This is a genomic window from Streptomyces sp. WI03-4A, from assembly GCF_033792105.1.
GTDB classification, from domain to species: domain Bacteria; phylum Actinomycetota; class Actinomycetes; order Streptomycetales; family Streptomycetaceae; genus Streptomyces; species Streptomyces collinus_A.
The window spans coordinates 1-56,511 of record NZ_JARAUO010000030.1 but is presented as its reverse complement, the minus strand read 5'-3'; the positions used below and the strand labels follow the sequence as shown (position 1 = coordinate 56,511).

52 protein-coding genes and 1 pseudogene (1 of these 53 only partly in view) are annotated in these 56,511 nt (G+C 74.0%); 17 read left to right on the top strand and 36 right to left on the bottom strand.

Going from position 1 to position 56,511, the window contains the following annotated elements; genetic code table 11:
- The 3 genes from PV343_RS26665 to PV343_RS26655 form a co-directional block, all read left to right on the top strand.
- Window positions 1-80, top strand: the end of a protein-coding gene (locus tag PV343_RS26665) for a DsbA family protein (RefSeq protein ID WP_319149506.1). It extends 565 nt beyond the left edge of the window; only the last 80 of its 645 coding nucleotides appear in the window; its start codon lies beyond the left edge, outside the window; it ends in the stop codon at window positions 78-80.
- Between the two features lie 317 nt (window positions 81-397).
- Entirely contained in the window at window positions 398-1,855 is a 1,458-nt protein-coding gene (locus PV343_RS26660; RefSeq protein WP_319149504.1) for a hypothetical protein, read from the top strand.
- A 57-nt stretch (window positions 1,856-1,912) separates the two neighbouring features.
- Window positions 1,913-2,239, top strand: a complete 327-nt coding sequence (locus PV343_RS26655; protein ID WP_319149502.1) for a hypothetical protein — start codon at window positions 1,913-1,915, stop codon at window positions 2,237-2,239.
- 58 nt (window positions 2,240-2,297) lie between these two features.
- On the opposite strand, the gene PV343_RS26650 is transcribed toward PV343_RS26655, so the two are convergent.
- From PV343_RS26650 to PV343_RS26540, 23 genes are all read right to left on the bottom strand, one after another.
- A complete protein-coding gene (locus PV343_RS26650; RefSeq protein ID WP_319149501.1) occupies window positions 2,298-3,635 on the bottom strand; it encodes a protein kinase domain-containing protein in 1,338 nt (445 codons plus the stop codon).
- Window positions 3,636-4,574, bottom strand: coding sequence for a protein phosphatase 2C domain-containing protein (locus PV343_RS26645; protein WP_387950891.1), 939 nt, complete (start codon window positions 4,572-4,574; stop codon window positions 3,636-3,638).
- Window positions 4,568-5,242, bottom strand: coding sequence for a vWA domain-containing protein (locus PV343_RS26640; RefSeq protein WP_319149548.1), 675 nt, complete (start codon window positions 5,240-5,242; stop codon window positions 4,568-4,570). Before PV343_RS26640 ends, PV343_RS26645 begins: the two co-directional genes overlap by 7 nt.
- Window positions 5,243-5,460: 218 nt before the next feature.
- On the bottom strand, window positions 5,461-7,131 hold the full coding sequence (locus PV343_RS26635) for a TRAFAC clade GTPase domain-containing protein (protein ID WP_319149498.1): 1,671 nt from the start codon (window positions 7,129-7,131) through the stop codon (window positions 5,461-5,463).
- The gene (locus PV343_RS26630; RefSeq protein ID WP_319149497.1) at window positions 7,128-9,893 is read right to left on the bottom strand and encodes a GTPase-associated protein 1-related protein; all 2,766 of its coding nucleotides are present in this window, start codon (window positions 9,891-9,893) and stop codon (window positions 7,128-7,130) included. Before PV343_RS26630 ends, PV343_RS26635 begins: the two co-directional genes overlap by 4 nt.
- Window positions 9,890-11,140: a TRAFAC clade GTPase domain-containing protein gene (locus PV343_RS26625; RefSeq protein ID WP_319149496.1), complete on the bottom strand. Its 1,251-nt coding sequence runs from the start codon at window positions 11,138-11,140 to the stop codon at window positions 9,890-9,892. The genes PV343_RS26630 and PV343_RS26625 overlap by 4 nt, the downstream gene beginning before the upstream one ends.
- A gap of 3 nt (window positions 11,141-11,143) precedes the next feature.
- On the bottom strand, window positions 11,144-13,351 hold the full coding sequence (locus PV343_RS26620; RefSeq protein ID WP_319149495.1) for a hypothetical protein: 2,208 nt from the start codon (window positions 13,349-13,351) through the stop codon (window positions 11,144-11,146).
- A 172-nt stretch (window positions 13,352-13,523) separates the two neighbouring features.
- Complete coding sequence (locus tag PV343_RS26615; protein ID WP_319149494.1) at window positions 13,524-14,264, bottom strand: sirohydrochlorin chelatase; 741 nt, start codon at window positions 14,262-14,264, stop codon at window positions 13,524-13,526.
- Window positions 14,265-14,269: 5 nt separating this feature from the next.
- Window positions 14,270-15,154, bottom strand: a complete 885-nt coding sequence (locus tag PV343_RS26610; protein ID WP_319149493.1) for an ABC transporter permease — start codon at window positions 15,152-15,154, stop codon at window positions 14,270-14,272.
- Complete coding sequence (locus PV343_RS26605) at window positions 15,141-15,926, bottom strand: ABC transporter ATP-binding protein (protein WP_319149492.1); 786 nt, start codon at window positions 15,924-15,926, stop codon at window positions 15,141-15,143. The genes PV343_RS26610 and PV343_RS26605 overlap by 14 nt, the downstream gene beginning before the upstream one ends.
- A 34-nt stretch (window positions 15,927-15,960) precedes the next feature.
- A complete protein-coding gene (locus PV343_RS26600) occupies window positions 15,961-17,073 on the bottom strand; it encodes an aliphatic sulfonate ABC transporter substrate-binding protein (protein WP_319149491.1) in 1,113 nt (370 codons plus the stop codon).
- Between the two features lie 113 nt (window positions 17,074-17,186).
- Window positions 17,187-17,315: a hypothetical protein gene (locus PV343_RS26595; RefSeq protein ID WP_319149549.1), complete on the bottom strand. Its 129-nt coding sequence runs from the start codon at window positions 17,313-17,315 to the stop codon at window positions 17,187-17,189.
- Between the two features lie 3 nt (window positions 17,316-17,318).
- Complete coding sequence (locus tag PV343_RS26590) at window positions 17,319-18,653, bottom strand: sulfate adenylyltransferase subunit 1 (RefSeq protein ID WP_319149490.1); 1,335 nt, start codon at window positions 18,651-18,653, stop codon at window positions 17,319-17,321.
- Window positions 18,654-18,655: 2 nt separating this feature from the next.
- Entirely contained in the window at window positions 18,656-19,597 is a 942-nt protein-coding gene (cysD, locus tag PV343_RS26585) for a sulfate adenylyltransferase subunit CysD (RefSeq protein ID WP_319149489.1), read from the bottom strand.
- Window positions 19,594-20,130 carry an adenylyl-sulfate kinase gene (gene cysC / locus PV343_RS26580; protein ID WP_319149488.1) on the bottom strand — a complete coding sequence of 179 codons (537 nt, stop codon included), beginning with the start codon at window positions 20,128-20,130 and terminating at the stop codon, window positions 19,594-19,596. The genes cysD and cysC overlap by 4 nt, the downstream gene beginning before the upstream one ends.
- 26 nt (window positions 20,131-20,156) lie before the next feature.
- The gene (locus PV343_RS26575; protein ID WP_319149487.1) at window positions 20,157-20,876 is read right to left on the bottom strand and encodes a phosphoadenylyl-sulfate reductase; all 720 of its coding nucleotides are present in this window, start codon (window positions 20,874-20,876) and stop codon (window positions 20,157-20,159) included.
- A complete protein-coding gene (locus PV343_RS26570) occupies window positions 20,873-21,055 on the bottom strand; it encodes a hypothetical protein (protein WP_319149486.1) in 183 nt (60 codons plus the stop codon). Before PV343_RS26570 ends, PV343_RS26575 begins: the two co-directional genes overlap by 4 nt.
- A complete protein-coding gene (locus PV343_RS26565) occupies window positions 21,052-22,752 on the bottom strand; it encodes a nitrite/sulfite reductase (protein ID WP_319149485.1) in 1,701 nt (566 codons plus the stop codon). The genes PV343_RS26570 and PV343_RS26565 overlap by 4 nt, the downstream gene beginning before the upstream one ends.
- A 136-nt stretch (window positions 22,753-22,888) precedes the next feature.
- Window positions 22,889-22,972 carry a putative leader peptide gene (locus tag PV343_RS26560; RefSeq protein WP_310739661.1) on the bottom strand — a complete coding sequence of 28 codons (84 nt, stop codon included), beginning with the start codon at window positions 22,970-22,972 and terminating at the stop codon, window positions 22,889-22,891.
- 127 nt (window positions 22,973-23,099) lie between these two features.
- Window positions 23,100-23,672, bottom strand: a complete 573-nt coding sequence (locus PV343_RS26555; protein WP_319149483.1) for a GNAT family N-acetyltransferase — start codon at window positions 23,670-23,672, stop codon at window positions 23,100-23,102.
- A 103-nt stretch (window positions 23,673-23,775) separates the two neighbouring features.
- A complete protein-coding gene (locus PV343_RS26550) occupies window positions 23,776-25,128 on the bottom strand; it encodes a hypothetical protein (protein WP_319149482.1) in 1,353 nt (450 codons plus the stop codon).
- A gap of 195 nt (window positions 25,129-25,323) precedes the next feature.
- Window positions 25,324-26,598, bottom strand: a complete 1,275-nt coding sequence (locus PV343_RS26545; protein WP_388236406.1) for a GAF domain-containing protein — start codon at window positions 26,596-26,598, stop codon at window positions 25,324-25,326.
- 296 nt (window positions 26,599-26,894) lie between these two features.
- Entirely contained in the window at window positions 26,895-28,532 is a 1,638-nt protein-coding gene (locus PV343_RS26540) for an acyl-CoA dehydrogenase family protein (protein WP_319149480.1), read from the bottom strand.
- A 130-nt stretch (window positions 28,533-28,662) separates the two neighbouring features.
- On the opposite strand from PV343_RS26540, the gene PV343_RS26535 reads away from it, so the two are divergent.
- The 3 genes from PV343_RS26535 to PV343_RS26525 all read left to right on the top strand — a co-directional run bounded on the left by PV343_RS26535 (window position 28,663) and on the right by PV343_RS26525 (window position 31,864).
- Window positions 28,663-29,838 (top strand): YihY/virulence factor BrkB family protein, encoded by a 1,176-nt coding sequence (locus tag PV343_RS26535; protein WP_319149479.1) that lies wholly within the window; start codon window positions 28,663-28,665, stop codon window positions 29,836-29,838.
- Between the two features lie 333 nt (window positions 29,839-30,171).
- Complete coding sequence (locus PV343_RS26530; protein ID WP_319149478.1) at window positions 30,172-31,164, top strand: AraC family transcriptional regulator; 993 nt, start codon at window positions 30,172-30,174, stop codon at window positions 31,162-31,164.
- Window positions 31,165-31,174: 10 nt separating this feature from the next.
- On the top strand, window positions 31,175-31,864 hold the full coding sequence (locus tag PV343_RS26525; RefSeq protein ID WP_319149477.1) for a helix-turn-helix domain-containing protein: 690 nt from the start codon (window positions 31,175-31,177) through the stop codon (window positions 31,862-31,864).
- Here the strand turns inward: PV343_RS26525 and PV343_RS26520 are convergent.
- Window positions 31,844-32,248 (bottom strand): VOC family protein, encoded by a 405-nt coding sequence (locus tag PV343_RS26520; protein WP_319149476.1) that lies wholly within the window; start codon window positions 32,246-32,248, stop codon window positions 31,844-31,846. The genes PV343_RS26525 and PV343_RS26520 overlap by 21 nt on opposite strands.
- A 143-nt stretch (window positions 32,249-32,391) precedes the next feature.
- Here PV343_RS26520 and PV343_RS26515 point away from each other — a divergent pair, with 143 nt between their 5' ends.
- Entirely contained in the window at window positions 32,392-33,444 is a 1,053-nt protein-coding gene (locus PV343_RS26515) for a hypothetical protein (protein ID WP_319149475.1), read from the top strand.
- On the opposite strand, the gene PV343_RS26510 is transcribed toward PV343_RS26515, so the two are convergent.
- The 3 genes from PV343_RS26510 to PV343_RS26500 are packed head-to-tail and all read right to left on the bottom strand — an operon-like array spanning window position 33,441 to window position 35,085.
- Window positions 33,441-34,070 carry a VOC family protein gene (locus PV343_RS26510; protein WP_319149474.1) on the bottom strand — a complete coding sequence of 210 codons (630 nt, stop codon included), beginning with the start codon at window positions 34,068-34,070 and terminating at the stop codon, window positions 33,441-33,443. The genes PV343_RS26515 and PV343_RS26510 overlap by 4 nt on opposite strands.
- 8 nt (window positions 34,071-34,078) lie before the next feature.
- Window positions 34,079-34,264 (bottom strand): DUF397 domain-containing protein, encoded by a 186-nt coding sequence (locus PV343_RS26505; protein ID WP_319149473.1) that lies wholly within the window; start codon window positions 34,262-34,264, stop codon window positions 34,079-34,081.
- On the bottom strand, window positions 34,261-35,085 hold the full coding sequence (locus tag PV343_RS26500; RefSeq protein ID WP_319149472.1) for a helix-turn-helix transcriptional regulator: 825 nt from the start codon (window positions 35,083-35,085) through the stop codon (window positions 34,261-34,263). The genes PV343_RS26505 and PV343_RS26500 overlap by 4 nt, the downstream gene beginning before the upstream one ends.
- Before the next feature lie 130 nt (window positions 35,086-35,215).
- Between PV343_RS26500 and PV343_RS26495 the strand changes: the two genes are divergently transcribed.
- From PV343_RS26495 to PV343_RS26485, 3 genes are all read left to right on the top strand, one after another.
- On the top strand, window positions 35,216-35,872 hold the full coding sequence (locus PV343_RS26495; RefSeq protein WP_319149471.1) for a ThuA domain-containing protein: 657 nt from the start codon (window positions 35,216-35,218) through the stop codon (window positions 35,870-35,872).
- Between the two features lie 161 nt (window positions 35,873-36,033).
- Window positions 36,034-36,897: an isocitrate lyase/PEP mutase family protein gene (locus tag PV343_RS26490; protein WP_319149470.1), complete on the top strand. Its 864-nt coding sequence runs from the start codon at window positions 36,034-36,036 to the stop codon at window positions 36,895-36,897.
- The gene (locus PV343_RS26485; RefSeq protein ID WP_319149469.1) at window positions 36,894-37,154 is read left to right on the top strand and encodes a hypothetical protein; all 261 of its coding nucleotides are present in this window, start codon (window positions 36,894-36,896) and stop codon (window positions 37,152-37,154) included. Before PV343_RS26490 ends, PV343_RS26485 begins: the two co-directional genes overlap by 4 nt.
- A 105-nt stretch (window positions 37,155-37,259) precedes the next feature.
- Here the strand turns inward: PV343_RS26485 and PV343_RS26480 are convergent, their stop codons facing one another.
- The 3 genes from PV343_RS26480 to PV343_RS26470 form a co-directional block, all read right to left on the bottom strand.
- Complete coding sequence (locus PV343_RS26480; protein WP_319149468.1) at window positions 37,260-37,463, bottom strand: hypothetical protein; 204 nt, start codon at window positions 37,461-37,463, stop codon at window positions 37,260-37,262.
- A gap of 128 nt (window positions 37,464-37,591) precedes the next feature.
- Complete coding sequence (locus tag PV343_RS26475; protein WP_319149467.1) at window positions 37,592-38,623, bottom strand: DMT family transporter; 1,032 nt, start codon at window positions 38,621-38,623, stop codon at window positions 37,592-37,594.
- Complete coding sequence (locus tag PV343_RS26470; protein WP_319149466.1) at window positions 38,620-39,225, bottom strand: TetR/AcrR family transcriptional regulator; 606 nt, start codon at window positions 39,223-39,225, stop codon at window positions 38,620-38,622. The genes PV343_RS26475 and PV343_RS26470 overlap by 4 nt, the downstream gene beginning before the upstream one ends.
- A 197-nt stretch (window positions 39,226-39,422) precedes the next feature.
- Between PV343_RS26470 and PV343_RS26465 the strand changes: the two genes are divergently transcribed.
- Complete coding sequence (locus PV343_RS26465) at window positions 39,423-40,994, top strand: carboxylesterase/lipase family protein (protein WP_319149547.1); 1,572 nt, start codon at window positions 39,423-39,425, stop codon at window positions 40,992-40,994.
- A 19-nt stretch (window positions 40,995-41,013) separates the two neighbouring features.
- Here PV343_RS26465 and mmuM read toward each other — a convergent pair whose 3' ends face one another.
- On the bottom strand, window positions 41,014-41,949 hold the full coding sequence (gene mmuM, locus PV343_RS26460; RefSeq protein WP_319149465.1) for a homocysteine S-methyltransferase: 936 nt from the start codon (window positions 41,947-41,949) through the stop codon (window positions 41,014-41,016).
- A 120-nt stretch (window positions 41,950-42,069) separates the two neighbouring features.
- On the opposite strand from mmuM, the gene argG reads away from it, so the two are divergent.
- The 3 genes from argG (at window position 42,070) to PV343_RS26445 (ending at window position 45,945) form a co-directional block, all read left to right on the top strand.
- A complete protein-coding gene (argG, locus tag PV343_RS26455) occupies window positions 42,070-43,518 on the top strand; it encodes an argininosuccinate synthase (RefSeq protein ID WP_319149464.1) in 1,449 nt (482 codons plus the stop codon).
- Window positions 43,519-43,787: 269 nt separating this feature from the next.
- Window positions 43,788-45,536: a DUF2264 domain-containing protein gene (locus PV343_RS26450; protein ID WP_319149546.1), complete on the top strand. Its 1,749-nt coding sequence runs from the start codon at window positions 43,788-43,790 to the stop codon at window positions 45,534-45,536.
- A 40-nt stretch (window positions 45,537-45,576) separates the two neighbouring features.
- Window positions 45,577-45,945, top strand: coding sequence for a VOC family protein (locus PV343_RS26445; protein WP_319149463.1), 369 nt, complete (start codon window positions 45,577-45,579; stop codon window positions 45,943-45,945).
- Between the two features lie 24 nt (window positions 45,946-45,969).
- On the opposite strand, the gene PV343_RS26440 is transcribed toward PV343_RS26445, so the two are convergent.
- The 5 genes from PV343_RS26440 to PV343_RS26420 all read right to left on the bottom strand — a co-directional run bounded on the left by PV343_RS26440 (window position 45,970) and on the right by PV343_RS26420 (window position 52,947).
- Window positions 45,970-46,692 (bottom strand): alpha/beta fold hydrolase, encoded by a 723-nt coding sequence (locus tag PV343_RS26440; RefSeq protein ID WP_319149462.1) that lies wholly within the window; start codon window positions 46,690-46,692, stop codon window positions 45,970-45,972.
- Complete coding sequence (locus PV343_RS26435) at window positions 46,685-47,269, bottom strand: TetR/AcrR family transcriptional regulator (RefSeq protein ID WP_319149461.1); 585 nt, start codon at window positions 47,267-47,269, stop codon at window positions 46,685-46,687. The genes PV343_RS26440 and PV343_RS26435 overlap by 8 nt, the downstream gene beginning before the upstream one ends.
- Before the next feature lie 40 nt (window positions 47,270-47,309).
- Entirely contained in the window at window positions 47,310-50,174 is a 2,865-nt protein-coding gene (locus PV343_RS26430; protein WP_319149460.1) for a glycoside hydrolase family 2 TIM barrel-domain containing protein, read from the bottom strand.
- 84 nt (window positions 50,175-50,258) lie between these two features.
- Entirely contained in the window at window positions 50,259-51,506 is a 1,248-nt protein-coding gene (locus tag PV343_RS26425) for an ROK family transcriptional regulator (RefSeq protein WP_319149459.1), read from the bottom strand.
- 163 nt (window positions 51,507-51,669) lie between these two features.
- Window positions 51,670-52,947 (bottom strand): FAD-binding protein, encoded by a 1,278-nt coding sequence (locus PV343_RS26420; RefSeq protein WP_319149458.1) that lies wholly within the window; start codon window positions 52,945-52,947, stop codon window positions 51,670-51,672.
- 146 nt (window positions 52,948-53,093) lie between these two features.
- On the opposite strand from PV343_RS26420, the gene PV343_RS26415 reads away from it, so the two are divergent.
- The 3 genes and pseudogenes from PV343_RS26415 to PV343_RS26405 all read left to right on the top strand — a co-directional run.
- On the top strand, window positions 53,094-54,101 hold the full coding sequence (locus tag PV343_RS26415; RefSeq protein ID WP_319149457.1) for a hydroxyacid dehydrogenase: 1,008 nt from the start codon (window positions 53,094-53,096) through the stop codon (window positions 54,099-54,101).
- A gap of 110 nt (window positions 54,102-54,211) precedes the next feature.
- Window positions 54,212-55,531: a radical SAM protein gene (locus PV343_RS26410; protein WP_319149456.1), complete on the top strand. Its 1,320-nt coding sequence runs from the start codon at window positions 54,212-54,214 to the stop codon at window positions 55,529-55,531.
- A gap of 158 nt (window positions 55,532-55,689) precedes the next feature.
- Window positions 55,690-56,511 (top strand): annotated as a pseudogene (locus tag PV343_RS26405) (cellulose-binding protein); the annotation flags it as partial.

Here is a 56,511-nt window from a genome sequence, read left to right as displayed (position 1 = left end):
ACAGCTTCCGCACGCTGGCCCGCCACCCCGACTTCTTCGAACTCAAGCGCACCCGCACCGGTGGCCTGCGCTTCGACTGATCCGACGCCCGAACGCCGCGAGTTGGCCGATAACCGCCCCTGCGGCGCCGTACCGGCAGCACACCCGTGACACATCCGCCGGAGCAGACGCAGAGACAAGAGCCGTCCGTGGTCCGACGTCACAGGGGAACGCCGGACCACGGCGGCCGACGCCCCGGCGCGTCCCCGCGCCTCCCGCCGTGTCCCGGCTCTGGGGAACCCCGGGACAAACGCTCCCCGTTGTCCCTAGGGTGAGGCGCGCGGAGAACGGCCGAGGGGGACGGATGACTGTGACGGGGCGACCATTACCGAAACTGCCGCAGTACCGCAGGGACTCGGTGACCCGCCGCCTGTGCGCCTCCGCGCACCTCGACGACGCCTTCGCCCGCTATGTCGACCGGGCGCTCACCGGGGACCGCCTCGACGCCCTCGGGCTCAGCCTCGGCATCAACTTCGTCGCCCTCGCCCGCCACGCCCGGGTCGCCGCCCGCCGCCGCGAGGCCCTCGACAGCCGGCTGGCCCGGCTCGCGGTCGTCGCGATCCTCTGCCTCCTGACCGGGGTGACGGGGGCGGTCAACGGGCACTGGTCCCTCGTATGGGTGGCGATTTTCGGCCCTCTCGGCACGTACGCGGTGGCCTGGACCCTGGTCCACCGCAAGGAGTCCGTGGGCCGGGACACCGCACGCGAGGTGTTCCAGGCCACCGAGAAGCCCGAGCGGACGGCGCCGCCCGTCGAACCCGAGGCCGAGGCCTGGCTCGGCGAGCTGAAACGCGCCAACGTCCTGCCGTACGCGGACGCGGCCGCCCGGACCAACCCCTTCGTCGGCAGCGGCGCCAAGCTCAAGGAGGTGGTGTGGCAGCCCATCGACATCAGCAGACCAGCCGACGCCCCCGGCGGCGGCAAACTCCCGCTGCTGCCCTTCGACGCCGTCGACCTGCACACCTACGTGGCCCGACACCTGGAGTCCATCGCCGGCCTGCCGGGCCTGCGGGCGCAGAACCGGCTCTACGTCCTCGGCAGCAACGCCTGCTTCCTGCCCGAGCTGGTCCCCGACCGCACCCGCAGACCGCACGCCCGGATACCCGGCGAACTGGTGCGGGCGGGCCTGCAGAACCCCGGCGCCGGCATGCGCACCCACCTCTGCCTGGAACGCATCGGCGAGGGCGGCCGCATGATCGTCTCCATGTACCTGCGGGCCATCCTGCAGCCGCCCAGCCTCACCTGGGAGGTCGCCGCCTACGTGATACCCCCGCTGGACGGCCGCTTCCTCCGCGTCGACCGGCTGCCGGTGGCCCCCCGCGAACGCTGGTGGAGCCTCGTCCGGCACGCCACCGCGCACACCGGCCCGTACCTGCGCGGCTCCCTCGGCCGGGTGCGCGACCGCCGCAGCTGGCGGCGCGACCACGCCCGCGTGCTGGCCCGCGAACGCAAGGCGATCGACAAGCAGCACCTCCTGTACGACTACGGCGCCAAGGGCAGCCTGCGCGAGGACCTCGGCGCCTGGGACGCGGCGGGCTACGCCGAGCGGACCGACGCGCAGGACTTCCTGTTCCGGCTCCAGCAGGGCGTGCTGGTCGCCACGGAACGGTTCCTGGAGGACCACCACGTCGACACCAGCTCCTACGACAAGGCCCTTCAGGTCATCAGCACGCAGACCTACAACATCGGTAACGTCAGCGGCCCCAGCATCTTCGGCAACGACGGCACGATCGCCATGGGCGGTCAGCAGGGCCCGGGACCCCACGGCGGCCCCGGACCCCACGGCGGCCCGGCGGCCGGCCCGGCCTCACCGTGAACCCCGCCCCGGCCCCACCACCGGCGGCACCCTCCGACCAGGAGTCAGGACAGGACAGTGAGCACCTACAACTTCCACGGGAACATCAACGGCCCCGCCCACATGGGCGACCACGGCCGGATCGAGGTCAACGTCCACGGACCGGCCACCGAGCCGCTCGTCCGGCTCGCCGAAGGGCTCATCGAGGCGCTGCGCGCCGAGTACCCGGTGCTCGTGCGCCACGGCGAGGTCATCCACGGCGCGCTGATGGAGTCCGTCGAGGACGGCGGCCCGCCCAACCGGGGCCGGATCCGCTCGGCCCTGGAGACCATCAGCATCGGCGCCGCGGCCGGCACCGCCAGCCTCGCCTTCACCCAGCAGTTCATGCAGGTGCTGGGCCTGTGAGCCACCCGGGTCCGTGAGCCGCCGGGGGCCTCGCGCGAGCGGGGCCCCCGGCGGGCACTCACCCGGCCCGCACCACCGCCCGCACCCCGCCGCCCAGGTCCAGTTCAAGACCCGACCTCAGCGGCACGGTCTGCCCGGGCTCGACCTTCTGCGCGGTGCCGTCCGAGCGGGTGCCCGTCCAGGTCCGCGCCGACCGGTTGGCGAGACCGAACCGCCCCGGCTGTTTGGGGTGTTCGACCAGCTCCGCCACCAGCGCGGCGTCCGAGCAGTCGTGCCGGGCCGGCTCGGGCGGCAGATGGTGCTCCTGCACCCGGGCGCCCCGGCGCAGCCGGATGTGGTGCTCGGTGCGCGGCGGGGGAGTGGTCACCGTCAGCCGCGGCGGCAGCACCAGGGCCGCCCCGCAGCCCCAGCAGGCACGCGACGGCGGGTTCTCGCCCGGCTCGGTCATGTTCTGCCGCCCGCAGGACGCGCACTCCACCACCGAGTCCAGCACCGCCCGCAGCGCGTCGCGCCACTCCGACTCCCGCACCCGCGCCGCCGGATCGCGCAGCCCGACGGTGAACGAGCGCCTGAACAGCTCCCGCAGCCGTTCCGCCGCCGCGTCCCAGGTGGCCAGCACGGTCGCGTGCTCCATCGGGTCCGGAGCGTTGGAGTCGTCCGCGGGGTCGAAGACGAACAGCGGGTCGCGGCCGTACAGCTTGCGCTCGGCCGCCTCGTCCAGGCAGTGGATGCCCAGTTCCCGCCGTCCCTTGAGCGGGTGATGGTTCATCAGCAGCATGAACAGCAGCACGGCCAGGGAGTGCAGGTCGGACTGGACGCCGGGCCACGCGCCCGGATCGCCGCGCACCAGCTCCGGCGCCATGAACTCCATGGTGCCCGAGATCCCGGTCGCGTCCCCCTCCACCACCGCGTTGTCGTTGTCGCAGACCAGCACGTCACCGGTGGCCGGGTCGAAGAAGATGTTGCCCCAGGAGATGTCCCGGTAGGCGATACCCCGCGAGTGCAGCGCCTGGTACGCCTCCACCGTGTACAGGCAGGCCGTCAGCAGCGCCCGCTGACTCGTGCGCAACTGCCGCCGGAAGAGCGCCGGGAGCCCCTTGAAGCGGTCCGGACGCACTGCCATCAGATAGCCGAACGACCCGCGGTGCTCGGGCACGTACGCCTCGGGCCACAGGAACCGGTCGTCCGCGAAGTCACGCGCCACCAGCTCCCTCACGATCGCCTCCTGCGCACCGGTCGCACAGGTCGGGTAGTACCACTTCAGCGCGCGCTCCCCGTCCGGGGTGCGCACCCGGTACACCTCGCCCTGCCCACCGGCGCCGAGCAGGCCGACGACCTCGACCCCGTCACCGTTCTCCGCCGTCAGGCGCGTCCCGCCGTCGAGCATGCCGCTCATCTACGTCTCCGTCTCCGTCTTCCGTTCGTCCGGCTCCGCGGCACCGGCAGCCACCGCGGTGGACTCCTCGTTCCCGCAGGCCCCGGCCGGTTCGGGGGCGTCCCGCGCGCAGCGCAGGGCCGCCGCCAGCGTCGTGTCGTCGCCCGAATGGCGTGCCGCCTCGGCCAGCCACCGCGGCAGCACCTCGCGGACGCCCGCGCCGCCCTCCCCGGCCAGCCGCCCCGCCAGGCCCTCGACGAACGACCGGTAGCCGTCGGCCGAGGCGAAGCTCTTCGACAGCCCGTCCGTGGAGAGCACCACCAGGCGCGGGGTGCGCGCCTCCTCGAACACCGGCGCCCAGTGCATCCGCATCGACCGCCAGGCGTCCCGCCCGCACAGCGACTCCGTCTCGTCGCCCAGGTCCTCCTCGGCGGGCGCCAGCGGCCGGCTCAGCGTGCCGTCGTGCTCCACCACCGCGAGGTCGCCGTCACCGATCTGCCAGGCCACGAACAGCCAGGGCATGAGCACGGCACCGATCAGCGTGGTGCCGTACAGCACCACCTTCTCCTCGGTCCCCGGCTCCCGGGACGCCTCCTCGACGACCGGGCGGTTGCGGTCCCAGTGCCCGAGCGCGGCCTGCCGCCACTCGTGCACCAGGGCGCGCGGGAAGTCGTCCCGGGCGTACGTCATCAGCCGGGACAGCCGGCCCGGCCCCTGGCAGTCGGCGGCCGCCCGGCCGAAGTGCGCCGCCAGCCCCATGAACCGGTCCACGGCGAACCGCGCGCCCAGTTCACTGCGCGCGTGCACCGCCGAGCCGTGCCCGTCCGCCACCGCGAGGAGTAGCGGACTCTCACCGGTGCCCGCGCCCCGGCACTCGTACCAGTCCTGGTTACGGCGCTTGTTGACGCCCTGGACGCTGTCGGCCAGCGTCTCCCACCGTCGCACCCCGAGCGTCACCACACGTCGTCGTCATCGTCGTCGTCCAGCACCGGCGGCGCGTACGGCTGCTTCACCATGGTCGCGGCCAGACCGGAGGTGTCGCCCGCGACCGGCTGGGAGGCCGCCTTCACGGCCGCCGTGGAGGCCCACCGGATGGCGGCGGCCAACTGCTTGGGGCTGTTGGCGTCCAGCGGCTGCAGTTCGGGGTTGCCGAGGAACTCCTGCAGCACCCCGCGGTCCGCGTCCGAGCCGATCGCGATGGCGACCCGCACCGCCTTGCGGCCCCACGGGGTGGCGTCGACGGCCTTCAGGCCCTCCCGCCAGTCGTCGGTGGGCCCGCCGTCCGACACCAGGGCGAGCACCGGCTTCAGCGCCCGCTGCGGCATCGGCGGGGACTGCAGCTCCCGCGCCACCAGGTGCAGCGCCTCACCGAGGTTGGTCATGCCGTCGACCTGCACGTCCTGCCAGGTGAAGTCGTCCACCGGGACCGGCGTCCGGTGGTGCCACTGCGCGGTGGTGGAGAACGTGACGGTGCGCAGCAGCAGTTGTGCGGCCGGATTGTCGTGGGCCACCGCCCGCATCTCCGGAACGGCTTCCCTGATCGCGTAGTTCAGCCTCGCGATCTTGTCGCCCTGCATCGAGTACGAGCAGTCGAGCAGCCAGATGAAGTGGACCGGCCGGTTGGCCATGGGCCCGCCGGGAATGTCGCTCACGCCGTGGTTCCTTTCCGTGGACAGGTGTCGTGCGGGTGGGGCGCGTGGGTGGACGCACCCGTGGGGGAGTACCGGGGGTCAGCGCAGCAGCAGCCACGCGGTGCCGCCGAGGGCCACCGCCGCCAGGACCACCGCGGTGACGAAGAGGCCCGCCAGCACCCGCCGGGCCCGTGCGACCGATGGGGTCACCTGGTTCATGCCGGGCTGTACCTCCCCTCGTGGCCTTCGCTCGCCCCGTCGGACCGCCGCCGCGGCCGGACCGGCCGGCCCCCGCCACCGCCCGGGCCGGTCAGCGGGCCGGTGCGCAGCCCCGAGGCCGCGAGCAGCCACAGCACCGGCTCCGCGGCCCGCCGCTGCTCGCTCTCCAGCGGCCCGGTGCCGGTGGCCGCGTGTGCGCTGACGGCCCAGTAGCGGGCCGCCCGGAAGTCGTGGCCGAGCGCCCGGACCAGGGGGCCGAGGCCCACGTCGGCCAGCCAGTCCTCGACCCGCGCGCCCGGCACCGGCAGCGAGGTCAGCCGGTCGAGCACGTCCCGCTTGGTGACCACGGTGGCCACCGGCATCCGGGACCGCCGGCCGGTGAGCGCCGCCAGCTCCCCGGTGAGCCGCTGGTACGTCTCCCAGGGGCCCTGCGCCGAGGGCCGGGCCCGCTCCGCCCGTTCGGTGTCGGCGGGGTCCAGCCGGCCGCGCACCCGCGGATCGGCCAGGGCGTCGGCCACCAGGACCACCCCGTCCGTGTGCGCCAGGTACCCCTGGGCGCGCACCCGTTCGGCGTCGCTCACCGACTCGCCCATCGGGTCGTACAGGTACAGCAGCCGGCGCCTGCGGCCCCGGGCCACGGTCAGCATCAGGGCGCGCGGCTGGCCGCCGGTCGTGGCGTGCGCCCAACCGGTGCGGTTCAGCTCCTGGTTGAGGCCGGTCCGGACGCGCTGGTCGTCCACGGTGGCGTACTCCACCCGCAGTTCGCCCTGCCGCGCCCACGAGTGCAGCCCCTCGACCATGGCCGCCATCAGCATCGTCTTGCCCGAGGAGGTGCCACCGACCAGCGGGGTGTGCACCACCGGCATGGTGCCCGCCGCCCGGGGCAGGAACTGCTCGCAGCGCGGGCACAGCGCCGTGAGCCGTCCGCGGCCCAGCGGCCGGGAGGCGGGCAGCCGGTGCCCGCACCGGCACACGTGCCACAGCACGCCGTACCGCCCGGGCCGCAACTCGGCATGGTGCTCACCGCAGTTCGGGCAGCGGTACAGGGCCAGCGGGACCGGCGCGTAGCAGCCGGGGTGCGGGCACCTGACCCGGACACCCCGCAGCAGCAGCCAGCCCCGCTCCAGGGCGCGCAGCACCGGTACGGCCGCGGCCCAGCCCAGCCACACCACGGCCAGCAGCAGCGCGAACAGCGCCAGCACCACACCGAGGAGCAGCGCAGCCAGCGCGGCCCCGGCCGGCGCGCCCACGGCGGTGCCGGGCGCGACGAACACCAGCAACAGCAGCCGGTAGAGCGGTGCGGTGGGGCGCCGGCCGGAGGGCCGGCACCCGTGGAACAGGTTCCGGACGGTTCCCCGCAGCCACCGGTCGCGCAGCGCGGACCACACGGTCCGCGGCACCGCGGCCGCGGCGGACCCGGCGTCCGCCCACGACTGCCGCCACCAGTAGACCAGATGCGCGGGCTCGGCGCCGCCGACCCCGGCGAGCCGCCAGTCGGCGAGGCCGGGCTGCCAGGGGCCGGTCCGCCGCCAGGCGGCCGCAAGCCCGCGCCCGAGGAACTCCCACAGCGCGCGCAGCCCGCACACCGCGGCGGCCACCACCCCGGTCCAGCCGAGCAGGAGCACCAGCGCGAGCTGCGCGCCGCCCTCCGCCGCGTCCGCCTTCATCCGCGGCCTCCCCCGGCGGGCGGCTCCACGTCGCCGGTCCAGGGCGCCTGCCGGTCCTCGCGCCGGCCCCGCCCGGTCAGCCGGCCCGCGAGCCGGCCCAGGGCACCGGGCCGGTTCCAGGCACGGTAGGCGTCCAGCCGGCCCCGGCCGGTGCGGTGCAGCGCCTCCTCGACCGCCCGCTGGTCCTCGGCCGGCAGCGCCCGTACGACCGGACGCAGCACCTTGGCCAGCAGGGTGGTCCGGGTCGTCTCCCAGCCGCCGTGCGGCCGCGGGTAGGCGCTCCAGTCGCAGAAGCACGCGGCGACGTAGCCGGGCACGGTGCGCAGCCGCTCGGCCACCCGGTCCCCGCGCGCCACCCGCTCGTAGGCCGCGAGCAGCCCGGGATCGCCCGCGCGGGCCAGCGCGTACAGCTCGCTCTCCGGCGCGGGCGGCCGGGGCGGTGCGTACGGCTCGGTCCCGGGCGCCGCCACGGCCAGCAGCCGTCGCGCGAGGGCGTCGTACACCCGCCGCGTCACCGGTTCGGGCACCGGCTCGGGCGCGCCGTCCCGCAGGCCGCACACGTGGTCGACCCAGTTCTCGACGTCGTGGTCGCCGTCCAGCAGCCCGGCGTACTCCAGCAGGAGCAGCGGCGCCCGGTGCGCGGGCCGCAGCTCCGTGGTGAAGCAGCGCAGCAGGTCGGCGGCGAGGACCGGCACCGCCGGGTCGTCGGCGGGGGCCGCGAGCGCGGCCTCCACCAACGCATCCCGGGTGCCCGCGAGCCGGTGCGCGTCCGAGCCCAGCTCGCTCAGCAGCAGTGCCGCATCCTCCGCACCGGGCGGGCCGTCCGGCCACACCAGCTGGAACGCGGTGCGCAGCACGTCCGGCGCGGCGTGCGGCGAGACCCCGGCGGTGCGCAGCAGGCCGTGGAACCGCGCCCGCCGGTCGCCGGTCCGCCCCGCCCCCGCCGTCTGCAGGCACATCCGCAGGTGCGGGAAGCCGGGGGAGGGCGGCACCGGCAGCCCACAGCCGGCCAGCCGCCCGGCCACCCCGGGCGGATGCGCGGCGGCGAGCGCGTCCAGCGCGCCGAACAGGGCGGTACGCAGGGCGGGATGACCGTGCACGGCGTCGAGGACGGCGGGCGGGCAGACCACCCGCCCGCCGTCGACGTGCGGGTCGGTCCCGGCTCCGGCCACGCTCACGGCTCCCGCCGACCCGTGTTCCGGCTCCTGCCCGGCGGCCCGGTCGGCCGGCCGGCCGCTGACCAGGTCGCGGGCGAGCCGCCCGGCCAGTCCGGGCAGCGCGTCCACGCAGTCCACGTCGAGCAGGTCGGCGACGCGCAGCAGGGCCAGGGGCCGTCCGGCGGCCGGCTCGGTGGGGTCGCCGACGCCCTGCCGCAGGGCGGGGGCCAGGTCCCGGGCCAGTTCCGCGCGCAGCGCGGGGGTGAGCGAGCCCGCGCCCAGCGCGGGCAGGGGCCCCCGGTCACGGACCGCCGCGGCGAGGACATGGGCGGCGAGCGGCGCGGAGACGGCGGTGGGCACCTGCCCGTCCAGCCGTGCCGACAGAGCGGCCAGCGCGGCCGGTTCGTGGTCCAGAGGAGTCCCGGCGGTGCGGTGCGGGCCCGCACCGCTGTCGCTCGCCCGCGTACCGCCCGCGCCCGTGCCGCTGCCGCTCGCGCCCGCCGCGGTGCCGGTCGGTGCCGTACCGCTGCGGCGCGACCACGCGTCACCCCCGGCCGACCCCGCCCCCGTCCGCGCGCCGCCTGCCCCGGTGGCAGGGCGGCCCGTGCCCGTCCCGCTCGCCTCCGTCAGCGCGGCGATCAGGGCGGTCAGGGTCTCCTCCGGGACCGTGGGCGCGTGGGCCGCGGTCCAGTGGGCCGCCGCCGCGCGGGCGTCGGCGCGTAGCGGGACGCCGGTGACGAGTGCCGCCACCGCCAGCGGGCCGAGGTCACCCGAGTTGCCCCGGAACAGGTCGGGCCGGCCCGCCGTCCAGATCCGCGCGCAGGCGTCGGCCCAGGCGTCGGCGACGGGCCCGGGGCCGGGGCGGGCGGTGCAGTCGTGCACCCGGAACCGGTGGTCGTGGCCGACCGGCTCGGAGGACGGCAGGACCCCGACGATCTGCTGCCGGGCCTGCTGCGGGCGCCGGGTGTAGGTGGTGAACGTCAGCAGATGCGCCCGCTCGCGGGGCAGCACGGCGCAGGCGAGCGCGATCCACTGGGCAACGTCGGCACTGTCCCGCTCCACCACCACGATCTGCCGGCTGTCCGCCTCCCCGGCCAGGGCCGCGAGGTCGGCGAAGAACGCGGCGAGCCGGTCCGCCCGCGAGCGCGCGAACGCCACCAGGCCGTCCCGGCGCAGCAGGCCCGACGGCTCGAACCGGTCGACCGGCTCCGGCCGCCCGTCCGGCGGGGTGGCGTCGGCCCAGCGCGGCGACTCCCAGGCCGTGATGGGCAGCGCCCCGTCGGGCAGCCGGGTCCCGGGCGGAAGGTGCAGGGCGTGCGTGTGGAAGTTGCCCCAGCGCCCGCTGTAGTCGGCGCCCGTGTACACCGACCGGCTCAGCAGCCGCCCGCCGTCGGACAGTTCGGTGCAGCTGAATGCCTTGGGGAACGCCTTCAGCTCCTCGGTGTCCGGCCGCGCGGGCAGGTCGCGCGGGGGTTCGTACCCGATGAGCTGCTCGGCCTCCCGCAGCACCGTCTGCGGCACGCCGGGGCTGACCGCGGTGAACCGGAAGCCGGAGCCGTCCGGGCCGGGCGGCGCCGAGGTGTAGTGCAGCTGGGCGAGGCTCATCGGGCACGCCCCTTCTCCGCCGCCCGCACGGGCAGCAGCCCGCGCCGGGACAGCAGCCACAGCAGCGGATCCTCGACCCGCACCGGCTGCGGGCCCGACTTCGGGGCGTCCGCCGGGGCGTCCCGGGGCGGTGGCGCCCCCAGCGCGGACAGCCCGAAGTAGGACAACTCGGCGAAGTCCAGTTCCAGTTGGCGCAGCAGCGCGCCGGAGTCCCAGTCCGTCAGCAGCGACCGCAGTTCCTCGTGGACGGCGAGCCGGTCGGCGTCGTCGTAGGCGCCGGCGCTGTGCGGGGCGTTGCGCAGCAGCGGGGAGTGCGGGTCGAGCAGCGGCCTGAGCATGTCCGTCTTGGTGACGGCGACGGCCATCGGGGTGGACACCCGGCCCCGGGAGCGCCCCCGGCCGTGCGCCCGCAGCTGGGCCGCGAGGTCGGCGGCGATCTGCTGCGGCGCGGTCTCCACGACGGGCAGCGGCGGCCCCTCGTGCACCGGGAGCCGGTCCCGGACGGAACCGAGCTGCAGCGGGTCCACGAGCAGGATGATTCCGTCGGCGGCGCTCAGGTAGCGGGTGTAGCGGTCCATCGCCTCGCTGCCGGCCAGGTCCTCACCGGCCGCGTCGAAGAAGACCAGCGTGGTGTGCCGGGTGCCGGACCCGCCCAGCAGGCCCTTGCGGGGCAGGCTCAGCCGGTACAGCAGCGGGTCGTTGAAGCCGAGCGCGGCCGGCCGGGTGGCGTCCGGCAGCCGCAGCCGCTCGTACAGGTCCTCGGCCATCTCCTTGTCCCGCTGCTGGGTGCTCTGCCCCATCGCCGCGAGCGAGGCCTGGTAGGCCTGCCCGACCCGGTGGTTCAGCTCGTTGACCAGGACGGCCGCGTAGGTGCTCTTGCCGGAGGCCTTCGCGCCGACCAGGGCGATGATCCGGCTGTCCTGGTCGCAGTAGTCGCTGGGCAGGTCGCTGTGGCAGGAGTCGCACACCCGTACCGGCGTCGGCACCCCGCAGTGCGGGCAGGGCACGCTGCTGCGCCCGCCGCTCGGGCCGCCGAGCCCGCCGAGCCTGCGCGCCGCGGGGAACACCGGCCCTCGCATCCGGGCCGACGGAGGCACCCCGGGCCCCATGAACCCGGCCCACAGATCGTCCCGTTCGGGCCCGCACGGCGCGCCGCCGCGCACCCCGCTCGGGGTCATCAGGCAGCGGTACGGCAGCCTGGCCGCCGACGCGCGGGTGAAGCAGTACGGGCATATCACGGTCGTCATCGCTCAGCGCACCACCAGGCTCGCGGGGGAGGGTTCTTCAAGACGCACCGAGACCGCGTGCTCCCCGAGCAGGAAGCCGCGCAGCCTGTAGGGGGCCGGGCAGACGGAGGCCGGCAGTTCCCGCTCGACCGTGCCGTGCCGAGCCAGGTCGGGGCCGGACACGCGCAGCACGGTCGTGCCGTCGGCGGGGCTGTTCGGGCGCAGGTCGCCGCTGCGGGCCACGCACACGAACTCGGGCAGCTCGCCGGACGCGCCCGGCGCGGCGAGGCTGACCCGCAGCAGGGACCGGCCCCGGCGCAGCAACCGCCGCTGCGGGCGTACCAGTTCGTACCGTATGGCGGTGTCCGGCGGCAGCAGCGTCTCGGCCGTCTCGGGCACCACCACGACGGCTCCGGCCGCCCGGGGCACGGTCGCCGCCCGGATCCGCACCGCTCCCGGGCCGACCGGCAGCCGCAGCCCGCTGCGGCGGTAGGCGTGCGCGGTCAGCGTGCGCTCACCGCCGGCGTCCGTGCCGTCCGGGGGCGCCCAGGTGACCGCGAGGTGCCCGGCGCCGTCGGGCCAGTCCAGCGTGACGCGTGCCTGCCCGTCCGGGAGCCGTTCGGCGGCGAGCCCGGGTACGGCGTGCACGGCCTCGACGGCGACGGCGGGACCGGCCAGCGCCCGCTCGCCGAGCACGGCGACGGCGGCGACCTCGGCCCAGGTCCCGGGCGGCGGACACGGGGCGCCGCTCCGCTCGGGCCAGTCCAGCGGGGGCGGCAGGTCCCGGGTGCGCAGCTCGGTGCCCGGCGCGGGCGTCCGCCCGGGCCACACCACCAGCCGTACCTCGGCGTCCTCCGCACCGGTCCAGGCGAACCGTACGGCCCCGCCGTCGGGCCGCGCGGTGAGGGTGCGCACGGGGTCGGGCCAGGGGTGGACGGTGCCGGTCACCCGCAGTCCCGGGGAGGAGACCGGGGCGCCGCCGGGCCCCTGGTAGTGGCAGACGACGCGGAAGGCGTGCGGGCCGGCCGGCAGGCCCGTGGCGGTGAAGCCGTCCGGCCGGAGCGTCAACCGGGCGCCGGCCGGGCCGGGTCCGGTGTGCTCGACGGTGACGTCGCCGGCCTTCTCCGGACGCTGCCAGGCGCAGTGGATCCGGCCCGGGCCGTCCGTCAGCACCGGCCGGCCCACCTCCGGGGCGACCAGCAACTGCCGTGACACCAGCGGCGGCCCCGCCACCCGCCCGTCCCGCAACGGCAGCGCCGCGTAGCGCACCTTCGCACCGAGCGGCGCGTCCTCGTCGGCCACCGTGCCGGCCGCCGTGGGGTCCGCGCCCGGCACGCTGCGCACGACGGGCCTGCCGCGGTCCGTGCGGCACAGCCGCAGCAGCCGCCAGTCGTCCGACACGTCGTGCCGGTCCCGCCACGACAACTCCACGTGATCGGGCCGCAGTTCGGCGCGCAGCAGCTGACGCCGGCCGGACTCGGGGCGGTGCACGCGGACCAGGCCACGCAGGGCGCGGTGGTCGTCGGCGGCCTCGCACAGAGCCTTCAGGTACGCGTCGCCCGCGTTCTCCCGCTCGCCCTCGTCCTCGGCCCGGCGGCCGGTCCGCAGGTGGCCGTCGACCGCGTCGAGCCGTTCGGCGAGCCAGACGCGCAGGGCGGCGACCTCCCGGTCGCCGGTGTCGGGGGGCAGCCGGTCGAGCAGTGCCCGCAGCCGGTGCAGCCGGCGCAGTTCCCGGGCGTCGGCGAGGGACTCGGCGGCGTCGCGTGCGCGCCGGTCCAGGAACGGCCGCAGCCGGGCGGCGGCCACGAGGCCCGCCGTCTCGTCCGGGTGCACGCCCAACTCGGCCGCGGCGCGTGGGCGTCGGGGGGCGGGCTGGTCCTGTAGCAGGCCGATGAGCTGGTAGAGGACGACGCGGCGCGGTGCCTGCGGGTCGCGCCGGTGCAGCGCGGCCAGCTTCGCGGCGAGCGGGGCGGCAGGACCGGCGCCCTCGGCGAGTTGGTCGAGGAACGGCCCGTCCACCCGGCGCCTGCCCCGCGGCCCGGCGGGCACGTACAGGCCGTCCAGGACCCGTAACCCGGTCGGCGCGGCGCCCAGCGTCTCGCCGAGGTGGCGTAACCCCGCGGCGTGCTGGTCGGCGGCGAGACGGCCGTAGCCCGGCACGAGGGGACTCAGTGGCAGGCCCGACAGGGCCCTGGGCAGCCCCAGGTGACACCCGAACTCCTGACCGGCCACGCGCACGTTCTCCCCCGATAGTGCTCCGAGGCACCATCCCAGCAGATCCGGCCGAGACCAGGAAGTACTTTCGAGGAACCCGGGCACCCCGGGCCGGACCGCACCCACCGGTGCGTACGGGCCCCACCGGGCAGGAGGCTCGCGGCACGCGCCGTGGCCCCGCCGCCAGGCGTCACGCGCCCAGTGCCGCCCGCGCCGGCAGGGCCGCCGTGTCGTAGCGCTCCAGCAGCACGCGTGCCACCTCGGGCGCCGGGCCGAGTACGTCGGCCAGGACGTCCGCCTCGTGTGCGCCGCCGGCGATGCGGTCCGGGAGGAAGCCGGGGGCCAGGACGTACGGGGCGACCGCGACCCGCTCGCAGCCGAGGTCGCGCAGTTCGCGCACCGCGTCCTCGGTGCGCGGAAGGGATGCGGAGGCGAACGCGGGCCGCACGGCGCACCAACCGGTGTGCCGCCACTCCCGCGCGATTTCTGCGATCACCGCGATCGCCTCCGGGTCGGAGGACCCCGCCGAGGCCAGTACGACCCCGGTCGAGGACTTGTCGGCGGGCGTCAGGCCCGCCTCGTACAGCCGGCGCTCCAGTGCCGCCAGCAGCAGCGGCGACGGGCCGAGCACCTCCGCCTGGCGGATCCGCAGCCGCGCCGGGGCGTCCCGCAGCACCGCAGGGATGTCCGCCTTGGCGTGGAAGGCGCGGGTCAGCAGCAGGGGCAGCGCCACGACGTCGCGTACGCCCTCCGCCGCCAGCGACTCCAGCACGCCCTGCACGGACGGGACGTTGAAGTCGAGGAAACCGGTCTCCAGGCGCAGCCCGGGCCGCAGCGACCGTACCCGCCGCACCAGGGCGTGCACGGTCGCGGCGTGCCGCGGGTCGCGGCTGCCGTGGGCGATGACGAGGAGGACCGGCCGGTGGCGCATGGGGGTCAGCCCTTCACCAGCAGGCCGCGGCTGCGCAGCACCCACCGCTCCAGCGGGCTGAAGATCAGCAGGTCGATGGCGATGCCGACGAACAGGATCAGGAAGATCGCCTCGAACACCATGGACATGGAACTGGCGTTGCGGCCGTTCTCCAGCAGCGCGCCGAGGCCGATGCCCAGGTCGGGGGAGGAAGCGATGATCTCCGCCGCCATCAGGGACCGCCAGGAGAACGCCCAGCCCTGCTTCAGTCCCGCCAGATAGCCGGGCAGTGCGGCGGGCAGCACGATGTGCCAGGCACCCCGCACCCCGGTCGCGCCCATGGTGCGGCCCGCCCGCAGGAACAGCGGCGGCACCTGGTCGATGCCGGAGACCAGGCCGTTGGCGATGGACGGGACGGCGCCGAGCAGGATCACCGCGTACATCATCGAGTTGTCCAGGCCCAGCCAGATCACCGCCGGCGGCACCCACGCCACCGACGGCAGCGACTGCAGGCCGGACAGCACGGGGCCGATGGCCGCCCGCACGAACTTCACCCGCGCCACGAGCAGCCCCAGCGGGGTGCCGATGGCGAGGGCGAACAGGAAGCCCAGCAGACCGCGCGAGACGCTGGTCCAGATGTAGCCGAGCAGCTTGCCTTCCAGCCAGGCTTCCTTGAACTCACCGCCCACGTCGGCGGGGGAGGGCAGCTTGGTCGGATCGTCGACGACCTTGAACGTGATCAGCGCCTGCCAGACCACCAGCACCACCGCGGTGGCGACGAGCGGCGGCAGGATCTTGCCGGTGAACGTCTGCCGGAACGGGGTGCGGCGCGGCGCGGCGCTCTCCAGGGCGTCGAGGCCGGCCTCGACGCTCCCCGCGTCCGTGGCGGTCTTCGTCTCAGTGCTGGCCATGACGGCGGATCTCCCCACGCAGGACTTCGGTGATCTCCAGGGACAGTTCGGCGACCGGGGCGTCCTCGATGCGCCGCGGCTGGGGGATGTCCACCCGCCACTCGCGGGCTATCCGGCCCGGGCGGGAGGACAGCAGCACGACCCGCTGCGCGAGCCGCACCGCCTCGCGCACGTTGTGCGTGACGAAGAGGACGGACAGGCCCGTCTCCTCCCAGATCCGGGTCAGTTCGTCGTGCAGCAGGTCGCGGGTGATCGCGTCCAGCGCCGCGAACGGCTCGTCCATCAGCAGCAGCCGGCTGTCCTGGGCGAGCGCGCGGGCCATCGCCACGCGCTGGCGCATCCCGCCGGACAGTTCGTGCACCCGCTTGCCGTACGAGCCCTTCAGCCGTACGAGTTCGAGCAGTTCGTCGGCGCGGCCGCGCCGCTCCTGCTTGGGAACACCGTTGAGCTTGAGGGCGAGTTCGATGTTCTTGCCCGCGGTCAGCCACGGGAAGAGCGCGTGCTCCTGGAACATCAGGGCGGGACGCCCGTGGGTGGTGATGCTGCCCGCGGAGGGCTGGTCGAGCCCCGCCACCAGGTTCAGCAGGGTCGACTTGCCACAGCCCGAGGCCCCCAGCAGGGTGACGAACTCGCCCGGTGCGACATCCAGGGTGATGTCGTCGAGGACGAGCTGCTGCCCTGTGGGCCCGGGGAAGGACTTCGAGACGTGCTCGATACGGGCGGCGTGGTCGACCGTGTCGACGTCATCGGCCTTGGCGAGCGCGGTTGCCATGATCGTCACCTCCTGGGAACTGTCGGATCCGGAACTACTTGACGCCGAGACCGGCGTCGCTGACGGAGGACTCACCCGCGGCCGCGAGGACCTTGTTCAGCGGGGTGAGGTCGTAGATGCCGGCCAGCTTCGGGTTCTCCAGCAGCCCCGCCTTCACCGCGTGCCGCGCTTCGGTGTCGAGCGTGGCGGCCAGCGGGTCGTCGGTGATCCGGATGGACTTCCACGCCGGGTCGAGGACATCGGCCGGCAGTGCCTTGCCGGAGTCGATGCCGAGCTGCTTGTTCGCGGCGGCCTTCGCGGGCCCCGGGTGGGCGTTGATCCACCGGTTCGTCTCGACGGAGGCCCGCAGGACCGCCTCGGCGGCCTTGGGGTGCTGCTTGAGGAACTTCTGCGACACGACGATGTTCGTGATCACGAATTTCTTGTCCGGCCACAGCGCCGACTCGTCCAGCAGCACCTTGCCGCCCTCGGCGACCAGCTTGGACGCGGTCGGCTCCGGCACCCAGGCGCCGTCCACGGAGCCCGACTCGAAGGCGTCCGGGGTCACCTTGTTGTCGGTCCTGACCACCGACACGTCACCCTTGCCGCTCTCCGCGTCGACCTTCCAGCCCTGTCCGGCCACCCAGTTGAGGAAGGCCACGTCCTGGGTGTTGCCGAGCTGGGGAGTGGCGATCCGCTTGCCCTTGATGTCCTTCAGCGACCTGATCTTCTCCGGGTCCACCACCAGCTTCACCCCGCCGGACGCCGAACCGCCGATGATGCGCAGGTTCTTGCCGCCGGACTTGGTATAACCGTTGATCGCCGGGGAGGGGCCGATCCAGCCGATGTCGATGGAGCCGGAGTTGAGGGCCTCGATCTCGGACGGGCCGGCGTTGAACACCTGGTAGGCGGCCTGGGTCGCGCCCAGCTCCTTCTGGAAGAACCCCTTCTGCCTGCCGACCAGCGCGGTGGCGTGGGTGAGGTTGCCGAAGTAGCCGATCTTCACGGAGTCGAGTCCGTCGATCTTCTCGGCGCCGGCGGCGACCTTGGTGTTCGCCGAGTCGTCCGCGGCCTTCGAGCCGTAGCCGCAGGCGGCCAGGGTCAGCAGCGGGAGCGCGGCGATCAGGGCCGCGCCGCGGCGAAGGAGCGTCGAGGTGGTGGCAGGCACGGGAGGTGTTCCTCTCGGAGGCCCGGCGGTCACGGACCCTCAGGTCGTGGCCGGGAGGTCGGCAGGTCTTCGCTTGTGGTGCGGGGGGAGGGCGCGCCGGCAGTGCGCGTACGTCACCGCGCACATCGCGCCACCCCGCCCTGCCCGCTGCCGAGGGCGCCGCTGCCGACGCGGCCGCCCTCCTTCGCGAACAGCGAGTAGAAATCGCCGGTGTCCATGGCGGTGTCCATGGCGGTGTCCATGGCTCAGAAGTCCCAGCCGTCGTCTTCGGCGGCGTCCTTGACCGGCTCGGGCGTCGCGAACGACTCCCCGACCATGCCCGCCGTGAGCGTGGTGCCGTCGCTGGGGTCGATCAGGATGAACGAGCCCGTGCGGCGCGAGTCGGCGTAGGAGTCGACGGGCAGCGGCTCGGCGGTACGGATCTTCACCCGGCCGATGTCGTTGGCGGCGAGCCGGCCCGGGTGCGGGTGCAGCGACAGGTCGTCGAGCGTGAGCCGGGACGGGATGTCCTTGACGATCGCCTTGACCGTGCGGGTTCCGTGCTTGAGCAGCACCCGGTGGCCGACGGTCAGCGGCTGGTCGGCGACGTGGCAGACGGTCGCCTCCACGTCCTGGGTGGTGGGCGGCGCGTCCTTGGTCGGCACGATCAGGTCGCCGCGCGAGACGTCGATGTCGTCCTCCAGCAGGACCGTCACCGACTGCGTCGTCCACGCCGTGTCGACCGGCTCGCCGAGCAGGTCGATGCCGGAGATCCGGGTGGTCCGCCCGGACGGCAGCACCGTCACCGGCTCGCCGACGCGGAAGGTGCCGGCCGCGATCTGGCCCGCGTAGCCCCGGTAGTCCGGGTGGTCGGCGGTCCGCGGCCGGATCACGAACTGCACGGGCAGCCGCGCGTGGCAGTGCGCCAGGTCGTGGCTGACCGGGACGGTCTCCAGGTGCTCCAGCACGGTCGGGCCGCCGTACCAGTCCATGTTCGCGGACGGCTCCACCACGTTGTCGCCCGCGAGCGCCGAGATCGGGATCGCGGTGACCTCGGGGACGCCCAGCTCGGTCGCGTACGCCGTGAACTCCTCGGCGATCGCGGCGAACACCGGCTCCTCGTAGTCGACCAGGTCCATCTTGTTGACGGCGAGGACCACGTGCGGCACCCGCAGCAGCGCGGCGATGGCCGCGTGCCGCCGGGTCTGCTCGACCACGCCGTTGCGGGCGTCGACGAGGATCACGGTCAGCTCGGCCGTGGAGGCGCCGGTCACCATGTTGCGGGTGTACTGCACATGGCCGGGCGTGTCGGCGAGGATGAACCGGCGGCGGGGCGTGGCGAAGTAGCGGTAGGCCACGTCGATGGTGATGCCCTGCTCCCGCTCGGCGCGCAGGCCGTCGGTGAGCAGCGCGAGGTCGGGGCCCTCCTGGCCCCGGCTCGCCGACGCCCGCTCCACGGCCTCCAGCTGGTCGGTGAGGACCGACTTGGAGTCGTGCAGCAGCCGTCCGACGAGCGTGGACTTGCCGTCGTCGACGGAGCCGGCGGTGGCGAACCGCAGCAGCGTGGTGGCCGAGAGCGCCTCGGTCGTGGTCGTGCTCATGCTTAGAAGTACCCCTCGCGCTTGCGGTCTTCCATCGCGGCCTCGGAGAGCTTGTCGTCGGCGCGCGTGGCGCCGCGCTCGGTGAGCCGGGAGGCGGCGATCTCGGCGATGACGGCGTCCAGCGTGGTCGCGTCCGAGTCGACGGCGCCGGTGCAGGACATGTCACCGACGGTCCGGTAGCGGACCAGGCGCCGCTCGACGGTCTCGCCGTCCTTCGGGCCGCCCCACTCGCCCGCCGTCAGCCACATGCCGCCGCGCGCGAACACGTCACGCTCGTGCGCGAAGTAGATCTGCGGCAGCTCGATGCCCTCGCGGGCGATGTACTGCCAGACGTCCAGCTCGGTCCAGTTGGACAGCGGGAAGACCCGCACGTGCTCGCCGGGGGCGTGCCGGCCGTTGTACAGGTTCCACAGCTCGGGCCGCTGACGGCGCGGGTCCCACTGGGAGAACTCGTCCCGCAGCGAGAACACCCGCTCCTTGGCCCGGGCCTTCTCCTCGTCGCGCCGACCGCCGCCGAACACGGCGTCGAACTTCCCGCTCTGGATCCTCTCGGTCAGCGGCAGCGTCTGCAACGGGTTACGGGTCCCGTCGGGCCGCTCCTTGAGCACACCCCGGTCGATGTAGTCCTGTACCGAGGCCACATGGAGGCGCAGCCCATGGGCGTCGACCACACGGTCCCGGTACTCCAGCACCTCGGGGAAGTTGTGTCCGGTGTCCACATGGAGCAGCGAGAAGGGGATCGCCGCGGGGGCGAACGCCTTCAGCGCGAGGTGCAGCATGAGGATGGAGTCCTTGCCGCCGGAGAACAGGATCACCGGGTTCTCGAACTCGCCCGCCACCTCGCGGAAGATGTGCACCGCCTCGGACTCCAGCGCGTCCAGGTGGGAGAGGGCGTACGGGCCGGACGTCCCCTCGCCGGTCGCGGTCTTGGCGACGGTCGTCATGCCAGTCCCCTCTCGCTCAGCAGGGCGTACACGGTGGCCGCGGACTCCTGCACGCTCTGGTGCTGCGACTCGATCCGCAGCTCGGGTGTCTCGGGCTCCTCGTACGGGTCGTCGACCCCGGTCAGCCCCGACAGCTCGCCCGCCGCCTGCTTGGCGTACAGCCCCTTCACGTCCCGCACCGAGCACACCTCGACCGGGGTGGCGACGTGGACCTCCAGGTACGGCGTCCCGTTCTCCTCGTGCCGCTTGCGGACGGCGTCCCGGCTGTCCGCGTACGGCGCGATCACCGGGACCAGCGCCGTGACGCCGTTGCGGGCGAGGAGCTCGGCGACGAAGCCGATGCGCTGCACGTTGGTGTGCCGGTCCTCGCGGGAGAAGCCGAGGCCCGCCGAGATGAACTCGCGGATCTCGTCGCCGTCGAGCACCTCGGTCCGGTGGCCCTCGTCGCGCAGCCGGGCCGCCAGTTCGTGGGCGATGGTGGTCTTGCCGGCGCTCGGCAGACCCGTGAGCCAGACGGTGGCTCCGGTGGTCACGTGGTTCTCCTGTGTCTGGTCGGTCGTCATCCGTGCAGCCCGCACTCGGTCTTGGCGCGGCCCGCCCAGCGGCCGGCGCGCGCGTCCTCGCCCTCCAGGACCCGTCGGGTGCAGGGGGCGCAGCCGATGGAGGGGTAGCCGTCCGTCAGCAACGGGTTGGTCAGGACGCCGTGTTCGGCCACGTAGGCGTCCACGTCGTCCTGGGTCCAGCGGGCGATCGGGGAGACCTTGACCTTCTGCCGCTTCTCGTCCCAGCCGACCACCGGGGTGTTCGCCCGGGTCGGGGACTCGTCGCGGCGCAGGCCCGTCGCCCAGGCCAGATAGCCCCTCAGGCCCTCTTCCAGCGGCTGCACCTTGCGCAGCCGGCAGCACAGGTCGGGGTCGCGGTCGTGCAGCTTCGGGCCGTACTCCGCGTCCTGTTCGGCGACCGTCTGCCGCGGGGTGAGGGTGATGACGTTGACGTCCATCACGGCCTCGACGGCGTCCCGGGTGCCGATGGTCTCCGGGAAGTGGTAGCCGGTGTCGAGGAAGACGACGTCCACGGGGGCGTCCTCCCTGCGCACGCGCGAGGCCAGGTGGGCGACCACGGCGTCCTCCATGGAGGAGGTGACGCAGAACCGCGCCCCGAAGGTGTCCACCGCCCAGCGCAGGATCTCCAGGGCGGGGGCGTCCTCCAGGTCCCGGCCGGCCTGCTCCGCGAGGGCCTTCAACTCCTCGGCCGTGCGCTCTGACTGAGCCGTCGTCATATCGCGTCGTCCCCTCCGTTGTCGGCTCGCCTCAGGCCCCGGGCGAGCAGCCCCAGGAACTTCAGCTGGAATGCGCGGTTGCACGCCCCGCACTCCCAGGCGCCGTGGCCCTGCTCGCCCGGGCGCAGGTCCTCGTCGCCGCAGTAGGGGCAGTGGAACGGCGCGGCCCGCTCGCTCATGACAGCGCCTCCTCGGAGGCGCGGGCCGCCCAGGTCGCGAACCGCTCGCCGTCCTCACGTTCGGCCTGGTAGCGCTTGAGGACCCGCTCGATGTAGTCGGGCAGTTCCCGCGAGGTGACCTTCAGGCCGCGCACCTTGCGGCCGAAGCCGGCGTCGAGGCCGAGCGCGCCGCCCAGGTGCACCTGGTAGCCCTCGACCTGCTCGCCGTTCTCGCCGAGGACGAGCTGGCCCTTGAGACCGATGTCCGCGACCTGGATGCGGGCGCAGGCGTTCGGGCAGCCGTTGAGGTTGATGGTGATCGGCTGGTCGAAGTCCGGCAGGCGGCGCTCGAGTTCGTCGATGAGCTGGGAGCCGCGCTCCTTGGTCTCGACGATGGCGAGCTTGCAGAACTCGATGCCGGTGCACGCCATGGTGCCGCGCCGGAAGGAGGACGGCCGGGCGGTGAGGTCCAGCGCCTCCAGGCCCTCGACCAGCGAGTCGACCTGCTCCTCCGCGACGTCGAGGACGATCATCTTCTGCTCGACGGTGGTCCGGACCCGGCCCGAGCCGTGCGCCTCCGCGAGCTCGGCGACCTTGGTGAGGGTGGCGCCGTCGACCCGGCCGACGCGCGGGGCGAAACCGACGTAGTAGCGGCCGTCCTGCTGCCGGTGCACGCCGACGTGGTCGCGCCACTGCTGCACCGGCTGCTCGGGGGCGGGCCCGTCGATCAACTTGCGGCCGCCCAGGTACTCGTCCTCCAGCACCTGGCGGAACTTCTCCGCGCCCCAGTCGGCGACGAGGAACTTCAGGCGGGCCCGGTTGCGCAGCCGGCGGTAGCCGTAGTCCCGGAAGATCGAGATCACGCCCTCGTAGACGTCCGGGACCTCGTCCAGCGGGACCCACGCGCCCAGACGGACGCCCAGCTTGGGGTTGGTGGACAGGCCGCCGCCCACCCACACGTCGAAGCCCGGCCCGTGCTCGGGGTGCCGTACGCCGACGAACGCCACGTCGTTGATCTCGTGCACCACGTCCAGCAGGGGCGAGCCCGAGATGGCCGTCTTGAACTTGCGCGGCAGGTTGGAGTACGCCTTGTTGTTCAGGACCCGGCGCTTCATCTCCTCCAGCGCCGGGGTGGCGTCGATGATCTCGTCCTCGGCGATGCCGGCCACCGGCGAGCCGATCATCACACGTGGGGTGTCGCCGCAGGCGGTGACCGTCGAAAGGCCCACGCCCTCCAGCCGCTCCCAGATCTCCGGCACGTCCTCGATGCGGATCCAGTGGTACTGGACGTTCTGCCGGTCGGTGATGTCCGCGGTGCCGCGCGCGAACTCCTGGGAGATCTCGCCGATCACCCGCAGCTGCCGCGTCGTGAGCGCGCCGCCGTCGATCCGGACGCGCAGCATGAAGTACTCGTCGTCCAGCTCCTCCGGCTCCAGGACCGCGGTCTTGCCGCCGTCGATCCCGGGCTTGCGCTGGGTGTAGAGGCCCCACCAGCGCATCCGGCCGCGCAGGTCGCTCGGGTCGATCGAGTCGAATCCGCGCTTGGAGTAGATCGTCTCAATGCGTGTCCGCACATTGAGACCGTCGTCGTCCTTCTTGACCTGCTCGTTCCCGTTCAGCGGGGTGAAGTGGCCCGCGGCCCACTGGCCCTCGCCGCGGTGACGGCTCACCTTGCGGCGGGGCGCTGAAGCGGCTGGGTTCTGTGGGGTGGCGGCCATGGTTCTACGTCCTTCGGACAGGCTGCGGACAGGCGGAAAGCGGCACTGACCTGCGCGTACGCGAGCATGCGGGCATGCGTGCGCGTCCTTGCGCAGCAGGCAGGCGGGGAGAGGGGGCGCGGCGGTGCTGGGTCGGTCAGCTCGCCGGACAGATGGCGCTGGACATGCGGCCGAGGTCGACGTGCCGCCGACTCACCAAGGCAATTCCAGTTCCAGGCATGGCGGAAGCCTGGCACGGCGATCTGGACACAGTCCAGCTTTATCCAGAATGCGGACACCCTTGTCCCGAAGTGTGGGACAAGGGTGTCGTCGGTCACATGCCGTGCGGGACGGCTTGTCGGAGCAGGTCAGGCCGGGTAGGCCCCCGGCCAGGGGCCGGGGGTGGCCACCACGGCCTCCTCCTCGACCTTGGTGTCGAACAGGGTGAAGCCCCGGCGCAGGTAGTTGTCCATCGCGAACTCGCCGTCCTTGCTGCACGTGTGCAGCCACACCCGCTTCGTCGGCGTCCGCTCGGCCCACCGCTCCGCCAGGTCCCAGGCGCGGGCCGCGCCGTACGACAGCAGGTGCCCGCCGATGCGGCGGCCCCGGAAGGCCGGGATGAGACCGAAGTAGACGATCTCCACCACGCCGTCGTCCTGCGGCTCCAGTTCGACGTACCCGGCGGGCGTGCCCCGGTCGTAGGCGACCCAGGTCTCCACACCGGGCCGGTCCAGGTGGCGCCGCCACCGCGCGTAGTCCCAGCCGAGCCGGTCCGTCCAGCGGATGTCGCCGCCGACGGAGGCGTATAGGAAGCGGCTGAACTCCGGGGAGGGGACCTCGGCGCGGACGATCCGCACGTCGCCGTCGGGGGCGGCGGCGGACAGGAGGTCGGCCGGCGAGGTCTGTTCCAGGGACCAGGTGGTGACAGGGGCGCTGCTCATGCGGGCCAGGGAATCATCCCGTCCGCCCGTCTGTCGATCCGCGGCCCGTCCACCGGTCCGCCACGGGTTCGCCGGTCCGCCGCCCGCCCGTCGGCCCGTCCGCTCAGTCCAGCGACCGGTCCAGCGTGGCCAGCGGCATCGCGAACAGCATCCGCCGGGACAGGGACCACACCTCGCCCGTCTCCTGCCAGTACGACAGCGATCCCGGGCCCTGGGCCCAGCAGCGGTGGGAGGCGTCCGAGCCGCAGCGGTCCGCCTTCGCACCCTTGGTGTCCTGCCGCCAGAGACCGCCGTGGCCGTCGGCGCTCCCGCCGCCCCCGGCGTTCGCGGACACGTGTCCCACATACCAGGACGGGCCGGCCGCCCCGGCCTGCCGGTACGACAGCACGCCCCGGATCCCGGTCGCCCGGGTGCGGTAGGCCTCGACCGGGTCCACCCGCCCGGCGGCGCCGGTGGCGAGCAGCCCCTCGCGGGCGGGGTCGGTGCTGAACGCGTACCGCCACAGCCGCGCGCGCCGCTCGCTGCCCGGGGCCGTCCACTCGGCGGCCACCAGGCTGTCGGGCGCGGTGCCGCGATCCAGGGAGATGCCCGCGGGACAGGGCGGCCCCGAGGCGCCGCAACGGCCGGCGGCGAAGCGGTAGGAGCCCACGGCGGGCATCACGTACCGGTAGCCGCCGCCCGACCAGCCGCCGTGCACGCGGCCGATCGCGGCCCGGTCCGCGGTGGTGCGCTGGATGCGGTCGAGGTCGTAGACGTAGAGCGCGTCGGCGCTGCCGCTGCGCGTGGTGACCAGGAGCTTGTCCTGGTACCAGACCATCCCGGAGACCCCGGAGGCCAGAGCGCGGTAGTCACGGCCGCCCTCGACGGGCACCACCAGGAGCACCCAGCGGTAGACGGGGTGCCGCGGGTCGTCGGCGTCGACGAACGCGACCCTGGCCAGGCCCCGCTCGGCGGCGGGCCCGGTGGCGGTGTCGTGGGTCCAGCCGGTGAGGATCACCCGGTGGCTGCCCCAGACGCCGTCGTCGTCGGCGTCCCCCGAGGTGGTGACGGAGGCCGGCTGCCAGGCGGTGCCCGCGGTGTCGGCCCGGTCCCAGCAGTAGGCGCGGGTGACGGCCGGGGCGACGGGCAGGGTCTCGCGGTCCTCGGAACCGCAGCCGGCGCCCTCGCGCAGCGAGCGGTCGGCGCTGCGCAGCACGGCGTCCACGCCGACCGGGCGGCCCATGGAGGCGGCGAGCCGGTTCAGGGTGCGGGCGGGCACGAGGTGTTCGCGCAGTCGCAGCGGGGCGGTGTCCGCCCGGGAGGTCAGCGGCCGCAGCGCGCCGGGGTTCGCGGCGACGGTGGCCTGAGAGGCGCTGATCAGGGTGGCGGTCGCGGTGAGCGCCAGCGCGGCCCCGGCGAGGACCGCGCGCAGAGCCGCGCCCCGCCTGCGTCTGCGGTGTCTGCCGCGTTGCTTCATGTCTCCTCCCGAGCGGGCCAACTGCGCCTGGTGGTCCGTGAGTTGACCAGGGAGCAGGTGGGGAGGCCCATAGGGATGCTACGGCAGTAACGGGCGCCGTGGGGCCAAGACCCGCAAATATGCGGAAGGCACGCGCACGGAACGGACCGCCCCGTACGACCCGGTCGCCCGCTCCGCCCCGGGCGTCGAGTCCCGTCAGCCGGCCCCGGCCGTCGCCCTGCGCCGCGTGACCGCCGGTGCCGTCGAGTGCGGCAGCAGGTCGCGCGGGTCCTCGGGCAGCAGCACCTCGACCTCCGCGTCCTCCCTGAAGCGGTACGGCCGGTGGCGCAGAACCTCCCCCAGGTAGCGGCGGATCCTGGACATCTCCGCCCGTACGGTGACCGTGCGGGACGGGTCGCCGAACAGGTCCTCGGCGAGGCCCGCCGCACCGCGCCCCTTGCGGTGTTCGGCCAGCAGGTACAGCAACTCCGCGTGCCGGGGACTGAGTTCCCGGGACCAGGAACCCGCGGCCCCCGTCACGGTCACCGAAGTGCGGCCCGCCCGGCCCAGATCCAGCTCCACCCTCAGGTCCGTGGCCGGCGGCGGTTCCTCGGCGGCGCGCAGCAGCCAGCCGCCGGCCAGCGGCTCCACCGCGCAGGTGCCGAGCGCGGGCAGCCGGTGCGGGCCCGGGGTCAGCGACTTGGGCAGCGACACGCGCCGCACGTACGGCATCCCCGTGACGGCTGCCGTCCAGCCGTCCCGGTCCACCGCCAGCGCCCTGCCGTCCAGCCGGGCCAGCACCGGCGCCGCCACCGCCCGCAGCCCCTCCAGGGAGTGAAGGTGCAGTTCCCGCAGCCGGGCCTCGGCGAGCTTGGCGACCGCGTCCACCCAGGCGAGCGTCGCCGGATGCATGGTCTTAAGCGGGCCGCTGACGTCCACCACCCCCAGGAGACCGCCGTCCCGGGGGTCGGTGATCGGGGCACCCGCGCACGTCCAGGAGGTGTGGGTGCGCACGAAGTGTTCCCCGGCGAAGACCTGTACGGGCCGCCGTACGACCGCGGCCGTCCCCACGCCGTTGGTTCCGACGACGTCTTCGCGCCAGTCGGCGCCGAGTTCGAATCCGAGCCCGTCGGCCTTGCGCAGCACCGCGGGGGAGCCCTCCCGCCACAGGACGCGTCCCTCGGCGTCCGCGACCACCATGATGTGCGCGCCGGCGTCCGCGACCGAAAGCAGCCCCTGCCGCAGCACGGGCAGCACCCGCCCGAGCGGCGACTCCTCCCGTCTGCGCCGCACCTCCTCGGCCGACAGCGGCCGGGACCGCACGTCGCGGTCGGGGTCGACGCCGCCGCGCAGCATCCGCCCCCAGGACTGCTCGATCACCGGGCGCGGCGCGATCCGCGCACGTCGTCCGGCCAGCGTCGCCTCGCGCATCTGGTGCAGCACCCGCGCCGCCTGCGCCGCGTCCACGGCGGCCAGGCGCGCCACGTTCACCGGCGGGTTCACCACTGGGGTCCTCCCGGGAAAAGGGGCATCGAACACAACGGTCTAGCCGTCCGGGCGGCGGTTTCCGGCCCGGCCGTGCCTCCCATAGTGCCGTCCGGCGCGGACCGGAGGCACGCACTCCGTCCACCGTCACCGACAAGTTGCAACCCCCTGCAACCCTGGCGATTCACCCGCGAGTGGCCGAGACTTGACCACGACGCCGCCCCCGGGCGGCGTTTCGTGCCCTTCAACGGGCCCATGAGGCGGGGGTGGTGCCGTGTCGGCGCAGCACCACCCCCAGCCGCCTACGACACCGGCCGTGCCCGTTCCACCACCGACGCCAGGTCCAGTCCCGACGGCAGGGTGCCGAAGGCCGCGCCCCGGTCGCCGCCGAGGCGTGAGGCGCAGAACGCGTCGGCCACCGCGGGCGGCGCGTACCGCACCAGCAGGGAACCCTGGAGCACCAGCGCGAGCCGTTCCACCAGGCGCCGCGCCCGCGCCTCGACCCCGTCCAGGTCGGCGAGTTCGGTGAACAGGTCCTTCACCGCCCGGTCCAGCCGGTGGTCGGCGCCGTGCGCCCGCCCGATCTCGGTGAGGCAGGCGTCCAGCGCGCCCGGCTCGCGCCGCAGCGCCCGCAGCACGTCCAGCGCCTGCACGTTCCCCGCGCCCTCCCAGATCGAGTTCAGCGGCGACTCGCGCACCAGCCGGGGCAGCCCCGACTCCTCGACGTACCCGTTGCCGCCCAGGCACTCCGCGGCCTCCACCGCGAGCGGCGCGCAGCGCTTGGTGATCCAGTACTTGGCGGCCGGCACCGCGAGCCGCAGCAGGGCCAGCTCCTGCTCGCCGCCGTCGTCGTAGGCGGCCGCGAGCCGCAGCGCCAGCGCGGTCGCCGCCTCCGACTCCAGCGCCAGGTCGGCCAGCACGTTGCGCATCAGCGGCTTGTCGATCAGCTTCGCGCCGAACGCCTCCCGGTGCGCGCAGTGGTGTACGGCCTGGGCGACCGCCTGCCGCATCAGGCCGGCCGAGCCGAGCGCGCAGTCCAGCCGGGTCGCGGTGACCATCTCGATGATGGTGGGCACCCCGCGCCCCTCCTCGCCGACCCGGCGGGCCCAGGTGCCGTCGAACTCGACCTCCGCTGAGGCGTTGGACCGGTTGCCCAGCTTGTCCTTGAGCCGCTGGATCAGGAACGTGTTGAGGGCGCCGTCCGGCAGCACCCGGGGGACCAGAAAGCAGGTGAGCCCGCCGGGGGCCTGCGCGAGCACCAGGAAGCCGTCCGACATCGGCGCCGAGCAGAACCACTTGTGCCCGGTCAGCGTGTACGTCCCGGTCTCGGCGAGCGGCCGCGCCTCGGTGGTGTTCGCCCGGACGTCGCTGCCGCCCTGCTTCTCCGTCATGCCCATGCCGAACAGGGCGCCGGCCTTCGCCGCGGCCGGCCGCAGGTCCTGGTCGTAGATCACGGACGTCAGCAGCGGCTCCCACTCGGCCGCCAGCTCCGGGTCCGCCCGCAGCGCGGGCACCGCCGCGTGCGTCATCGACAGCGGACAGCAGGTGCCCGCCTCGACCTGGGTCCAGATGAGGAACCCGGCCGCCCGGCGCACATGCCCCGCGGGCCGCGTCCAGGCGGCCGTCAGCCCCGCCGAGACCCCCTTGCCGAGCATCCGGTGCCAGGCCGGGTGGAACTCGACCCGGTCGACCCGGTGGCCGTACCGGTCGTGGGTGCGCAGCCGCGGCGGGTGCTCGTTCGCGAGCGCGCCCCACTCCTGCACCTGCGCCGAGCCCACCGCCCGGCCGAGCGCGGCCAGCTCGGCGCGCACCTCGTCCAGCGTGTCCGCGGCGGTGTGCCGCTCGACGGCCTCGACGAGGGCCCGGTCGGCGGTGAAGACGTCGTAGGCCACCAGCGGAGGCGGCTGGTTCGTCACGGTGTGGGTCGAGTTGCCTGCCATGATTGCGAACCTACCCGGGATCGCGGCGATGCTGGCATCCAGAGTCGCACAGCGCGCCCGCCGGTGCGCCCGGCCCTCCCACCGGCACCGGAAGGTGAGGCCGGTCCGGTCCGGCGGATACGGTTGGACCGTGCAGTCAGGAAGTGAAACCCCCGAGCGGCCCCCGGGCCGGCTCCACCGGGCCAGAGCCCTCTACCGCAACGTCTCCAAGCGCAGGACCGCCTGGCTGCTGCTCAAGGACACCGTCAACTCCTGCATGGAATACCGCATCCTGGGCCTCGCGGCGGAGGCGGCGTTCTTCACCCTGCTGTCCGTGCCGCCCCTGCTGCTCAGCCTCATCGGCCTGCTCGGCTACGTGGACGCCTGGACCGGCGCCGACACCATCGCCAGCCTGGAGCACAACCTGCTGGACGCCTCCCGCACGGTCCTGTCCGACCGGGGCGTCAAGGAGATCGCCGAGCCGATCCTGCACGACGTGATGAAGGGCGGCAGACCCGACGTCATCTCCATCGGCTTCCTGTTCGCCCTGTGGTCCGGCTCCCGCGCGGTCAACGTCTTCATCGACACGATCACCGTCATGTACGGCCTCGACGGCGTCCGCGGCATCGTCAAGACCCGGATGATGTCCTTCCTGCTGTTCATCGTGGCCCTGCTGATCGGTTCGGTGGCGCTGCCGCTGATGGTGGCCGGACCCGACGCGGTGGTGCGTGTCGTGCCCTGGTCGGAGACGGTCGTCCAGGTCCTGTACTGGCCGGTCGTCATCGTGCTGTCCATCGTCTTCCTCACCACGCTCTACCACGTGTCCGTGCCCGTCCGCTCCCCGTGGATCGAGGACGTGCCCGGCGCCCTCGTCGCCCTCGCCATGTGGGTCCTCGGCAGCTTCCTGCTGCGCATCTACCTGACGAACACCATCGAGGGCGCCACCATCTACGGCTCACTCGCCGCCTCCGTCGCCGTCCTGCTGTGGATCGGCGTGTCCGCCTTCGCCGTGCTCGTCGGGGCCGCCGTCAACGCCGCGATCGACCGCGTCTGGCCGGCCGCCGCCACCGGCGCCGCCCGCGCGGCCAACGAACGGGTCCTGGAGGCCCAGGTCGCCGAGTACGTCGCCCGCGCCACCGCCGCCCGCGACAGCGACCCCGACGACCCCGACATGCCCTCCGAGTTCCCCGAGCGCTGGTCCCGCTTCCTCCCCCCGGAGGACGTGACCGCCCGGCTGCGCACCCACGCCCGCAACCCCCACCACCACGCGCACAAGGACCACGGCACCGGCGGCACCGAAGGCGACACCCGCCCACCCGGCAGGTGACCCCGCCGCCGGCACCGCCCGCCCACGTACCGCGGTCGGCACCGCCCGCCCACGTACCGCGGTCGGCACCGCCCGCCCACGTACCGCGGTCGGCACCGCCCGCCCACGTACCGCCGTCGGCACCGCCACCCGTGCACCGCCGCCGGCACCGCCGCCCACGCACCGCTTCCGGCACCGCCGCCCACGAACGGCACGGACCTTAAGCGGCGCCGCACGCCCGGCGCGGCCCGCGAGCGCGCCGTCCAGGAGCGGCTCCGCCCGCGAACGGCATCGCCCCCGGCGGCTCCGCCCACCCGGCGCCCGCACCCCGTCGCGCGCCTCTACCCTGACCCCATGGACGCTCCTCCGGGCCCGCTCACCCCCACGCGCGGGGACCCCCTCGCCAGCCTGCTGGACGGCCCCCGCGCCCGTGGCGCCTTCATGATCCGCGCCTGCTTCGAGCCGCCCTGGGCGGTCCGCGTGGAGGATGGCGCCCCGCTCACCGTCATGCTGATGGCACGCGGCGACGCCTGGATCACCCACGACGGCGACAGCGGCGGTGACGGAGACGGCGAACCGGTCCGGCTGCGCTCCGGCGACCTGGCCATCACCCGCGGCCCCGCCCCCTACACCTGCGCCGACGCCCCCGGCACCGCCCCGCAGGCGCTGATCCTGCCCGGCGGCGAGTGCCACCACCCCGACGGCCGCCCCCTCAACGGCTCGATGGACCTCGGCGTCCGCACCTGGGGCGACCGCCCGGACGCCCCCACCGTGATGCTCATCGGCACCTACCTCATGCGCGGCGAGATCAGCGGCCGCCTCCTCGACGCCCTGCCACCCCTGCTGACCCTCCCCGCCGAGACCTGGCCCAGCCCGCTCGTCCCGCTGCTCATGGACGAGGTCGTCCGCGACGAACCCGGCCAGGAAGTCGTCCTCGACCGCCTGCTCGACCTGCTCGTCATCAGCGCCCTGCGCGCCTGGTTCTCCCGCCCCGAGGCCGCCGCGCCCGGCTGGTACGGGGCCCTCGCCGACCCCGTCGTGGGCCGCGCGCTGCGCCTCATCCAGGACGACCCGGCCCACCCCTGGACGGTGTCCGCGCTCGCCGCCAAGGCCGGTGTCTCCCGCGCCGCCCTGGCCCGCCGCTTCACCGAACTGGTCGGCGAGCCGCCCATGACCCACCTCACCGCCTGGCGCCTCGCCCTGGCCGCCGACCGCCTCCGCGACACCGACGACACCCTGGCCGCCATCGCCCGCCAGGTCGGCTACGGCAGCGCGTTCGCGCTCTCCGGCGCCTTCAAACGGGTCTACGGCGTCAGCCCCCAGGAACACCGCGCCCGGGCGGCGTAGCCTGGCCCACGTGTACCAGGAGCGGCCGTCCCGGCTGACCGGCGCGGTGGTGTGGTGGCGCACTCCCGAGGACCCCGCCGTCCGCCCGGTGCTGCCCGACGGCTGCATGGACCTGCTGTACAGCGAGGGCCGGCTGCTGGTCGCAGGGCCCGACACCCGCGCCCACGTCCCCGCGGGGCCGCCCCGCGCCTGGGCCGGCGTCCGCTTCCACCCCGGCACCGCACCCGCCCTGCTCGGCGTCCCCGCCCACGAACTGCGCGACACCCGGGCCGAGTTGACCGACCTGTGGGCCGCCGACCGGGTACGGCGCCTGCACGACCGCCTCGCGGACGCGCCCGACCCCACCACCGCCCTGGAGGACATCGCCCTGGACCTGGCCACCCGCGCCGCGCCCCCCGACCCGCTCCTGCGCCTGCTCGTCGAACGCCTGGACGCGGGCCGCCCGGTGGCCGCGACGGCGGACGAACTCGGCATCGGAGCACGCCAGTTGCACCGCCGCTCGCTGACCGCGTTCGGCTACGGACCCAAGACCCTGGCCCGCATCCTGCGCCTGCGGCGCGCCCTCGCGCTCGCCCGCTCCGGCGTCCCGTACGCCGAGACCGCGACCCGCGCCGGCTATGCCGACCAGCCCCACCTCGCCCGCGACGTCCGGGACCTCGCGGGCATCACGCTCGGCGCGCTACTCGGCCCCGGCGGCTAGCGGCGCGAACAGATCGACACCGTTGCCGTCGGGGTCGTGCACGGTGGCGTACCGCTGCCCCCAGAACGCGTCCCACGGCTTCAGCTCCCCGTGGTACCCGGCGCCCACCAGGTCCTCGTACACGGCGTCGACCTCGCCGGGCGAACCGCACCGGAAGGCCAGCGCGACCCGCCCCCCGCCGGCGGCCGCCCGCCACCGGGGATGGAACGACCGGACGGTCGCCTCGGTGTCCAGCGCGAGCACCAGCCCACCGGGCAACTCGGCCTCGACATGGGGCTGTTCCTCGGCCCCGTCCGGGAAGACCAGACCGAGGCGACGGTAGAAGGCGAGCGAGGCGGCCAGATCGGAGGCCACCACGCCGATCACGGCGAATCGTGGAGTCATGACCGCACCGTAGGCCGGCCACCGGCGGCCGGTCTTGAACGAATCGGACACGACGGCGGACACGGAGGCCCGCGCGGATAACCGGTTGCGGACCCCCACCGCCACTACGATGATCCGACTGTCCGAGGGCGGGGGAGTGGCTGTTGGCCGACAGGTTCGTGTGCGGGCGGTGCGGTACGGAGCTGACCGCTCCGGTCACCCGGGTGGCGTTTCCGGTCCGCGCTCACCATCACTACGGGCACGAGATGCTGCCCGCCCTGATGGAACCGGGCACCTACGCGGTCGACCCGGAACCCCGAGGCGGACCCCGGCGTCCCTGGGACGAGGTCGGGGACGAGGCGGCGGCGGCCCTCGGGGTGTTCGCCCCGGTGCACTCCCTCCCTTCCGGACCGCCGGGCGCGGTCGTCGTGGCGCCGGGAGACACCCGCGCCACCGTGTTCATCCCGGGCCGGTGCGACGGCTACTGCATGGGCCTGGACGGCCGCGACGGCCCGAACCTCGCCTGCGAGAGCTGCGGCCGGGCGGTGGCGACCCGGGTGGACGACTGCTCGATCTGGCAGGCCGTCTGGCTGGACCCCACCGCCGTACGCCGCGTCCCGGGCCCCGCGCCCCGGACCGCCGACTGGACCACCCTGCTCGCCGAGGAGCACGGCACACCGCCCGTCGAGCAGCCCGGCCACTGGAGCCCCCAGTGGGAGGCGGCCGCCGGCGTGGCCCTCGCCCACCTGCTGGCGGCCTCGGCCGGTGAACCCGTCGCCCTGCCCGGCGGACTCCTCACCGACCTGTTCGGCCGCGCCCTGACCCTGCTGCTCCCGCCCGGACGGCCGGCGCGGACGCTGTCCCTGGCCGGGCCCGGCCTGCCCGTGCCCGGCACCACGGAGATCGCCGTGGTCCCCGTGCATCCCAGGACCGGCGAGCCGTGGCGGCCGCCCGGCGGACCGGCGACCGTACCGCTGCCCCTCGACGTGTGGCTGGGCCTGGCCTTCCCGGAGGACCGGTCGCTGCTGCCGGCGACCGGCGGGCTGCCCCGGGACGTACGGCGCGACGACCCGCTGCCGTCCCACCCGAACTGGGTGTTCCGCCCCGACCGGGACCTGTTGCTGCGCACGCTCGCCCGGCTCCCCGAGGTCCGCCGGCCGTGGCTGCGCGCGGTCCACGACCGGCTGCGGGACGAGCGGAACTTCGGGCTGTTCTAGAACGTCACCGGACCCCGGGGTGTCCCCACCGTGAAGGACAGCGCGAACGGCCCTTCGTTCACCGTGAGTTCGGTGCCCAGCGCGGCCAGCGCGAGTCGCACCCCGGCCGGGTCGGGTGCGGTGGCCGTGACCTCCAGCAGCGGCGTGACGGGCAGCCCCGAGCCGGTCGGGTGCACCGAATCACCCCAGTCGATGAGGAACGGGACGAGCCCGCCGTGGGGCGCGGTGCCGCTGTCGGTCAGCCGCCACCGCAGCAGGGTGCCGTCGGGTGTCCGGCGGCTCATCGGGTGGACCGGCCCGGGATCGTGACCGCGCTCCCGGGCCCCGGAGACCGTCGCGTCCAGATCGGGCGGGCTGATCGCCCAGGTCACCGTGCGCGGCCCGGCCAGCCGGTCCACCCCGAACGGCCGCAGCTCCACCGGCTCCGGCTGCTCCGGATCAGGCCCGATGATCTCCAGATAGCTCCGCCCGCCGAGCGACACCAGGTGGTTGCGGGTGCCGAGCCCCACGTGCACCCCACCGGGCGCGGGCGCCACCCCCGTCCGCCGTGCGAAGTCAGCTACTGTCGCGGCCAGTTCGGGTGTAGCCAGCACGAGGTGGTCGAGCAGCGGCGGAATCCGGCCCATGCCCCGCCTCAGTCCCTGCCGGGCAGCTTCAGGAACGCGGCCCACGCCGCCGGGGTGACCGTGAGGTGGGGGGAGGCGGGGGTCTTGGAGTCGCGGATGTGGACGGAGGTGGGCTCGGAAGCCACTTCGACGCAGTTGCCGCCCTCGTCACCGCTGTAGCTCGACTTGACCCACTTCAGTGCGGTGCCACTCATCGCTCTCCCAGCAGACGGTCCAGCAGTTCCCTCGTGTCCTCGGGCGTGAGGGCCTGTGACCGCAGCATCGCACACTTCTGCGTGAGGATCCCCACCTCATCGGGGTCAGCGATCAGTTGACTGCCGCGCTGCGTCTCCACATAGGCCAGCCGCTGGTGTTCGGGTGTCTCCAGCAGGACGAACGGACCGTTGAGCCCCGCATGAGTCGTGCGCTCCAGCGGCAGTACCTGGAGCATGAAACCCGGAAGTTCGGAGCATGCCAGCAGATGCCGCAGCTGCTCGGTCCATACGTCCCTGCCCCCGATGGGCGCCCGCACCACCGGCTCCCAGACCACGAAGCAGGTGATCGGCGGCTCTCTGCGGTGCAGGATCGCCCGACGGTCGATGCGGGCCTCCACCAACTGCACGACACCGTCGTCCGCGTACACCGGGACACGGCTGCGGAACACCGCCTCCGCGTACGCCTCCGTCTGCAAGAGCCCCGGCACCACCTGGTTCTCGTACGACGAGATGGCGATGGCCTCCCGCTCCCGGTCCAGGAACTCCTCCGCCCACATCGGGACGAGATCCACCTCGGGCATCCGGCTCACCGCGACCGACAACGTCCCCTTGGTGTCCAGGAGTTCGTCGAGCTGCTCGGCGACATCCGGCTTCAGCGGCCGTCTGCCCTGCTCGATCGACGCGATCATCTCCTCGCCGAGGACGGACCGCTGCCCCAGCGCGCTCTGGGTGTACCCGGCGACCTCGCGGTGGAGGGCGAGCAGCGCGCCCACCATCTTCATCGCCGAGGCGTTCTTCCGTGCCCGTCGAGTCGTGCCCATGCGGTCGTGCTCCCAGCCGCTCGCGTACGTACCGTCCCATGATGGATACAGTGCGTGACGCAGGTCACCTGAACGCCGAAATCCCCTTCTCAGGGGTGTAGTTCCGGGTGGCGCGCGCCATACGTCCGGCATGGCGCCTCGCATCCTCGTGTACACGCGGACCACCGACTACCGGCACGACTCCATCCCGGACGCCGTGGCGGCCGTGCGCGGGCTCGGGGGTTTCGCCGTCGAGCACAGCGAGGACCCGGCGGACCTGGAACGGCCCCTGGCCGGATACGCGGCCGTCGTCTTCCTCTCCACCAGCGGCACGGTGCTGACCCCGGCCGGACGGCGGCGGCTGGCGGAGTACGTCGAGGCGGGCGGTGGCTTCGCCGGCGTGCACGCGGCGGCCTGCACGGAGTACGACTGGCCGCACTACGGCGAACTGCTCGGTGCCCGGTTCGACCGGCACCCGGCGTACCAGCCGGGGAAGGCCGTCGTGGTGGACCCGGGCCACCCCGCCACCCGGCACCTGCCCGCCGTGTGGGACTTCACCGACGAGTGGTACGACTTCCGCTCCGGTCCCAGGGGCCGCGACGGGGTGCGGGTGCTGCTGCGCGCGGACGAGGCGTCGTACGACGGAGGCGGGATGGGGGCCGACCATCCGCTGGCCTGGTGCCGCCCGCAGGGGGCGGGGCGGGTGTTCTACACGGCCCTCGGGCACGCCGCCGAGGCGTACCACGACCCGGACTTCCTGGCCCACCTCGGCGGCGGCCTCTCCTGGGCGGGACGGCTCCCCGAGTGACGTTTCTGCGGTGAACCCGTTCCGCCAACGGGGTGAGTAAAGCCGTTGCACAGCGAAGGTCATGTGTGTACCCAGGGAAGCTCTTGTCTTGGTAAAGGGCGTCGAGACGCGGTGGACCGGACCCCGGCCCCGCGCCACCCACCCACTGGAGGAGCCGGACCTTGAGTTACGGAAACAAGCTGCGCGAGCGGATCGCCGGGCCCGGGACCACACCGCTGATCGGCGTGTACGACATGTACTCGGCGTCGATCGCGGCCAAGCACTACGACGGGATGTTCGTCTCGGGCTTCGGCTTCGCGGCCTCGTACTACGGCCTGCCGGACATCGGCTTCATCGCATGGCCGGACATGGTGGCCTTCGTCCAGCGGCTGCGGGGCGCGTTCCCGCACCACCACCTGCTGGTCGACATCGACGACGGGTACGTCGACCCCGAGGTCGCCTGCCACGTCGTCGAGGGACTGGAACGGATCGGCGCCTCCGGGGTCATCCTGGAGGACCAGAAGCGGCCCCGTCGCTGCGGTCACGCCGACGGCAAGCAGGTGCTGCCGCTCGACGAGTACCTGGAGAAGCTGGAGAGGGTCCTCCAGACCCGCAAGGACCTGGTCGTCGTCGCCCGTACGGACGCCACCGACGAGCACGACATCCTGCACCGCGCGGAGCGGCTCGCCGCGACCGACGCCGACGTGGTCCTGGTCGACGGCGTGCGCAGTGTCGAGTGGATCGGGCGCATCCGTGAGGTCGTGGGCACCAAGCCGCTGCTGTTCAACCAGATCGCCGGCGGCAAGTCGCCCCGCCTGTCGCTCGGTGAGCTGTCCGACCTCGGCGTCGACGTCGCGATCTACAGCACCCCCTGTCTGTTCGCCGCCCACGAGGCGATGAACTCCGCGCTGGTCGACCTGAAGGCGGCCGACGGGCGGCTGCCCCGGCTGGACCCGTCCGCGGGGGTCGGTGTGAAGGCGTCGACCAGCCTGCTGGAGCGGAACATCGACCCCGAGCGGCTGCAGCCCGAGGGCGTGGGCGTGTGACGGCCGGCCCCGGACCCCGGTTCGGGGCCGCCACGATGATCGCGGCGGCGCTCCTCGGCGCCGCCGCGCCCGCCGCGGCCAACGGCGGCAGCCTGGTCACCGTCATCGACAACTCGCACGCCGACTCCATCCTGGAGGTCGACCGCACGGCCAACGTCCAGACCGGCAGCGGCACGGCCGGCAGTGACCACGACGGCAGCGCGGTGGACGCCATCCAGGCGATGCTCGGCGATCGCCCGACGGACGACGAGGACTGAGCGCCCGACGGACGACGAGGACTGAGGGCCGGTCGAGCGCGAAGGGCCGGGCACCCGTGCGGGGTTGCCCGGCCCTTCGCACGACCCGCGTGGGTCGGCGCCCGCTCAGTCGGCGCCCGGGCCCGCGTGGCCGTTCCCACCGGGGTCCCGGTTCTGCTGCGGGGCGTGCCAGCCGCCGGGCACGGCCACGGCGGTGCGGGGCAGGGCGGGCGCGACGGTCCGGCTCGCGGCCTGCGCGGTGCCGTAGGCGGTGACCAGGGCGACGGCGACCGCGGCCAGGGCCGCCGCACCGCGCGTGGAGGGGCTCATGCCAGGGAGAACGGCCCCCGCCGCGGGCGGTCACCGCGGTGCGCCCGAACGAGCGAAGGACGGCGCGCCCGTACCGGCCTCGTACCCCAGCCGGGGTGACGGGTCGGTCCGTGCCCCCGGCGGGGCGCTCACCGGCCGCTGTCCGTGCCGGCGGTTCGGCGGGCCGTCCCGCCCCGGGCCGCGTCGCCGGTGCGCCGCGCGGCGAGGCGCCGGCCGCGGCGGAAGCCGCCGCCTGTCGGCGTGGTGAGGACGGCCAGGCAGGCGATGACGAGGGCGACGCCCGACCAGCCGGTGGCGGGGAGGCGTTCACCGACGACCAGCACGGCGAGGACGGCCGCGACGGCCGGTTCGAGCAGGGACAGGGTGGTGGCGGTGCTGGCCGGCACATGGGCGAGGCCCCAGCCGAAGAGGACGTACCCGGTGAACATCGGCACCAGCGCCATGTACGTACCCACCGCCGCGTTGGACCAGGACCCCACGAGCGGCGCGCCGGTGACGAGCAGCACCGGCAGCAGGAGCAGCCCGCCCAGGCCGAAGACGGCGCCCATCGCCGTCCGGGAGGGCGTCCCGCGGGTGATGAGCCGGTGCGCCGCCCACGCGTACAGGGCGTAGGTCGCGGCGGCCACCAGCCCGAGACCGACACCGAGCAGCGTCGCCGCAGCGGAGGCCGGCCGCCCGGCGCCGGTACCGCCGCCGCCGTCGGCGGCGTGCGCGGCCTCGGCGACGCACAGCAGGACGGTGCCCAGCAGGCCGAGCGAGGCCGCGACCGTCCAGCGGCGGGTCAGCCGGCGCCCGTCCACGACGCGCTCGATCAGCGCCGAGGCGAGCGGGGCCGTGCCGATCGACACCACCGTGCCCACGGCGACCCCCGCCAGGCGCATGGAGCTGTAGAACGCCGGCGGGTAGACCGCCACGGACACCGCCCCCAGCAGCACCGTGCCGCGCCGCTCGCGCAGACCCGCGCGGTGACGGGCGATCCGGGGCGCGGCGAACAGCGCCTGGAGCAGCCCACCCAGGCCCATCGCCACGGCACCGATGGCCAGGGGGCCCACCTCGGGCGCGAAGGTGGCCGCCGTGCCCGTCGTGCCCCACAGCACGGAGGCGGCGAGCACGCACAGCGCGCCGATCCCCGCGGAACCGCCCCGCCCGCCGCACGTCACAGCCGGTCCAGCAGCGCGGCGGCGATCGCACGGGCGTGCCGGACACGGTCGCCGTCACCCTCGAGACCGGCGCGGGCCATCGCGCCCTCCAGCAGGAAGGCCAGGTGCTCGGCCGTCGCACGCGCCTCGCCGGGCCGGCCGGGCAGCAGCTCGCCCAGGTGCCCCGCGATCAGCCGCTCGACCTCCTCCTTGTGCGCGCGCACCACGGCCCGGCCCTCGTCACCGGCGGGCAGCTCGGCGGCGGCGTTCAGCAGACCGCAGCCGCGGAACCCGCGCTCGTACGCGAACTCCGCGTGGTCGGCGTACGCGTCGAACACCGCGAGCACGCCCTCGCGCGGCCCGCGCGCCCGCTCCAGCCGGGCCCGGTACAGACCGAGCCACTCCTCGTGCCGGGCGTCGAGATAGGCCCGCACCAGCTCGGCCTTGGAGGAGAAGTTGTTGTACAGGCTCATCTTCGCCACGCCCGCCTCGGCGGTGATCGTGTCGATGCCGGTCGCGGCCACGCCGTCGGCGTAGAAGCGCCGGGCGGCCGCCGCCAGCAGACGGTCCCGCGCCGGACGCCGCCTCCCGCGCGCCGCCGCACTCGTCTCGGTGTCGCCCATGCGCAATCCTCATGAATAGGTAGGTCGGTCTATCTAATGTAAGCCATGGCCGGGACCGGTGTCCCGCCGCTCGCACGGACGGCCCTCACCCGGTGGTCACCCCGATGGCGCAGCCCAGGGTCTGTGCACCGGAATACATCCGTGCGATGTGGTGCTCTGTGGTGAACGGCACTGGCACGGCGAAGGGCTGGTGGGCGATGACGGCAGAACAGACGGGCCCCGTGGTCCGAACGCCCCACGGGGCCGTACGCGGCCGGTACGAACAGGGCATCGCGGTGTTCCGGGGCATCCCGTACGCCGCCCCGCCCTTCGGCCCCCGGCGGTTCAGGCCGCCCGAGCCGCCCGAGCCCTGGGACGGAGTCCGTGACGCCGGCGCCTTCGGGCCCACCGCGCCGAAACCGCCGTACTCCGAGGCGTTCGCCCGCTACCTCTCCGACCCGGTCATATCCGGCGACGACTGCCTCAACCTCAACGTATGGACCCCGGCACCCGGCCCCGCGGCCCGGCTGCCCGTCCTCGTCTGGCTGCACGGCGGCGCCCTGACCAGGGGATCCTCGGCCGTACCCGTCTACGACGGCCGCACCTTCGCCCGCGACGGCATCGTCTGCGTCTCCGTCAACTACCGGCTCGGCGTCGAGGGCTACGGCCTCTTCCCCGACGCGCCCCCCAACCCCGGCCTGCGCGACCAGTTCGCCGCCCTGCGCTGGGTGCACGAGACCATCACCGCCTTCGGCGGCGACCCCGGCAACGTCACCCTCGCCGGACAGTCGGCCGGCGCGATCAGCGCGGGCGCCCTCATCGCCGCACCCAAGGCCCAGGGCCTGGTCCGGCGCGCGATCCTGCAGAGCGGACCGCCCGAGGTCCTGGAACGCGACAAGGTCCGGCGCATGGTGCGCCGCATGGCCAACCGGCTCAAGACCCCCGCCACCGCCGAAGCCTTCGCCGCCGTCGACCGCGACCTGCTGCTGCGCACCCAGGCCGACATCGGCCGGCTGAGCAGCCCGGTCCTCGGCGGTCCCACCTTCGGCATCGTCGAGGACGGCGACCTCGTACCCCGCGACCCGCTCCGCGCCCTCGTCGACGGCGAGGCCGCCCAAGACGTCGACCTCCTCATGGGCTGGACCCGCGACGAGTACCGGCTGTGGCTCGTGCCCGGCGGACTGCTCGAACGCGTCGACCGGCTCGGCGCGGTCGCCCTGGCCGGCGCCATGGCCCGCTGCCACGCAGGACATGAGGTGCCCCGCCGCTACCGCGCCCTGCACCCCGGCGCCGGGACCGCCGAGATCGTCGGCCAGATGGTCACCGACCACCTGCTGCGCATCCCCCTGCACCGGCTGGCCGACGCCCGCCCCGGCAGCTCGTACGTCTACGAGTTCGCCTGGCCGTCCCTCCTGTCCGGCCTCGGCGCCTGCCACGCCCTGGAACTGGGGTTCGTCTTCGACACCGGCGACGTCCCGGAGTCGGCCAGACTGGCCGGCGAGGGCGCCCCGCAGGAACTGGCCGACGCGATGCACGCGGCCTGGGTGCGGTTCGCGGCCACCGGCGATCCCGGCTGGCAGACATGGGACGACACCCACCCGGTGCGGATCTTCGGCGACGGTCCACCGCATATCGCATACGGTCCACGGGATCCCGAAGTCGCCCTCTGGTCGGCGGCCGTCCCCACCGTCCCGGAACCCAGCCCCGCCTCCGACGCCCGGCCCCCCGGAGTCGAACTGGCGTCAGCGGTACGCCGCCTGCGCCGGTCGGTGGGGGCGCGGCGCAGGTGAGGCGGTCGGCGGGTGGTCCCTACACCGTCCCGGCGGAGCCCAGCGCGTGGGCCACGGCCGTGATCGCCCGCGGCCCCACCCGGCAGCATCCGCCGATCAGCCGCGCCCCCGCGTCCCGCCACCTGGTGACCTGTTCGCTGCCGAAGGTGCTCCGGCCGGTCCAGGCCCGGGCCTCCGCGTCCCAGACCTCGCCGCTGTTGGGGTAGACGACCACCGGCTTCCCCGTCACCCGTGCCGCCGTCTCCACGGCGTGCTCGACGTCCTCGGGAGCGCAGCAGTTGACGCCGACGGCGATGATCTCGTCGGCGTCGGCGGCCAGGGCGAAGGCGTCCACCAAGGGCTGGCCGGCCCGGGTGCGGCTGCCGTCGACCGTGTACGAGAGCCAGGCCGGCACACCGAGCCCGCGCACCGCGCGCAGCAGCGCCGTCGCCTCGTCCGCGTCCGGGACCGTCTCCAGTGCCAGCACGTCCGGCGCGGCGGCGGCCAGCACCTCGAGCCGCGGCCGGTGGAACCGTTCCAGCTCCGCGACGCCCAGCCCGTACCGGCCCCGGTACTCGGACCCGTCCGCGAGCATCGCCCCGTACGGTCCGGCCGACGCCGCCACCCACAGCGGCCGCGTCGCCCCCGCCTGCCGCGCCTGCCGGGCCGCCTCGCGGGCCAGCCCGACACTCGACGCCATCAGCCGCGCGGCCTCCTCGCGGCCGATGCCGCGCCGGCCGAAGCCCTCGAAGGTGGCCTGGTAGCTGGCGGTGATCGCCACGTCCGCGCCCGCGGTGAAGTAGGCGAGGTGCGCCTCCGTGACCGCCTCCGGCCGCTCGGCCAGCAGCCGCGCCGACCACAGCTCGTCGCTCAGGTCGTGCCCGGCGGCTCCCAGCTGGTTGGACATGCCGCCGTCGAGCACGACCGTGCCGGTGGCGAGGGTGTCGGCGAGGCTCGGGGAGGTGTCGCTGGTCATGCCCAGACGCTAGTCGAAGCGCGGTGCGAAACGCCTGGTCGGTCCAGCAGGCGGGCACCCGGCGGGGGCGTGTGACCTCCGACGTTTGCATGAAGATGCGGAACGTTGCATAATTTTGCTATGTCCAAGGTCCTCACCTCCCTCCCCACCGGCGAACGGGTCGGTATCGCCTTCTCCGGCGGCCTCGACACCTCCGTCGCCGTCGCCTGGATGCGCGACAAGGGTGCCGTCCCCTGCACCTACACCGCCGACATCGGTCAGTACGACGAGCCCGACATCGCCTCCGTGCCCGGCCGTGCCTTCGCGTACGGCGCCGAGATCGCCCGGCTCGTCGACTGCCGAGCCGCGCTGGTCGAGGAAGGGCTGGCGGCGCTCGCCTGCGGCGCGTTCCACATCCGCTCGGGCGGCCGCCCGTACTTCAACACCACGCCGCTGGGGCGGGCCGTCACCGGCACGCTGCTGGTCCGGGCCATGCTCGAGGACGGGGTGCAGATCTGGGGCGACGGCTCCACCTTCAAGGGCAACGACATCGAGCGGTTCTACCGTTACGGTCTGCTCGCCAACCCGCACCTGCGGATCTACAAGCCCTGGCTGGACGCCGACTTCGTCACGGAGCTGGGCGGCCGCAAGGAGATGTCGGAGTGGCTGCTCGCGCACGGGCTGCCCTACCGGGACTCGACGGAGAAGGCGTACTCCACGGACGCCAACATCTGGGGCGCCACCCACGAGGCCAAGACCCTGGAGCACCTCGACACCGGCATCGAGACCGTCGACCCGATCATGGGCGTGCGGTACTGGGACCCGTCGGTGGAGATCGCCACCGAGGACGTGACGATCGGCTTCGACCAGGGCCGCCCGGTCAGCGTCAACGGCAAGGAGTTCGCCTCCCCGGTCGACCTCGTCATGGAGGTCAACGCGATCGGCGGCCGGCACGGCATCGGCATGTCCGACCAGATCGAGAACCGGATCATCGAGGCCAAGAGCCGCGGCATCTACGAGGCGCCCGGCATGGCGCTGCTGTACATCGCATACGAGCGCCTCGTCAACGCCATCCACAACGAGGACACCATCGCCGCCTACCACAACGAGGGCCGGCGGCTCGGCCGGCTGCTCTACGAGGGCCGCTGGCTGGACCCCCAGGCGCTGATGGTGCGTGAGTCGCTGCAGCGCTGGGTCGGCGCGGCGGTCACCGGCGAGGTGACCCTGCGACTGCGGCGCGGCGAGGACTACTCGATCCTCGACACCAGCGGCCCGGCGCTCAGCTACCACCCGGACAAGCTCTCCATGGAGCGGACCGAGGACTCGGCGTTCGGTCCGGTGGACCGCATCGGCCAGCTCACCATGCGCAACCTGGACATCGCCGACTCCCGTTCGCGGCTGGAGCAGTACGCCGGCCTGGGCATGGTCGGCACCGGCCGGCCCACGCTCGTCGGCGCCGCGCAGGCGGCCTCGACCGGGCTCATCGGCGCCATGGCCGAGGGTGGCGCCGAGGCGATCGCCTCGCGCGGCGAGGTCGCCGACGAGGAGGCGATGCTCGACCGCGCCGCGATGGAGTCCGGCACGGACTGAGCCGACCCGGGCCCATTCGGACCGGGCCGGCCCAGGGTGAGGACCGAGGCGGGCCCCGGCGGACTTGTGCCGCCGGGGCCCGCCGCGCGTCGTGGCGCACGCGTCGGCGGCGGGACCTTCGCCCGGCGTCGGATGCCGGGGCCGGAACACGGGTAGCGAAGGCGAGGAAGGCCGCTGAGGCCACGAAGGTCGGCAAGGCCAGGAAGACCGCTGAGGCCGGCAAGTCCAGGAAGGTCGGCAAGGTCAGGAAGGGAAGGACCGCGACCGTGATCCACCTGCCCGCCGAGGACCGCACGACGAGCCCGTACACCGGCTACACCCGCGCCCATTGGGAGACCGCCGCCGACGCCCTGCTCGCCGCCGTGGAGCCGTGGGCCACCCCCGACCGCGCCCTCTACCACCTCCCCGGCGACCACGTCAGCCACTCCGGCCACCTCTCCGACGGCCTGGAGGGATACGCCCGCACCCTGCTGCTGGCCGCCTTCCGCAAGGACGCGACCGTCCTCGGCCGCTACGCCGACGGCCTGCGCACCGGCCCCGGCGGCGTCTGGCCGAACGTCACCGACCACAGCCAGCCCCTGGTCGAGGCGGCCTCCATCGCCCTCGCCCTGCGACTGACCCGGCCGCTGCTGTGGGACCGCCTCGACCAGCCGGTACGGGAGCGCACGGCCGCCTGGCTCACCGACGCACTCACCGCCGAACCCTGGCCCTGCAACTGGGAGTTGTTCCCCGTCACCGTCGGCGGTTTTCTGCTGGAGATCGGCCACGAATCCGAGGAGGCCCGCAAGGCGGTCGACCGCGGCCTGGAACGCATCGAGGTCTGGTACGTCGGCGGCGGCTGGTACACCGACGGCGACGGCCGCAAGTACGACTACTACAACGGCTGGGCCATGCACCTGTATCCGGTGCTGCACGCCTGGCTCACAGGCGACGAGAAGCTGCTCGACCTCTACGGCGGTCGCCTGGAGGCCCATCTCGCCGACTACGCCCACCTGTTCGGCGGCGACGGAGCGCCCCTGCACCAGGGCCGCTCGCTGACGTACCGGTTCGCGACCGCGGCCCCGCTGTGGCTCGGCGCGCTCACCGGACGTACGCCGCTGCCGCCGGGCGAGACGCGCCGGCTGGCCTCCGGCGTGCTCAAGTACTTCCTGGACCGTGGGGCCGTGGACGACCGGGGTCTGCTGACCCTCGGCTGGCACGGCCCCGACGAGAGTGTCCTGCAAAGCTATTCCGGACCGGCCTCGCCGTACTGGGCCGCGAAGGGCTTCCTCGGCCTCCTGCTGCCGCCGGACCACGAGGTCTGGACGGCACCGGAGGAGCCCGGACCGGCCGGACGCGCCGACGCGGTGCGCCCGGTCGAGGGCCCCAACTGGCTGTTGCAGTCGACGCGTTCGGACGGCGTGGTGCGGCTGCACAACCACGGCAGCGAGGACGTCCGGTACGACCCGCACTACACGCGCCTCGCGTATTCGACCGTCACCCGCCCCCTCGTGTCGCCGCCCGACAACACCGTCACGATCGGTGGCGACCACATCCGCTCGGGCATCGTCCCGCTGGGCGTGGGGAAGGACTGGGCGGCCTCCCGGTACACCGTGACGTCCGGGGCGGGGGTGACCAGCCTGGTGGTGGCCGACGGAGCGGTGGAGGTACGGGCCCACCTGGTCGCGGGAGCGGCCCCCGGCACCGAGGTGCGCATCACCGGGTGGGCGCCGGGCAAGAACGATCAGTCCGAACTACTCGCGTCACACGGCCTGTCGAACGGCACGTCAGAAGACCACGCTCAGACCGCAGTGACCGGCCTGACCGGCGTGACCGGCGAATCACCCACCCTGTTCGTCGCCGTCGCCCGGCTCACCGGGGACCCGGACCCCGCGCCCCTCGTGGACCTGGTGACCGTCGAGGTGCGCGACGAGCGGGAGTTGAGCGTCCACTGGGCCACCGGACTGCTCCGCCGCTTCCGGTTCACGGCACCGCAGGACGGGCCCGACGGCACGTCGTGGCCGGTGACGCCCGACTGACGTCGTTGCCGCCGGCACCCCCGTCCATCAGAATCCGTCCATGACTTCCAAGATCCGCCACGTGACCGTCGACTGCGCCGACGCCTACACCCTGGGCACCTTCTGGTCGAAGGTGCTCGAACAGCCCCTGCACGAAGACGACCACCCGGGCGACGAGATGGCCCTGATCGAGAGCGCGGGCCTGCTCTTCATCACCGTGCCGGACGCCAAGACCGTCAAGAACCGCGTCCACCTCGACCTCCAGCCCCAGGACCGCAGTCGGGACGAGGAGGTCGAGCGGCTGCTCGCCCTCGGTGCCACCCAGGTCGACGACCGGCGCCGCCCCGACGGCACCGGCTGGGTGGTCCTCGCCGACCCCGAGGGCAACGAGTTCTGTGTGGAACGCAGCCAGGCGGAACGCGAGGCCTGACGACGCGCTGCCGGCTGGCCGGCCCTACGACGAGTCGCGCCCGCCGGAGCGGAGCGTGTCGGCGAGCAGATCGGCGAACTCCACGGGGTGCTCGAGCGCCCCGAGATGCCCACCCGGGAACCGAACCAGCGGACACCCGATCCGATCGGCAAGCAACTCCGAGGTTCGATGTAGCAGTTCACCCCGCGACGCGGCGCCCGCGGCGATGGTGAGGGGACGCGGAGGAATGCCGGAGCCGGAGTCGAGGGTGTAGGCGGTGAACGGGCGCAGAACATGGCCGAGGAAGACGCCCATCGGGGTCGCCGAAGCGCCCTCGGCGGCCGGTCGGCCGGGCCCGTCGAGCTGGGCGATCAGCTCCTCCCGCCGCTCCGGCCCGTCCGGCAGCACGGTCACGCACGGCGGCTCGTGCGCCACGACGTGCGCGAGCCGCCGTGGATGCCGCTGGAGCAGGTCGAGCACCGCGACAGCGCCGGAACTGGTCCCGAACACGTACGCGCGCTCGCCCGCCGGAAGGACCGCTTCCAGCACCCGGTGCGCCCCCTCGCTCCAGTCCGCCGGCCGCTGGTCCGGGACGGCGAGGCCGAGCCGGCCGTGGGCGAGGCCCAGCGGGTCGTACGTCACCACGGTGAAGCGGGACGCCAGCCGGTCGACGAGCGGACCGAGCCCCATGGGGTGCCCGGCGCCGCCCGGCACCAGCAGCAGGACGGGACCACTTCCCGTGACGTCGTGGTACGGCGGCTCAGTCATGACTGTTCGTCTCCCGGGGCCAGTGGGTGAGGGCGAGGTGCAGGGCGTCGACCGCCTTGTCCCAGGAGGCCTGGACACTTCGGTCCGCGCCGAAGCCGCCGGTGGACTCCAGCACGCAGTAGCCGTGGAAGGTGCTGCGCAACAGGCGTACCGCGTCCGTCAGATCGGGCTCCCGTAGACCGTAGGCGCGCAGCATGCCGTAGGTGATCTCGGCAGTACGGCGCAGGGCGGGGGAGTCGGCGATCAGAGCTTGGTCGATGCGGATCTGAGTGGCCGCGTACCGTCCCGGATGCCGCAGGGCGTAGGCCCGGTAGGCGCCCGCGAAGGCGACCAGCGCGTCCTTGCCGGCCCGCCCGGCCACGGCCGCGGCGATCTCGTCGATCAACTCGCCGCCCGCATGGAGCGCGAGCCGCGTGCGCAGCTCCTCAAGCCCGCGCACATGCGAGTACAGACTCGCGTCCTTGACCCCGAACCGCCGAGCGAGCGCCGACACACTGACCTTCTCGAACCCCACCTCATCGGCAAGCTCGGCGGCCCCCACGACCAGCCGCTCCACGGTGAGCCCCGCACGTACCATGCCCCGCCTCCTAGGATGCTTAGGAATGATCCTAGGGCATCTAGGACACCGCGGAGAAGACGAACGAGAACTGCACCGGCTCGGCTCGCAGGTGGTAGTGCGGTAGCGGGCCGGGGCCGCAGGACTGGGAGCCCAGGCCGTGGTGGGCGTGGTCGAGGTTGACCCATACCGTGTCGCCCGGGACCAGGTCGGTGCGGTGGGTCGCCGCGTCCAGTTGTTCCGTGGTCCAGCGGCGGGCGGTGAGGGAGAACTCCGGGTCGCCCTCGACGCGCAGCCCGCCGAGCTCCGCCCAGCGGACGTCGGCGCGGGCGCCGTTCTCCTGGGGGCGGACGTACGGCGTCTGCAGATCGTCGACCGTCGACTGCCGACGGGCGACCGACGACGCCGTCCTGCTGTCCGGGTACGCCTCGCCCGGGCCGCCGCCGTACCAGCGCACGCGGTCGGCCGCGGACAGGCCGAAGCGGATGCCGAGGCGGGGGAGCGGCACGGTCCAGTCGCCCTCCGGGCGCACCGACACGGTCAGCCGTACGCGGTCTCCGTCCGACGTCCAGCGGTACACCGTCGACAGTCCGAGGTCGCGGGCGGCGGGCGCCACCCGGGTGCGGACCGTCAGCGCGTCGTCGGCCGGTTCCACCGCGTCCAGCCGGTGCCGCATACGGTGCAGGCCGAGCTCGCGCCACAGCGGGCCGTAGCGGACGTCGGACTGCCAGGCGGCGCCGTCGTCGTTGTCGGTGGTGGCCCGCCACACGTCGAGGCGCAGCCCGGTGACGTCCACCCCGCCGATCGTGCGCAGCGCGCCGGTGCGGGCGTCGAAGACGGCCGGTCCGAGGGTGAGGGTGCCGGCGCCGGGCACGGGCCGGGCGGTCGACGGCACCGACGGCACCCGACGGGCGGACGCCGTGAACTGTCCCCAGGCGACGACGTGGTCCTTCGGCGCCCAGGGTGTGTCGGCCGCGAGCCGCGCGCGGACCGTCCAGAGGGCCTCGCCCGCCCCGGCGGCCTCCGGCGGCTCGGGCAGCTTCACCTCGGCCGACTCGCCGGGCGCGAGCGGCGGCACCGACAGGGCGCCCGTCCCCGCCGTCTCGCCCTCCACCTCGTAGGACCAGGTGAAGGCGAGCGCCGACAGGTCGGTGAGGTCGTACTTGTTGGTGATCCGTACCGTGCCGCCGGCGCCGTCCCGCTCGATGGCGACCGGCTCGACCACTTTCTTGAACTCGATCAGGCCGGGGGAGGGCCGTCGGTCGGGGAAGAGCAGGCCGTCGCAGACGAAGTTGCCGTCGTGCAGTTCCTCGCCGAAGTCGCCGCCGTACGCGTAGCCGTACCGCTCGTCCGCGATGCCGTGGTCGATCCACTCCCAGACGAAGCCGCCCTGGAGCCGGCCGTACGTCTCGAAGAGCCGCTGGTAGTCGGCGAGTCCACCGGGGCCGTTGCCCATGGCGTGGGCGTACTCGCAGAGGATGAAGGGGAGTTCGCGGCGCTTGCCGGTGCCGCCGTCCAGGCCGCGGCCGATCCGCTCGACCTCGGCGTGATCGGCGTACATCCGCGAGTACATGTCCGTGTCGCGGCAGTCGGGGTCGCCCTCGTAGTGCAGCAGCCGCGAGGAGTCGCGGCCGCGGATCCACTCGGCCATCGCGGTCAGGCCGCGCCCGGTGCCCGCCTCGTTGCCCAGGGACCAGATCACCACCGAGGGGTGGTTCTTGTCCCGCTCCACCATGCGGGCGGCCCGGTCGAGCAGGGCCGGGGTCCAGCGGTCGTCGTCCACGGGGTTGTCCCGCCAGCCCTGCTCGGTGAAGCCGTGCGTCTCCAGGTCGCACTCGTCGATCACCCACAGACCCAGCTCGTCGCACAGGTCGAGGAAGGCGGGGTGCGGCGGATAGTGGGAGGTGCGGACCGCGTTGACGTTGTGCCGCTTCATCAGCAGCACGTCCTCCCGCATGGTCTCCAGGTCGAGCGCGCGGCCCCGCTCCGGATGCCACTCGTGCCGGTTGACGCCCTTGAACAGCACGGCCCCGCCGTTGACCTCGATACGGCCGTCCGCGAGCGCCACCGTGCGGAAGCCGATGCGCAGCGGTACCCGCTCGCCCTCGGTGGCCAGCACCCCGTCGTACAGCTTCGGCCGCTCCGCCGACCACGGCTCCACCGGCACCGTCACCGCCTCGCCGGTCACGGTGTCGATACCGAGAGCGGGCACGGTCACCCGGCCGTCCACGTCGGAGTCCACGCGCAGCGTGCCGGTGCCCGAGACGTGGTCGTAGGAGGCGTGGACGAAGAAGTCGAGGACGCCGCCCGGCGGGCGGTGCAGCAGCGTGACGTCACGGAAGATGCCGGGCAGCCACCACTGGTCCTGGTCCTCCAGGTACGAGCCCGCCGACCACTGGTGCACGCGGACCGCCAGCACGTTGCCGGTGGGCTTCAGCAGATGGCCGACCGCGAACTCGTGCGGCAGCCGGGACCCCTTGAACTCGCCGATGTCCGTGCCGTTCAGCCAGACCCGGGCGCAGGACTCCACGCCGTCGAAGCGCAGCACCGCCCCGCCGTCCGCCGGCCAGTCCCCGGGCAGGTCGAAGACGCGCAGGTGGTCGCCTGTCGGGTTCTCGGTCGGCACCCGGGGCGGGTCGACCGGGAACGGGTAGAGGTGGTTGGTGTAGATCGGGGCGCCGTGACCCTGGAGGACCCAGTGGCCGGGCACCGCGACCTCCGCCCAGCCGCCGGCGTCGTACCCCTCCTGGGCGAAGGAGTCGTCCTCGGCGTCCGCCGTCGCCGACAGCCGGAAGCGCCAGCTTCCGTTCAGCGAGAGGGACTTGGCGTCCGAGGACGCGTACCGGGCGCGGGGCGGCAGCGCCCCCGAGCCCGGCGCGACATCCTCGACGTACGCAGTGGCGGTGGTCGTGCTCGGGATGGACATCGGTCTCCTAGCTCAGCCCTCGTCGGAGATGTGGCCGGCGGCCCCGGCCGGCCGCGGTGGTGCGGGTCGAGAAGGTGATACGTGTCAGGAGGGCGGTGCGCCCGCCTCCGCACGGCTCCGTGCGGAGACCGCGCGGGAGCGCTGCCCGGCGCCCTGCAGGGCCCCTTCCAGCGCGAACGTGGCGGCACCCAGGGACACCGGATCGGTGGGGACGGGGGAGAGGACGATCTCGGTCGCCGCCAGCGGACGTCTGAGCGCGTGCCGGGCGACGGCCGCGCGTACCTCGTCGAGCAGCGGCTCGCCCAGCCGGGACGCCACCCAGCTGCTGAGCACGACCACCTCGGGGTTGAGCAGGTTGACCAGGTCCGAGATCCCGGCTCCCAGGTAACGGGCGGTCTCCCGGACCACCTTGAGCGCCACCGGGTCGTCCGCCGCGACCGCCCGGGCCAGCGCGTTTACGGTGGCCGTCTGGTCCCCCGGGTGCAACAGCGGTGATCCGGGGTCGAGTTCACGGAGGTTCTGCATGATGCCCGGCGCGCCCACGTACGTCTCCACGCAGCCGTGGTTGCCGCAGTGGCACAGCCGCCCGTCCAGCACGAGCGTGGTGTGCCCCCACTCGCCGGCGCTGTTGCTGACGCCCCGGTGCAGCCCGCCGCCCAGGGCCAGACCGGCGCCGACACCCGTGCCGAGGTTCACCACCACGGCGTCCCCGCGCCCCCGCGCCGCCCCGAACCACAGCTCGGCCACGGTGCACGCGCGCAACGGGTTGTCCAGGTACAGGGGATGGGCGATGTGCTCGGCGAGCAGGTCGAGCAACGGGACGCCGTGCCAGTCCAGGTTGGGCGCGTACGCGGCGACACCGGTGTCCCGGTCCACCTGGCCCGGCACGCTCACCCCGACCCCGAGCACCCGGTCCGCGCCGATCCCCGCCTGGGCCACCACCGAACCGACGGCGGCGGCCACCTGGCCCACCACCCGCTCGGGCCGGCTCTCGCCCGGCCGCACGTCCTCGTCGGCGCGGGCCAGCACGTTCAGCGCCAGGTCGAACAGCTCGACGTGCACGTACGTCTCGGCGATGTCGACACCGACCAGCGCGCCTCCCGACGCGTCGACCGCCACCAGACCCCGCGGCCGCCCGCCGGCGGAGTCCTCGAAGCCCACCTCGGTGATCATCCGCAGGTCCAGCAGCTCGCCGACGAGGGTGGCGACGGTGGCCAGGCTCAGCCCGGTGGCGGCCGCCAGCTCCTGCCGGGAGGTGGGGGACTCGGCGATGATCTGGCGCAGCACCTCGTAGCGGTTCGCCGTACGGATGTCGCGTGACGTGCGCTTCACGGAGCGGCCCCTCCCGTCCCTCAGGCCAGGCCGGGCGGTCGGGCACCGGCGCGGCGCCAGGCTATGGTCTCGGCCGGCTTTCGACAAGGGCTTCGAAAAGGGGCTGGAGAAAGTCCCCCGGTCGCTGGACCGCCGAGTCCGCACGCCGGCCACCGCCAACGCGTCAGTCGCCCAGCAGTTCCCGCACGAAGGCGTTGGCGAACTTGCCCGTCGGGTCCAGGCACGCGGCCAGGGCGCGGAAGTCGGCGAGGCGCGCATACCGTCGCCGGACGACGGTCGGCGGCATGGTGAACACCTTGCCCCAGTGCGGGCGCGGATCGAAGGCCTCCAGAGCCTCCTCCAGCCGGCGGACCACCGGCAGCACGGCCGCCGTGTCCGCGATCCAGGTGAAGTGCAGGGCCACCGAGTCCCGGCCGTAGGCAGGGCCGAGCCACTGCGGGTCGGCGGCCACGGTCCGTACCTCGCACGTCTGCAGCACACCGGATACCGCCGACCGGATACCGTCGACCGCATACAACGCGTCGACGGCGGCCGACCGCGGCAGCAGGTACTCCGACTGCAGCTCCGCCCCACTGCTCGGCGTGAACTCGGCACGGAAGTGCGGCAGCCGCTCGTGCCACGGCCCCGGCACCCCGAACTGCCGCGTGCAGTTGACCGCCGGCATGCCCGGCACCGGGTGCAGCGCCTCGGCGGCGGGCACCGCCCACGGGAAGTCCACCGGCGCCTGGTCCGTGCGGCGCTTGAGCCACACCTGCCGGAACCCCGGCTCCCGCCAGTCGGTGAACAGACTCACGCTGTACGCCGACGCCGCCACCGCCTCGTGGTCGAGCCCGTCCAGCGGCAGCTCCGTGAACACGTGCTGCTCGACCTCGTACGACGGTTCCAGGTCGAGGGTGAGCGCGGTGACCACGCCGAGCGCGCCGAGCGAGGTCACGGCCCCGTCGAAACGGGCGTCGCCCCGGGCGACGGACACCGTCGAACCGTCCGCCGTGACCAGCTCCACCTCCCGAACGGCCGCCGCGAGCGGACCGTTGCCCACCCCCGAGCCGTGAGTGCCGGTCGCCACCGAGCCGGCCACCGAGATGTGCGGCAAGGAGGCCATGTTCGGCAGCGCCAGCCCGTGCCGGTGGACCGCGCGGGCCAGCTCCGCGTACCGGACGCCGCCCGCGACGCGCACGGCACGGGCCGCGCCGTCCACCTCGATCACCGGCGGCAGCCCGGCGATCGACACCAGCACGCCCTCGGCGCCCGGCTCGGCGATCCGGTTGAAGGAGTGGCCGCTGCCCAGCACCCGCACCCTCGCGCCGCCGGCCACCAGGGCCCGCAGCGCGTCCAGGGTCTCCGGGCGGTGGAACTCCTTGGCCGTGTACGTGATGTTGCGCGCCCAGTTGGTGACCGTCCGCGCCGGCTCCGCCATGCCTGCCGCGATGTCCGCCGCCATGTCCGCCGTCCCTCCGTCGTCCTGCCGAACCCCGCGGCCCCCGCCGTGCCCGGCGGGCGCGCGGACGCGTTGACCCTCTCGTCCGCCGCGACCTACCGTAGAGATCGATTTCTGTCCGTGCCGCACCGAGCCGGAAGGTCACCTCCTTGCCCGAGCGCCCGCAGGCCCTGCTCGCCATGACGGCACGGAACGTGCCCCACGTCTTCCCGCCGGACCTGCTCGCCCGGCTGCGCGAGTCGGTGGACGTCGACCCCGCTCTGGTGGCGCACGACTTCGCCGACGACCGGGTACGGCGGGTCCTCGCCCGCACCGAGATCCTGATCACCGGCTGGGGCTGCCCCCGCCTGGACACGGCCGCCCTGGACGCGGCCCCGCGGCTGCGCGCGGTCCTGCACGCGGCCGGCTCGGTCAAGGGATTCACCACCCCCGAGGTCTGGCGGCGCGGCATCGCCGTCTCCTCCGCCGCCGCGGCCAACGCCCTGCCGGTCGCCGAGTACACGCTCGCCATGATCCTGCTCACCGGGAAGAACGTCCTCGCCGCCCGCGACCTGCTGCGCGCCGACCGCACCCACCCCTACGGCGACATCCTCCCCGGCGTCGGGAACCACGGCCGCCGCGTCGGCGTGGTCGGCGCCTCCCGCATCGGCCGCCGCCTGATCGAACTGCTCCGGCCGCACGACCTGCGGGTGAGCCTCACCGACCCGTACGCCGACCCGGCCGAGGCCGCCCGGCTCGGCGTCGACCTGCTGCCCCTGGACGAGCTGCTGCGCGCCTCCGACATCGTCACCCTGCACGCCCCGGACACCCCCGAGACCAGGCACCTGCTCGGTGCCCGGGAGCTCGCGCTGATGCCCGGCGGCTCCGTGCTGATCAACACCGCGCGCGGCGCCCTCGTCGACCACGACGCGCTGATCGCCGAGCTGCGCACCGGGCGGCTCAGCGCCGTGCTCGACGTCACCGACCCCGAGCCGCTGCCCGCCGACTCCCCGCTCTTCGACCTGCCCAACGCCTTCGTGACCCCCCACCTCGCCGGCTCCCAGGGCAACGAGGTGTCCCGGCTCGGGCTGACGGTGGTGGAGGAGGCCGAACGACTGTCGACGGGCGAACGTCTTCTGTATGCGGTCGACCAGGCGGCCCTCGACCGCGCGGCCTGAGCGGCGCCGCGCCGGAACACACCGCGCCACGTGCGGGGACCCGGCACGTCCGACGCCGGAGCGGGGGCATACGGTGAGAGACGAACGCCTGACCCGGGAGGAGATTACGGATGGGCAACCGCACCGCGCTGGTCGAGGATCTGATGGAGCGCTTCCCGCATGTGCCGCGGGAGGCCGTCTTCAAGGAGGACCTGCTCCGGGGCGGCGTCGCCTTCGACCCCTCCGCGCTCAGCGACAACGAGAGCGGCGAGGTCAAGCCGAAGTCGTACTTCATCTTCTCCTTCGACCACGGCACCCTGCCGGAGCTGGGCGAGGCGGCGCTGCGCCGGCCCCCGGAGGAGATCATCCTCACCGGCGGCCCGTACGACCTGCGCCGTACCGTCGTCTCCGTCCGGGTGAACCCCGCCTCGCCGTACCGGGTCGCCGCCGACGAGGAAGGGCTGCTCGGGCTGTACCTCGACGGCACGCGCATCGCCGACGTCGGGGTGCCGCCGATGCCCGAGTACTACCGGCACACCCTGTCCAACGGGAAGTCCGTGATGGAGGTCGCCCCCACCATCCAGTGGGGCTACCTGATCTACCTGACCGTCTTCCGGGTCTGCCAGTACTTCGGCGCCAAGGAGGAGTGCCAGTACTGCGACATCAACCACAACTGGCGCCAGCACAAGGCGGCCGGCCGGCCGTACTCGGGCGTGAAGGACGTCGAGGAGGTCCTCGAAGCCCTGGAGATCATCGACCGGTACGACACCCAGAAGGCGTCCACCGCCTACACCCTCACCGGCGGCGCCATCACCAAGACGGTCGCGGGACGCGACGAGGCCGACTTCTACGGCCACTACGCCAAGGCCATCGAGGAGCGCTTCCCCGGCCGCTGGATCGGCAAGGTCGTCGCCCAGGCCCTGCCCAAGGACGACGTCCAGCGGTTCAAGGACTACGGCGTGCAGATCTACCACCCCAACTTCGAGGTGTGGGACCGGCGCCTGTTCGAGCTGTACTGCCCCGGCAAGGAGCGCTACGTCGGCCGGGACGAATGGCACAAGCGGATCCTGGACTCCGCCGAGATCTTCGGCGCCCGCAACGTCATCCCGAACTTCGTCGCCGGCGTGGAGATGGCCGAGCCGTTCGGCTTCACCAACGTCGACGAGGCCATCGCCTCCACCACCGAGGGCCTGCGCTTCTTCATGTCGCACGGCATCACGCCCCGCTTCACCACCTGGTGCCCGGAGCCCACCACCCCGCTCGGCAAGGCCAACCCGCAGGGCGCGCCGCTGGAGTACCACATCCGGCTGCTGGAGGCCTACCGCGCCACGATGGACGACTTCGGGCTCGCCTCGCCCCCCGGCTACGGCCCGCCCGGACCCGGCCGCGCGGTGTTCTCCGTCAGCTCCTTCATGGACAGCCTGCCCGCCGTGGAACCCGCGGAGGTGTGACCCCTCCCGTCACGGCATGCGACCCTCCGGTCACCGGAATCGCATAGGCCGCTTGTCAGTTGTGTCGAAGACGTGAAAGGCTCCTGCCCGCCGCGAGGTTCCCTCCAACTCCTTCCCCCCGATGGTGAGTTGACCTCGCGCGTGGATGCAGGAGCCCCATGTCCGACCTGCCGACCCCCCAGGACGCCACCGAGGCGGCACTCTTCTCGGAGTGCTGGGACGCGGTCCTCTCGTACGCGGACCTGTGCACGTCCGGCGCGCTGACGGCGCATCAGCTGGCGACCGAGGCGTTCACCCTCGGCATGCGCGAGGTGCGCGCCGCCGGGGCGCTGCCCGCGCGCGGCCCCGGCGGGCGCGCCGGCCGGCTGCCGATGATCGCGGAACTCCTCACCGCCGTACGCGCCACGGCCGCCGCCTGGGAGGCCGACGGGCAGGGGCACCGGCTCGACCCCGAACTGCGGCTGTGGCTCAACTCCGAGCAGGCGGCCCGCTACACCGGCCCGCCGCTGCAGCGCCCGGTCGCCCTGCGCGGCCTGCGCGACCTGCAGGAGGCGGACGCGTCGCTGCTGTGGCTCGCCGAGGTGGAGGCGCTGCCCCTGCCCGTCGTGGCCCGCCGGCTCGGCCTCGACCCGGACACCGTCGCCGAGGAACTCGACCAGGTCCGCTCGCTGTTCCGGGGCCGCTGCCACCGGGCCCACCTGGACACCCCGCTGGACCCGCTGTGCCGCAGCTACGCCCGGCTGCTGGACGCGGTCACCCGCTCACCGGCCGCCGAGACCCCGGGCGACCTCTCCCGGCACCTCGCCACCTGCGTGCGCTGCGCCGAGGCCGCCGCCTGCCTGCGCCCGCACGGCGGCGGACTGCCCGCCGCGCTGGCCGGCCCAGGGGGCGTAGGCGAGGAGCAGGGAGCCCGCGAACCAGCCGGCGTCGAGGAGCTGACCGGACTGGTAGCTGGTGTGCAGCAGGGGCGAGGTGAACAG

Bases quoted from the DNA above. Each gene is read 5' to 3' on its own strand.
- PV343_RS26505 (WP_319149473.1), bottom strand. From the start codon at position 34,264: ATGAGTGGCACCGCACTGAAGTGGGTCAAGTCGAGCTACAGCGGTGAC.
- PV343_RS26470 (WP_319149466.1), bottom strand. From the start codon at position 39,225: ATGGGCGACACCGAGACGAGTGCGGCGGCGCGCGGGAGGCGGCGTCCG.
- cysD (WP_319149489.1), bottom strand. From the start codon at position 19,597: ATGACGACCGTCGCCAAGACCGCGACCGGCGAGGGGACGTCCGGCCCG.
- PV343_RS26420 (WP_319149458.1), bottom strand. From the start codon at position 52,947: ATGGCGGCGGACATCGCGGCAGGCATGGCGGAGCCGGCGCGGACGGTC.
- PV343_RS26520 (WP_319149476.1), bottom strand. From the start codon at position 32,248: ATGACTCCACGATTCGCCGTGATCGGCGTGGTGGCCTCCGATCTGGCC.
- PV343_RS26440 (WP_319149462.1), bottom strand. From the start codon at position 46,692: ATGACTGAGCCGCCGTACCACGACGTCACGGGAAGTGGTCCCGTCCTG.
- PV343_RS26625 (WP_319149496.1), bottom strand. From the start codon at position 11,140: ATGACGACCGTGATATGCCCGTACTGCTTCACCCGCGCGTCGGCGGCC.
- PV343_RS26570 (WP_319149486.1), bottom strand. From the start codon at position 21,055: ATGAGCGAGCGGGCCGCGCCGTTCCACTGCCCCTACTGCGGCGACGAG.
- PV343_RS26610 (WP_319149493.1), bottom strand. From the start codon at position 15,154: ATGGCCAGCACTGAGACGAAGACCGCCACGGACGCGGGGAGCGTCGAG.
- PV343_RS26650 (WP_319149501.1), bottom strand. From the start codon at position 3,635: ATGAGCGGCATGCTCGACGGCGGGACGCGCCTGACGGCGGAGAACGGT.
- PV343_RS26630 (WP_319149497.1), bottom strand. From the start codon at position 9,893: ATGAGCCTCGCCCAGCTGCACTACACCTCGGCGCCGCCCGGCCCGGAC.
- mmuM (WP_319149465.1), bottom strand. From the start codon at position 41,949: ATGACCAGCGACACCTCCCCGAGCCTCGCCGACACCCTCGCCACCGGC.
- PV343_RS26575 (WP_319149487.1), bottom strand. From the start codon at position 20,876: ATGACGACGGCTCAGTCAGAGCGCACGGCCGAGGAGTTGAAGGCCCTC.
- PV343_RS26555 (WP_319149483.1), bottom strand. From the start codon at position 23,672: ATGAGCAGCGCCCCTGTCACCACCTGGTCCCTGGAACAGACCTCGCCG.
- PV343_RS26640 (WP_319149548.1), bottom strand. From the start codon at position 5,242: ATGGCCAACCGGCCGGTCCACTTCATCTGGCTGCTCGACTGCTCGTAC.
- PV343_RS26500 (WP_319149472.1), bottom strand. From the start codon at position 35,085: ATGGGCACGACTCGACGGGCACGGAAGAACGCCTCGGCGATGAAGATG.
- PV343_RS26550 (WP_319149482.1), bottom strand. From the start codon at position 25,128: ATGAAGCAACGCGGCAGACACCGCAGACGCAGGCGGGGCGCGGCTCTG.
- PV343_RS26510 (WP_319149474.1), bottom strand. From the start codon at position 34,070: ATGGGCCGGATTCCGCCGCTGCTCGACCACCTCGTGCTGGCTACACCC.
- PV343_RS26430 (WP_319149460.1), bottom strand. From the start codon at position 50,174: ATGTCCATCCCGAGCACGACCACCGCCACTGCGTACGTCGAGGATGTC.
- PV343_RS26595 (WP_319149549.1), bottom strand. From the start codon at position 17,315: ATGGACACCGCCATGGACACCGCCATGGACACCGGCGATTTCTACTCG.
- PV343_RS26605 (WP_319149492.1), bottom strand. From the start codon at position 15,926: ATGGCAACCGCGCTCGCCAAGGCCGATGACGTCGACACGGTCGACCAC.
- PV343_RS26495 (WP_319149471.1), top strand. From the start codon at position 35,216: ATGGCGCCTCGCATCCTCGTGTACACGCGGACCACCGACTACCGGCAC.
- argG (WP_319149464.1), top strand. From the start codon at position 42,070: ATGTCCAAGGTCCTCACCTCCCTCCCCACCGGCGAACGGGTCGGTATC.
- PV343_RS26465 (WP_319149547.1), top strand. From the start codon at position 39,423: ATGACGGCAGAACAGACGGGCCCCGTGGTCCGAACGCCCCACGGGGCC.
- PV343_RS26635 (WP_319149498.1), bottom strand. From the start codon at position 7,131: ATGAAGGCGGACGCGGCGGAGGGCGGCGCGCAGCTCGCGCTGGTGCTC.
- PV343_RS26540 (WP_319149480.1), bottom strand. From the start codon at position 28,532: ATGGCAGGCAACTCGACCCACACCGTGACGAACCAGCCGCCTCCGCTG.
- PV343_RS26435 (WP_319149461.1), bottom strand. From the start codon at position 47,269: ATGGTACGTGCGGGGCTCACCGTGGAGCGGCTGGTCGTGGGGGCCGCC.
- PV343_RS26615 (WP_319149494.1), bottom strand. From the start codon at position 14,264: ATGCGCCACCGGCCGGTCCTCCTCGTCATCGCCCACGGCAGCCGCGAC.
- PV343_RS26530 (WP_319149478.1), top strand. From the start codon at position 30,172: ATGGACGCTCCTCCGGGCCCGCTCACCCCCACGCGCGGGGACCCCCTC.
- PV343_RS26480 (WP_319149468.1), bottom strand. From the start codon at position 37,463: ATGAGCCCCTCCACGCGCGGTGCGGCGGCCCTGGCCGCGGTCGCCGTC.
- PV343_RS26410 (WP_319149456.1), top strand. From the start codon at position 54,212: ATGGGCAACCGCACCGCGCTGGTCGAGGATCTGATGGAGCGCTTCCCG.
- PV343_RS26560 (WP_310739661.1), bottom strand. From the start codon at position 22,972: ATGCCTGGAACTGGAATTGCCTTGGTGAGTCGGCGGCACGTCGACCTC.
- PV343_RS26590 (WP_319149490.1), bottom strand. From the start codon at position 18,653: ATGAGCACGACCACGACCGAGGCGCTCTCGGCCACCACGCTGCTGCGG.
- PV343_RS26565 (WP_319149485.1), bottom strand. From the start codon at position 22,752: ATGGCCGCCACCCCACAGAACCCAGCCGCTTCAGCGCCCCGCCGCAAG.
- PV343_RS26445 (WP_319149463.1), top strand. From the start codon at position 45,577: ATGACTTCCAAGATCCGCCACGTGACCGTCGACTGCGCCGACGCCTAC.